This is a genomic window from Microcoleus sp. Pol8_D6 (assembly GCF_036700965.1).
Lineage (GTDB): Bacteria > Cyanobacteriota > Cyanobacteriia > Cyanobacteriales > Microcoleaceae > Microcoleus.
Map to the genome: position 1 here is coordinate 1 of NZ_JAUBPW010000035.1, position 57,671 is coordinate 57,671.

At 46.1% G+C, this 57,671-nt stretch carries 44 protein-coding genes; 19 read left to right on the plus strand and 25 right to left on the minus strand.

The window, feature by feature from the left end; all coding sequences use genetic code 11:
- Positions 1-204 precede the first annotated feature (204 nt).
- From QUA10_RS15555 to QUA10_RS15575, 5 genes are all read right to left on the minus strand, one after another.
- The gene (locus QUA10_RS15555) at positions 205-828 is read right to left on the minus strand and encodes a heme-copper oxidase subunit III (RefSeq protein ID WP_333085785.1); all 624 of its coding nucleotides are present in this window, start codon (positions 826-828) and stop codon (positions 205-207) included.
- 136 nt (positions 829-964) lie between these two features.
- Entirely contained in the window at positions 965-2,770 is a 1,806-nt protein-coding gene (gene ctaD, locus QUA10_RS15560; RefSeq protein WP_333085784.1) for a cytochrome c oxidase subunit I, read from the minus strand.
- Between the two features lie 78 nt (positions 2,771-2,848).
- Positions 2,849-3,850, minus strand: a complete 1,002-nt coding sequence (locus QUA10_RS15565; RefSeq protein WP_333085783.1) for a cytochrome c oxidase subunit II — start codon at positions 3,848-3,850, stop codon at positions 2,849-2,851.
- A 221-nt stretch (positions 3,851-4,071) separates the two neighbouring features.
- Positions 4,072-4,830, minus strand: a complete 759-nt coding sequence (locus QUA10_RS15570; RefSeq protein ID WP_333085782.1) for a class I SAM-dependent methyltransferase — start codon at positions 4,828-4,830, stop codon at positions 4,072-4,074.
- A 104-nt stretch (positions 4,831-4,934) separates the two neighbouring features.
- Positions 4,935-5,972: an LD-carboxypeptidase gene (locus tag QUA10_RS15575; protein ID WP_333085786.1), complete on the minus strand. Its 1,038-nt coding sequence runs from the start codon at positions 5,970-5,972 to the stop codon at positions 4,935-4,937.
- 73 nt (positions 5,973-6,045) lie between these two features.
- Here QUA10_RS15575 and QUA10_RS15580 point away from each other — a divergent pair, with 73 nt between their 5' ends.
- Both QUA10_RS15580 and QUA10_RS15585 read left to right on the plus strand, forming a co-directional pair.
- Positions 6,046-7,479, plus strand: coding sequence for a carotenoid oxygenase family protein (locus QUA10_RS15580; RefSeq protein ID WP_333085781.1), 1,434 nt, complete (start codon positions 6,046-6,048; stop codon positions 7,477-7,479).
- Between the two features lie 754 nt (positions 7,480-8,233).
- Positions 8,234-9,055, plus strand: coding sequence for an SDR family NAD(P)-dependent oxidoreductase (locus tag QUA10_RS15585; protein WP_333039678.1), 822 nt, complete (start codon positions 8,234-8,236; stop codon positions 9,053-9,055).
- A gap of 261 nt (positions 9,056-9,316) precedes the next feature.
- On the opposite strand, the gene QUA10_RS15590 is transcribed toward QUA10_RS15585, so the two are convergent.
- The 4 genes from QUA10_RS15590 to QUA10_RS15605 form a co-directional block, all read right to left on the minus strand.
- On the minus strand, positions 9,317-9,619 hold the full coding sequence (locus tag QUA10_RS15590; RefSeq protein ID WP_333085780.1) for a type II toxin-antitoxin system RelE/ParE family toxin: 303 nt from the start codon (positions 9,617-9,619) through the stop codon (positions 9,317-9,319).
- Between the two features lie 2 nt (positions 9,620-9,621).
- A complete protein-coding gene (locus QUA10_RS15595; RefSeq protein ID WP_333085779.1) occupies positions 9,622-9,897 on the minus strand; it encodes a type II toxin-antitoxin system ParD family antitoxin in 276 nt (91 codons plus the stop codon).
- A 135-nt stretch (positions 9,898-10,032) separates the two neighbouring features.
- Positions 10,033-13,452, minus strand: coding sequence for a tetratricopeptide repeat protein (locus QUA10_RS15600; protein WP_333086304.1), 3,420 nt, complete (start codon positions 13,450-13,452; stop codon positions 10,033-10,035).
- A gap of 85 nt (positions 13,453-13,537) precedes the next feature.
- Entirely contained in the window at positions 13,538-16,837 is a 3,300-nt protein-coding gene (locus tag QUA10_RS15605) for a CHAT domain-containing protein (protein ID WP_445304824.1), read from the minus strand.
- Between the two features lie 150 nt (positions 16,838-16,987).
- On the opposite strand from QUA10_RS15605, the gene QUA10_RS15610 reads away from it, so the two are divergent.
- Entirely contained in the window at positions 16,988-17,251 is a 264-nt protein-coding gene (locus QUA10_RS15610; protein ID WP_333084263.1) for a hypothetical protein, read from the plus strand.
- A gap of 29 nt (positions 17,252-17,280) precedes the next feature.
- Here the strand turns inward: QUA10_RS15610 and tsaB are convergent, their stop codons facing one another.
- From tsaB to QUA10_RS15625, 3 genes are all read right to left on the minus strand, one after another.
- Positions 17,281-18,180 carry a tRNA (adenosine(37)-N6)-threonylcarbamoyltransferase complex dimerization subunit type 1 TsaB gene (tsaB, locus tag QUA10_RS15615; protein ID WP_333084262.1) on the minus strand — a complete coding sequence of 300 codons (900 nt, stop codon included), beginning with the start codon at positions 18,178-18,180 and terminating at the stop codon, positions 17,281-17,283.
- A 2-nt stretch (positions 18,181-18,182) separates the two neighbouring features.
- On the minus strand, positions 18,183-19,895 hold the full coding sequence (locus QUA10_RS15620; RefSeq protein ID WP_333084260.1) for a serine/threonine-protein kinase: 1,713 nt from the start codon (positions 19,893-19,895) through the stop codon (positions 18,183-18,185).
- A gap of 212 nt (positions 19,896-20,107) precedes the next feature.
- Positions 20,108-20,356, minus strand: a complete 249-nt coding sequence (locus tag QUA10_RS15625) for a Ycf34 family protein (RefSeq protein ID WP_006632635.1) — start codon at positions 20,354-20,356, stop codon at positions 20,108-20,110.
- A 108-nt stretch (positions 20,357-20,464) separates the two neighbouring features.
- Between QUA10_RS15625 and QUA10_RS15630 the strand changes: the two genes are divergently transcribed.
- Positions 20,465-21,718, plus strand: coding sequence for a CCA tRNA nucleotidyltransferase (locus QUA10_RS15630; protein ID WP_333084258.1), 1,254 nt, complete (start codon positions 20,465-20,467; stop codon positions 21,716-21,718).
- Between the two features lie 104 nt (positions 21,719-21,822).
- Positions 21,823-22,803, plus strand: a complete 981-nt coding sequence (locus tag QUA10_RS15635) for a site-specific DNA-methyltransferase (RefSeq protein WP_333084256.1) — start codon at positions 21,823-21,825, stop codon at positions 22,801-22,803.
- 11 nt (positions 22,804-22,814) lie between these two features.
- On the opposite strand, the gene QUA10_RS15640 is transcribed toward QUA10_RS15635, so the two are convergent.
- From QUA10_RS15640 to QUA10_RS15660, 5 genes are all read right to left on the minus strand, one after another.
- Complete coding sequence (locus tag QUA10_RS15640; protein ID WP_333084255.1) at positions 22,815-23,408, minus strand: restriction endonuclease; 594 nt, start codon at positions 23,406-23,408, stop codon at positions 22,815-22,817.
- 6 nt (positions 23,409-23,414) lie between these two features.
- A complete protein-coding gene (locus QUA10_RS15645; RefSeq protein WP_333084254.1) occupies positions 23,415-23,774 on the minus strand; it encodes a DUF952 domain-containing protein in 360 nt (119 codons plus the stop codon).
- A 19-nt stretch (positions 23,775-23,793) separates the two neighbouring features.
- Positions 23,794-25,386, minus strand: a complete 1,593-nt coding sequence (locus tag QUA10_RS15650) for a CocE/NonD family hydrolase (protein ID WP_333084253.1) — start codon at positions 25,384-25,386, stop codon at positions 23,794-23,796.
- A 141-nt stretch (positions 25,387-25,527) separates the two neighbouring features.
- A complete protein-coding gene (locus QUA10_RS15655; RefSeq protein WP_333084252.1) occupies positions 25,528-25,980 on the minus strand; it encodes a cupin domain-containing protein in 453 nt (150 codons plus the stop codon).
- A gap of 211 nt (positions 25,981-26,191) precedes the next feature.
- Complete coding sequence (locus QUA10_RS15660) at positions 26,192-26,962, minus strand: cysteine hydrolase family protein (protein ID WP_333084250.1); 771 nt, start codon at positions 26,960-26,962, stop codon at positions 26,192-26,194.
- Between the two features lie 209 nt (positions 26,963-27,171).
- Here QUA10_RS15660 and QUA10_RS15665 point away from each other — a divergent pair, with 209 nt between their 5' ends.
- The 5 genes from QUA10_RS15665 (at position 27,172) to QUA10_RS15685 (ending at position 33,030) form a co-directional block, all read left to right on the plus strand.
- Positions 27,172-28,581 carry an amidohydrolase gene (locus QUA10_RS15665; RefSeq protein WP_333084248.1) on the plus strand — a complete coding sequence of 470 codons (1,410 nt, stop codon included), beginning with the start codon at positions 27,172-27,174 and terminating at the stop codon, positions 28,579-28,581.
- A gap of 120 nt (positions 28,582-28,701) precedes the next feature.
- Positions 28,702-29,904: a glycoside hydrolase family 10 protein gene (locus QUA10_RS15670; protein WP_333084247.1), complete on the plus strand. Its 1,203-nt coding sequence runs from the start codon at positions 28,702-28,704 to the stop codon at positions 29,902-29,904.
- A 14-nt stretch (positions 29,905-29,918) separates the two neighbouring features.
- Positions 29,919-30,596, plus strand: coding sequence for a TIGR02117 family protein (locus tag QUA10_RS15675; RefSeq protein WP_333084246.1), 678 nt, complete (start codon positions 29,919-29,921; stop codon positions 30,594-30,596).
- A gap of 132 nt (positions 30,597-30,728) precedes the next feature.
- A complete protein-coding gene (hisA, locus tag QUA10_RS15680) occupies positions 30,729-31,502 on the plus strand; it encodes a 1-(5-phosphoribosyl)-5-[(5-phosphoribosylamino)methylideneamino]imidazole-4-carboxamide isomerase (RefSeq protein ID WP_333084245.1) in 774 nt (257 codons plus the stop codon).
- Positions 31,503-31,620: 118 nt separating this feature from the next.
- On the plus strand, positions 31,621-33,030 hold the full coding sequence (locus QUA10_RS15685; RefSeq protein ID WP_333084244.1) for a cation:proton antiporter: 1,410 nt from the start codon (positions 31,621-31,623) through the stop codon (positions 33,028-33,030).
- 101 nt (positions 33,031-33,131) lie between these two features.
- On the opposite strand, the gene QUA10_RS15690 is transcribed toward QUA10_RS15685, so the two are convergent.
- From QUA10_RS15690 to QUA10_RS15710, 5 genes are all read right to left on the minus strand, one after another.
- Entirely contained in the window at positions 33,132-34,139 is a 1,008-nt protein-coding gene (locus tag QUA10_RS15690; protein WP_333084243.1) for an ADP-ribosylglycohydrolase family protein, read from the minus strand.
- Positions 34,140-34,909: 770 nt separating this feature from the next.
- A complete protein-coding gene (locus QUA10_RS15695) occupies positions 34,910-37,741 on the minus strand; it encodes a PAS domain S-box protein (protein ID WP_333084241.1) in 2,832 nt (943 codons plus the stop codon).
- Between the two features lie 41 nt (positions 37,742-37,782).
- Positions 37,783-38,877: a BMP family protein gene (locus QUA10_RS15700; protein WP_333084240.1), complete on the minus strand. Its 1,095-nt coding sequence runs from the start codon at positions 38,875-38,877 to the stop codon at positions 37,783-37,785.
- 114 nt (positions 38,878-38,991) lie between these two features.
- Positions 38,992-41,166 (minus strand): glutamine synthetase III, encoded by a 2,175-nt coding sequence (locus QUA10_RS15705; protein ID WP_333084239.1) that lies wholly within the window; start codon positions 41,164-41,166, stop codon positions 38,992-38,994.
- Between the two features lie 895 nt (positions 41,167-42,061).
- The gene (locus QUA10_RS15710) at positions 42,062-43,336 is read right to left on the minus strand and encodes an alpha/beta hydrolase (RefSeq protein WP_333084238.1); all 1,275 of its coding nucleotides are present in this window, start codon (positions 43,334-43,336) and stop codon (positions 42,062-42,064) included.
- 424 nt (positions 43,337-43,760) lie between these two features.
- Between QUA10_RS15710 and QUA10_RS15715 the strand changes: the two genes are divergently transcribed.
- Complete coding sequence (locus QUA10_RS15715) at positions 43,761-45,542, plus strand: SWIM zinc finger family protein (protein ID WP_333084236.1); 1,782 nt, start codon at positions 43,761-43,763, stop codon at positions 45,540-45,542.
- A gap of 57 nt (positions 45,543-45,599) precedes the next feature.
- Here QUA10_RS15715 and QUA10_RS15720 read toward each other — a convergent pair whose 3' ends face one another.
- Complete coding sequence (locus QUA10_RS15720; RefSeq protein WP_333086301.1) at positions 45,600-46,211, minus strand: 2OG-Fe(II) oxygenase; 612 nt, start codon at positions 46,209-46,211, stop codon at positions 45,600-45,602.
- A 635-nt stretch (positions 46,212-46,846) separates the two neighbouring features.
- Between QUA10_RS15720 and QUA10_RS15725 the strand changes: the two genes are divergently transcribed.
- Together QUA10_RS15725 and QUA10_RS15730 are read left to right on the plus strand one after the other, a co-directional pair.
- Positions 46,847-47,206, plus strand: coding sequence for a group 1 truncated hemoglobin (locus tag QUA10_RS15725; protein ID WP_333084232.1), 360 nt, complete (start codon positions 46,847-46,849; stop codon positions 47,204-47,206).
- A 93-nt stretch (positions 47,207-47,299) separates the two neighbouring features.
- Positions 47,300-47,800: an ester cyclase gene (locus QUA10_RS15730; protein ID WP_333086302.1), complete on the plus strand. Its 501-nt coding sequence runs from the start codon at positions 47,300-47,302 to the stop codon at positions 47,798-47,800.
- Between the two features lie 225 nt (positions 47,801-48,025).
- Here QUA10_RS15730 and QUA10_RS15735 read toward each other — a convergent pair whose 3' ends face one another.
- Positions 48,026-49,630, minus strand: coding sequence for an alkaline phosphatase D family protein (locus QUA10_RS15735; protein WP_333084230.1), 1,605 nt, complete (start codon positions 49,628-49,630; stop codon positions 48,026-48,028).
- Between the two features lie 222 nt (positions 49,631-49,852).
- Positions 49,853-50,002 carry a hypothetical protein gene (locus QUA10_RS15740; protein WP_333084229.1) on the minus strand — a complete coding sequence of 50 codons (150 nt, stop codon included), beginning with the start codon at positions 50,000-50,002 and terminating at the stop codon, positions 49,853-49,855.
- A gap of 292 nt (positions 50,003-50,294) precedes the next feature.
- Here QUA10_RS15740 and QUA10_RS15745 point away from each other — a divergent pair, with 292 nt between their 5' ends.
- From QUA10_RS15745 to QUA10_RS15770, 6 genes are all read left to right on the plus strand, one after another.
- The gene (locus QUA10_RS15745; RefSeq protein ID WP_333084228.1) at positions 50,295-52,631 is read left to right on the plus strand and encodes a glycoside hydrolase family 31 protein; all 2,337 of its coding nucleotides are present in this window, start codon (positions 50,295-50,297) and stop codon (positions 52,629-52,631) included.
- 19 nt (positions 52,632-52,650) lie between these two features.
- On the plus strand, positions 52,651-52,776 hold the full coding sequence (locus QUA10_RS15750) for a hypothetical protein (protein ID WP_333084227.1): 126 nt from the start codon (positions 52,651-52,653) through the stop codon (positions 52,774-52,776).
- Entirely contained in the window at positions 52,776-53,384 is a 609-nt protein-coding gene (locus QUA10_RS15755) for a Uma2 family endonuclease (protein ID WP_333084226.1), read from the plus strand. The genes QUA10_RS15750 and QUA10_RS15755 overlap by 1 nt, the downstream gene beginning before the upstream one ends.
- 160 nt (positions 53,385-53,544) lie before the next feature.
- The gene (locus QUA10_RS15760; protein ID WP_333084225.1) at positions 53,545-54,693 is read left to right on the plus strand and encodes an AAA family ATPase; all 1,149 of its coding nucleotides are present in this window, start codon (positions 53,545-53,547) and stop codon (positions 54,691-54,693) included.
- A complete protein-coding gene (locus QUA10_RS15765) occupies positions 54,690-55,301 on the plus strand; it encodes a hypothetical protein (protein ID WP_333084224.1) in 612 nt (203 codons plus the stop codon). Before QUA10_RS15760 ends, QUA10_RS15765 begins: the two co-directional genes overlap by 4 nt.
- A 106-nt stretch (positions 55,302-55,407) precedes the next feature.
- Positions 55,408-57,273, plus strand: coding sequence for an ABC transporter ATP-binding protein (locus QUA10_RS15770; RefSeq protein WP_333084223.1), 1,866 nt, complete (start codon positions 55,408-55,410; stop codon positions 57,271-57,273).
- Positions 57,274-57,671: the final 398 nt, after the last annotated feature.

A 57,671-nucleotide genomic window follows, 5' to 3' on the forward strand; every position in this document is an offset into this window, starting at 1 on the left:
TCGCATCTATCACGGGATGGGATTATATTCTATCGGCACTAAATACTGTAGCATAATTTTGGAGAATTGGTATTACTATTCCGATGCTAACGGATTTGATATGAGAGGGTGAATGAAAGGCGATCGCACTCTCCAAACAATAAAAAAACCCCCAGTTGGGGGTCATACAAATCTCTTGTGGCAGAGGTCGAAAAGCCTCTGGGATCACAAAATATACAGTAACAGAAACAACACAATCCAAATCACATCCACAAAGTGCCAGTAAATCTCAGTCGCTTCGATTCCAAAGTGGTGCTCGCTAGAATAGTGACCTTGCGCGCGCGATCGCCACACCACCCCCGCCATCAGCAGCACTCCAAACGTAACGTGCAAGCCGTGGAAAGCAGTCAAAACGTAAAAGCAACTGGCATACAAATTCGTCGTCAAGCCAAACTCTAAATGAGTGTATTCGTAAACCTGACCTGCCAAGAAAACTGCGCCCATAGCAATAGTTACGAGCAACCAATTTCGCATTCCGGTGGCATCATTCTTTTTGATTGCAGTATCCGCATTGTGAATCACGAAACTGCTAGCAATCAGAATTACCGTATTGATTCCCGGCAGCAATAACTCGCGATCGGGCGTACCTTCAGGAGGCCACGCGGGAGCCATCGCCCGATAAATTAAATACGCCGCAAACATACCGAAAAATATCATGCCTTCAGCGCACAGGAACACAATTACACCTAACATTCGGTGGTCGGGATGCTCGACACCATGTGCTTCTACTTCGCCCTCATGGTGGTAATTTAGGGCTGTTTTTGTCGGATCGATCGCTGGAATTTGCATAAAAAATTGGTAATGAAGAAGTCAGTTGTCAGTTGGCAGTTGGCAGTTGGCATTAGTCATCAGTCATTAGTTAACGGTCAATAGTCAACAGTCAACAGTCAACAATGCCCAATGACTAATGACTGATGACTAATAACTATTCGCCATCTTGACTTTCATCAGCAGGAGAATCAACATCTCTCTCTGATTCAGGAGCTACCAAAGTTGCAGTACCGCCAAAGAAAGTTGAAGCTTGAGCCTCCGCAATAGGAATACCTGTTTTCTGGGCGTTGCGGGTGGCATTTTCCCTCAGCTTGAGCCTGAGACGTTCCCCTGTATTCTGAATTTTTTCCATGCCGTAATCGTAAGGCCCCGTTGCCAATACCGGCACTCCTTCAAAATTTTCGATGGGGGGTGGCGAAGTCGTCATCCATTCCAAACTCAAAGCTTGCCAAGGATTGTCACCTGCTTTCGGGCCGTACCTCCAGCTCCAAATCACATTAATGATAAACGGGATTGTAGACACTGCCAGCATATAAGCACCGACAGTACAAATGACATTAATTGTGGTAAATTTCGGGTCGTACATTGCCACGCGCCGAGGCATTCCTTGCATCCCCAAAGCGTGCATCGGCAGGAAAGTTACAGTAAAGCCCACATAGGTTAAAACAAAGTGAACTCTACCCCAAAATTCATTAATCATCCGCCCCGTCATTTTGGGGAACCAGTGATAAAAAGCAGCGTAAATCCCAAACACTGAGCCGCCAAACAGCACGTAGTGTAGGTGAGCGACGACAAAATAAGTGTCGTGAACGTGAATGTCAAAAGGTACGGAAGCTACCATGATCCCGGTGATACCGCCGAGGACAAAGGTTGAGATAAAACCCATCCCAAATAGCATGGCGCTGACAAGCCGGAGTTTGCCTCCCCAAATAGTTGCCAACCAGCTAAATATTTTAATCCCAGTTGGTACGGCGATGATCATAGTGGTGATCATAAAAAACATCCGCAGCCAGCCGGGAGTGCCGCTGGTAAACATATGGTGCGCCCACACGATCAAGCCCAAAAAGCTGATCGCGAGACTCGAATATGCGATCGCCAAATAACCAAAAATTGGCTTGCGCGAATGCACTGGCAAAACTTCTGAAATTACCCCGAAAAAGGGCATAATCATAATGTAAACTGCCGGGTGCGAATAAAACCAGAATAAATGCTGGTAGACGATGGGATCGCCGTTGCCTGTTGGGTTAAAAAATGCCGTCCCTGCTAACAAGTCAAACGACAGCAAAATCAAAGCTGCGGCTAAGACTGGAGTAGCAATCAAAGTCAGCGCTGAAGTCGCAATCATCGCCCAGCAAAACAAAGGCATATCATTGAGACCCATGCTCGGAACGCGCATGGTAAAGATGGTAATGGCAAAATTTACCGCCCCCAAAATCGAAGAAGTTCCCAGAATCAAAACGCTGAGAATCCAAATTTCTTCTCCGGCTTGAGCGGTAACTAAGCTCAAAGGCGGATAAGAAGTCCAACCCGCCTGCGGAGCTCCTACCAAAAAACTGCTCAACAGCAACACGCCGCCTACGGGAATCATCCAAAAGGCAACGGCATTCAGCCGGGGAAATGCCATGTCTTTTGCCCCAATCATTAAGGGGATCAAAAAGTTAGCAAATCCGGCTCCGGCGGGTACGATCCACAGGAAGATCATCACCGTGGCGTGAACAGTAAATAAACTGTTGTAGAGTTCGGGGGTGACAAAATCGGAGTCGGGGGTGGCGAGTTCTGTTCGCACCAAAGTTGCCATCACGCCGCCGATTAAATAGAAAATAAATGTTGTTACCAGGTATTGAATACCGATGACTTTGTGGTCGGTATTAAAAGTGAAGTAGTCGCGCCAATGTCTATCGGCGGGCGCTGTTCCGCGAGCCTCAGTGTTTGCACTTTCTTGGAACTGTGCTTGTGTCATAGTTATTAGTCATTAGTTATTAGTCATTAGTTATTAGCTCAGGATAAAATACCCAGTGGCCAGAACTAATGACTATTTTTAGTGATGAGTTGGGTGAAGTTGTTCTAGGGCTTCGGAATTAATTTTTATTTCCCTGACGTAGGGAGCCAAAAATTCTCCGTCTGACAATTCCCCAGGATTGATTGCAACTGCTTGCTCTAAGTTTTGACTGCTAGCAACTTGCTGGCTTTGCAGCCAAGTGTCAAATTCTTCGGGCGTGTGAACGACGGCTAAAGCTTTCATCGCTCCGTGATAAGCGCCGCACAATTCAGCACAAACAACCCGGTATTCGCCGGTTTTAGTTGGTGTAAATCTCAGTTCGCTCGGCCGGCCGGGAATTGCATCTTGTTTGAGGCGAAATTCCGGCAGCCAAAATGCGTGCAGCACGTCTTGAGCTGAGATATTTAGCTGTACGTCGCGGTTTGCTGGCATATGCAGTTCGCCGGAACTAACGCCGCTTTCTGGATAGCTAAAAATCCAGGCGTACTGCAAACCTGTGACATTTACAACTAAGTCTGCTGGTTTGTCTTCATTTTCTGGGGAAGCGCCGACGCCTAGAGCAACAAGTTTTCTAGACGGAATTTGAGGGGCGTTTTGGGGTGTATCTGAGAGTGTGGCTGCGATCGCACTTCCCCGCATTTTAGAGTGCGCTTGCATCGTGCCGTGGTCGTGATTGCCCATCGGATCGAGGCCTCCCATTGAGTTGTAAATCTCAAAACTGTAGACTCCGATTCCTAAAATAATCACCGCCGGCACGGCTGTCCAAAGAATTTCTAAGGGAAAGTTGTCATGCCAAGGCGGCCCGTCTGTATTGTCTCCTTGACGGCGGCGATATTTAATTGCAGCAACGATGAGAATTCCCTGGACCATGATAAATAGTCCAGTGGAAATGGTCATCATTGTATTGAAAAGTGCGTCTATGTCGGATGCTTCGTCAGAGGCGGCGATCGGCATCAAACCGTGATTCTGCCCGTACCAGAGACTGATCAGAGTCACTCCGATGCCGGCGAGCATGGTGAGGATGGAACTTGGAATGTTCACGCTGGTACTTCTTAATAGCGACACTTCTTCGCTTGAAAAATGAAGGAAGCGCCTCTGGGTTATCAATTTTTAATTGTAAATGGTATTTTTAGTAAAATGTCTCTCTTAATGGTTACTTAAGGCTTAGAATTTTTGACCAATCGCCTGCGCGCCTCAAAAATACGTCTTTTGTACCTTGACAAAACTCAGTAAAAATGGTAAAGAATCGCTCTATTTGGCTGCTAAATTTGAGATTTTTTCTCAAACACCATCAAATGCTGCTGGGGCAACATATCTTTTGTCTCTTTCCATACTAAACCGACGGCGGCCATTTCTTTTTTCACCTGCTTCTGCGTCATTTTGTGCAAACCTTTAATGGGAATCAGCGGGTTTTCGCCGCGATACTCGATCGATACCGTGCGGCCTCCCGGTTTGAGTGCTTTCACAATTCCTTGCATCATTTCTCTGGGATATGCAAATTCGTGATAAGCATCGACCATCACAACTAAATCCACGCTGTTTTCCGGCAAATTCGGATTGTCGATACTGCCCAAAACTGGCTCAACGTTAGCAATATTTTTTTCTTGTTTATTCAATTTAATAAAATCAATCATTTCCGGCTGCACGTCAACGGCCAAAACTTTTCCTTCTGGAACTAAGGGAGCGAGGCGAAAGCTAAAATATCCCGTTCCCGCTCCAATGTCTGCTACAATATCGGTTGGTTTTAAATCGAGATTGTTCACTAATCGAGCTGATTTTTCTTCCATGCCGCGAGACGGTCTTTCGAGCCAACTAGCGCCTTGGTATCCCATGACTTGAGCAATTTCTCGACCCATGTAAAATTTGCCGATGCCGTCGGGATTGTGGACTGTTCGCTGCTGGTAAATAGGGTCGCTGTTAGCGGTTTTACTTGCTGCTTCACAGGCATTGAGCGGCAACAGGCAAAGAATTGTCAAAATTATTACTGTTAAGGGTTTAATTAATTGTGCGGTTTTTTTCACGATATTTCAGATTTTGTGTTTAAATTTATTTCTCGTTCCCTGGCTCTGCATGGGAACGCAGATCCGGAGGCTCTGCCTCGGTAATATCCAGAAGAGTTTAAGATTTAGCTGACAGCGGATTCTAACAATTTGATTGTACCAGAGTCAGCATCGATTTCGACTTCTTGACCGATCGGCAAAGTGAACTGTTCCCGGATGTGTCCGACCATTGAACCATACCACGCAGGAATCTTCAAAGGGCGAATGTGGTCGGACAATACTTGAGGTAAGGTTAGGGACTCTTGGGGTTTTTCAGCTTCGCACTTGGTACACTGTCCGAAAATAAAACCGGATATTTTATCAAGAATGCCCGCTAATTTGAGCTGCGTCAACATTCTATCGATGCGGTAAACTTCTTCGCCAACTTCCTCAACAAACAAAATACTGTTTTCCCACTGCGGTAAATATGCAGAACCCACCATTGCTGCTATTACTGATAAATTGCCGCCGATTAGTGTGCCCCTAGCTGTGCCCCGCCCGATTGTTTGAACTTGCACGCTTTTGGAGTTTTGCATCGTCACAGAACCTCCGTCAAACAAAACTTTTTTGACGTAATCTACTGTAAATGGACTCCAAGTTGACGCACCTAAAGGGCCGTGAAAAGTAACTCTATTAGTTTTAGCATAAATCGCCAATAACAGCGCAGTAATATCGCTAAATCCCATAATAATTTTGGGATTGTTGCCGATAATATTGTAATCCAGGAGCGGCAATATCCGACCGCAGCCCCAGCCGCCCATCCCGGTAAAGATAGCTCGCACTGAGTCATCGGCAAAGGCTGCGTTGACATCGGCGGCGCGATCGGCATCCTTGCCGGCTAAATAGCCGTAGCGGTCGTAAAAATGCTCTCCCAATTTAACTTTTAAACCCAGCTTTTCCATAACTTTAAAAAAATCCTCGATTTCTTTTTTGTAGTTGAAAGCGGCAGGATTGATTAAAGCTACAGTATCGCCAACTTGCAGGCGGCGCGGCTTCACGATCGCACTTTTGGGAGATAGGTTGGTTTGGGCGATCCTCTTCGTTGGCTTCGCTAACGGCACAAGCTGAGTACCAATAGCAGTCAGCCCAAAAGTTGTCAGCAGAGCACGGCGGCGGAGAGTCATAGCTGTTAGGTAACTTTTGCTATAATTGTATAGGAAAATCTCTGCCATATCACTTTAAAATTGCGAGTTTCAAATGAAAACAGACACTAAAATCTCAGCTAAAAAATCCTGGGCGCAAGCTTTAGCCCGTCCGGCTGCGGAATTTCCGCTGACTCAGTTATCCGTTAAAAGCGGTAAAATTCCCGCAGGATTGCGCGGCAGTCTCTACCGCAACGGGCCCGGACGTTTGGAACGTGGCGGTGTTGCTGCGGGACACTGGTTTGATGGCGACGGTGCAATTTTGGCAGTACATTTTACCGATGTCGGTGCTACGGCTGTTTATCGCTACGTGCAAACAGCGGGATATCTAGCTGAAGAAAAAGCTGATAAATTTCTCTACAGTAATTATGGCATGACAGCACCGGGTCCTGTGTGGTTGCGGTGGAATAAAACTGTTAAAAATGCTGCCAATACTTCTGTTTTAGCTTTGCCCGATCGCCTTTTGGCATTGTGGGAAGGTGGCCCGCCTCACCGCCTCGATTTGCAAACCCTGGAAACTCAGGGAACGGACGATTTAGGCACTTTAGATAGTAAATTTGTTTATTCTGCTCACTGCAAGCGCGACCCGATTACCGGCAATATTTTCAACTTTGGAATTACCAACGGTGCGACTACAAAATTGAATCTGTATAAAAGCGATTTTACTGGGAAAATCGTGCAACAATCAACAGTTGCTTTAGATGGAATTTACGCGCTCCACGATTTTGTTTTTGCGGAAAAGTATCTGATATTTTTTATCCCGCCGGTGCAAGTCAATTTTTTGCCATTGTTAACGGGAATTAGCAGTTATAGCGAGTCCTTTAAGTGGAAACCGGAGTTAGGTACTCAGATATTAGTTTTTGACTCAGAAACTCTCTCTTTAGTTAGTCGCGGCGAAACAGAACCTTGGTTCCAGTGGCATTTTGCTAACGGTTTTGTCAAGGAAGATGGTTCGGTGGCGGTAGATTTTGTGCGCTTCGCTGACTTTCAAACTAATCAGCGACTGAAAGAAGTACCGACTGGTGAAACTAGCACCGATGCGGAGGGTACTCTTTGCCGAGTGCATCTCAATCCTCTGACGGCGAAAGTGACAGGAATAGAAGAATTGTTGGATAAACCTTGTGAGTTTCCGACGGTACCTGCTTCACAAGTAGGGCAAGACTCACGATATATTTATCTGGCAATGTATCGGCCTGACGTTGATATTGTACCGGAACGTTATGGCGCGATCGCCCGTTTGGACACGCAAACCCGCAATCTCACAATTGCCGACTTGGGCGAAAATCGCTATCCCGCAGAGCCCATCTACGTTCCAGATATTTCCTCGGAGAAAGGTTGGATAGTAACAGTTGTTTACGACGGCAATTCTGACAGCAGCGAAGTCTGGATATTTGACAGCGACGGACTTTCGCGCGAACCTGTTTGCACGCTAGAATTGCCTGGTGTCATACCTTTGGGCTTTCACGGCACTTGGAAATCAGCAGTATGAGAAAATTGTAAAGAAGTGTTGCGGAAGATTTATTAAAAATTGTTGCCGCTTCTCTGTCAAGTTGTTAAGGTGTGTGTAGATAGGAAATTCTCATATCTAGGAGGTGTGGAATTGATAATCTGCATTGCTCAATTATCCTGTGCCAATTCGCACGAATCCCCGGCGATTTTAAGTCGCGGTTGCACAGGATATCGTCTGCCTCTGCAGACTAAAAAAAGAGGGGTAATTAAGCCCTGGCGAATAACCCATCCCGGCGAATATTCCCGGCCAATTTATTCGCAGCTACACAGGCAAAATCCGCCTCCACGGAGTGAAGGAAGAGGGGTGTTCCAACCCCGGTAAATCACAAATTCGCGGATCACCAATCCCAGGCGAGTTTATTGGCGGCTACACAGGCAAAGTCCGCCTCCGCGAACTGAAGAAACAGCGGTAATAAAGCCCGCTTGGCCATGATTTCTGACTCGGTTTTCTCATTTCAGCTTGGTCTGCTGGAATGAGGTTAAGTGACCAGATAATTCACTGATTTCTGGCAAACCCAAAGTTTAGTTCAACTCACGCGCACGTTAGCGATTCAACAGTTTTTGGTTTTGAGTTAACCCCACAACTAAATGAGGTCTATCGAAAGAAGATAGCCTTTTCAACAATTATGAATTATGAGTTGTTACCGCCAAAACATCCAACTCGTAACTAATAATTCACAACTCACAACTCATAACTCCGTGCCGCGGTGAGCATCAACCAAAAGGTTTAATCTATGCAACTTCAAGGAAAAACAGCTCTTGTTACAGGAGCTTCGCGCGGAATTGGGCGATCGATAGCCCTGGAATTAGCGAGACAAGGAGTCAAACGTTTGTTGATTGTGGCGCGCAACCGCAAGCAATTAATTGAACTGGCAGAGGAAATCGATCTTTTTGGCACAGAAGTAGTGCCGTTAGCTTTGGATTTAACTCAGTCAGTAGCGGTGAATATTGCGATCGCCCAAGCTTGGCGAGATTGTGGCCCGATTCACCTGCTAGTCAACTGTGCAGGCGTCGCGCACCAAGCATCTTTCTTGCGTTCTCCGCTGCCATTAATCGAGGAAGAAATCGCCTTAAATTTGCTTGGAACTTACACAATTACCCGCTTGATAGCTCGGCGAATGGCGACTCAAAAAGAAGGAACAATCGTCAATGTTTCCAGCTTAATGGGAAAAATTGCCGCGCCCACAATGGCCACTTATTCTGCTACCAAATTTGCGATTTTGGGATTCACCCAAGCTTTGCGAAGCGAGTTAACTCAGTACAATGTTCGAGTCACAGCTTTGCTGCCATCTCTAACAGATACCGACATGGTGCGAGACTTGGAACAATTCCGGTGGGTAGTGCCCACAACTCCCGAAAAAGTTGCCCTAGCACTTGTCGCGGGATTGCACAAAGATGCGCCGGAAATCTTGGTAGGATGGCAAAGTCATCTAGCAGTTTGGTGTCACCGAATTGCGCCTTGGTTGCTGGATTTTGTGTTGCGGATGGCGACTCCCGAACTTCGGGATAAATCGCGGGGCCGCAAATTGCGGGAGGCTTTAGCTAGCGGGCGATAAACCCTTTTCTGGGCGGGTTCTTCGGCCCAACCCCTACTCCCCACAAGAAAACTCATTCTTTTGTGGAACGGGCATCTTGCCCGTTCCTAACCGCACCTTACATTTGGCAAACACTCTAACTGTTAGTCATATCGTTTCCGGTTGCATCGGAATGATGTAGAGGACACGGCAGTGCCGTCTCCCTACAATTAATGGGGGTAGGGACACGGCAGTGCCGTGTCCTGGCTGTGGGTAATATCATGGATGCTACCGGATTTGATATCACTCATCCTCCTCAGAAAATAGCGACGGTAAATCCCGTTCTCCCCTCACCACCCTGATAATTTCAATTCCACTGTCTATCGCCCGATAAAGAATAATGTAACCCATGAGAGGAAGTCCCCGGACAGAAGCAGCTAGTTCCTCGTAACTACGGCCCATATTAGGAAAGTTAATTAAATTGCGACACTTGCGATTGAACTCCTCGACAAACTGTTCTCCGGATTCAATATTTATAGCTGCAAAGTAATCCGAAATTTCATCTAAATCGCGACTCGCTTCTGGAGAAACAATGTAGCGACTCATCTTTAGTTCTCCCGCATTTTCCGAAATTTTTCCTGCAATCTTGCTATAACTATTTCTCCATCAAGCCCTTCACCGCGATCGAGTTGATCTATTCCTGTTGATACTTTTGCTCGCGTTTCTTGTACCCATTTTTGATAGCTGTTGCTCTCTGTGGGCTCACTGGTGTCGGCTAGGAGTTCTAATGCCGCTGCTATTACCTCCTCCGCCGAAGGATATCTGCCACTTGTAACTTGTGCTTCTATGAATTTTTGCTGCTCAGGCTTGAGAGTAATTTTCATGGGGTTTACCTCTGAGAACCTTTAATTATTATACAGTGTATTCCAGGTTGATGAAGTGTAGGGACAAAGGCTTTCGCCTTGCCCCTACGGGAATACAACGATAGGCGGTACTTCATAAACGTGGAATCTGCTGTATCATTTCCACTCCCCTTGCAAGGTAAAAGCCGCCCAATAATAGGGAGATTTCCATTTTTCCTGCTGCATCATTTCCATCTGTGCCGCCCTCAAAGCTGCCGCCGGTGCTAACTTTTGTTGCACCATTTTTTGATAAAACTTTTGCATTAACACAGCAGTTCCTTCATCATCCACACTCCACAAACTCACCGCCACCCGCTGAGCACCTGAATACATAAAACCCCTTGTTAATCCCACCATTCCTTCGCCTTTAACATTCTGTCCCATTCCCGTCTGACAAGCACTTAAAACCACTAAATTAGCCGCCAGTTTCAAGTTGAAAATATCCGTGAGGCGCAAGAAACCATTGACAAGATTGCCTTTGTCATCTACCGTAGACATCACAATTCCTGACAGTTCGGGATTTTTGCTGTTGGCAAGGCCGTGGGTAGCGAAGTGAATGATTTGATAATTGGCTAAATTTCCATCGGTAGCAGTAGTGCGACTGGCATCAAAATCAAGTATTTGACGGCTAGAAGCTGAGGGGAATAAGCTGGATATTGTTTGGGCTTCTTGGCGGCTAAATGGTAGGCGATCGGGTGGCCATCCCCGATTAGAAGCACGAAGCGATTGATTTAAACCAAGGTTGTTTGCGTCTAATTTTTCTGTGGTTGCTTGGGTAATTTTTCCTTTAATTCTTTCATCATCTGGACTGAAAACAGGGTCAGCTAAAATTGCTAAATTTCGGCTTGGTGGTTTTCTATCTCCGTAATTTTGCCTCAGAATGGCGAGAGTGGAGGCGGAGGGCAGGGTAATAATTTCATGTGAGGCAATTAAGGGAACATTAGTATTTTGTCCGGTGGTTTGGTCAAGAGTTAACGCCGGAAAAGGGGTATAGTGCAGCACGCCGTCGGGAACAATTAATAAGCGTTTGTTTCCTAATTGGGCGGCGGCGGGCTGTAAAATTAATTGACCCAGATTGGCACTCGCTTCGGCAACTTGTTGGGGAATATCTCTTTGGATTGGGCTAGTTACTGCGTCTCGGAAATTGCGGGCTGCTGTTTCAATGTCAACCTGTTTTGGTAATTCATAGCTGGTTACTCCTGTTGATGTCACAACCCACAAATAACTGCGGTTTTCACCGAGGGAATATTGCAATAAAATAGTGTTTTCATCGAGAATCTGTTTCTGAATTTCTGGTAGCGTTAAAGGTTGGGGTTGGGTGAGGGCAGCGTAGCGGGGGCTGGCGGTACGAATCTGGGCTTGAATTTGCTGATATTGTTCCAAAAGTGCGAGGCGCTGTTTGTCTATTTCATCGATTTTAGTTTGATTGGGATTGGGGGTGCTGATTTTTTCGATACGCTGCTTTTCAATGGCATTGAGTTGCTGTTGCAGGCTCTTTTCTTGTTGCAGTAAATCGGGGGAAATGCCTTCGCGAATGTTGGCGTTACTTTCTTGCAGTAGTTCGAGGAGGCTGCGGGCCCTCGAACGTTCGCTGGCTTCTAAGGCTTTTGTATCATAACCGGATTTAGGATTAGTTTTATGCAGTTGCATTAACAAATCGATGTAGAATTCGTAGTAGTTTTGTACTGTGGCAAAGTATGAGCTGCGGAGTTCTGGGCTGGCAATTTTGGTGCGGAGGTTTTCGATGATTTTGAGAGAGGATTCAATGTCATTGAGGGCTTTGGTAAGATTGTTTTGGTTGCGTTTGACAAAAGCTATGTTGTAAAGGGCGCTAGCTTCCCCACCCCGATCGCCTGTTGCCCGAAACAGGGGAAGCGACTGCCTCAAATACTCTAGCGCTTTCTGTTTTTCTCCCAAATCATAGTAGACACCCCCAATGTTGTGGAGGGTGTTCGCTTCCCCGCTGCGATCGCCTACTGTCCGTCTCAGGGGAAGGGACTGGCTGTAATACTCTAGCGCTTTCTGTTTTTCTCCCAAATCTGAGTAGATTAAGCCGATGTTGTTGAGGGTGGTAGCTTCCTGTGAGCGATCGCCGGTTGCCCGACTCAGGGGAAGCGACTGGCTGTAATACTCTAGCGCTTTCTGTTTTTCTCCCAAATCTGAGTAGACTAAGCCGAGGTCGTTGAGGGTGGTAGCTTCCTGTGAGCGATCGCCGGTTGCCCGACTCAGGGGAAGGGACTGGCTGTAATACTCTAGCGCTTTCTGTTTTTCTCCCAATTCTGAGTAGACTAAGCCGATGTTGTTGAGGGTGGTAGCTTCCCCGCCTCGATAGCCTAATGCTCGAAACAGGGGAAGGGACTGGCTGTAATACTCTAGCGCTTTCTGTTTTTCTCCCAATTCTGAGTAGACTCTGCCGATGTTGTTGAGGGTGGTAGCTTCCCCGCCACGATTGCCTACTGCCCGTCTCAGGGGAAGGGACTGGCTGTAATACTCTAGCGCTTTCTGTTTTTCTCCCAATGCTGAGTAGACACTGCCGATGTTGTTGAGGGTGGTAGCTTCCCCGTCGCGATCGCCTACTGCTCGAAACAGGGGAAGGGACTGGCTGTAATACTCTAGCGCTTTCTGTTTTTCTCCCAATTCTGAGTAGGCTTGACCTATGTTGTTGAGGGTGGTAGCTTCCCCGCCACGATCGCCTACTGTCCGTCTCAGGGGAAGGGACTGGCTATAATACTCTAGCGCTTTCTGTTTTTCTCCCAAATCGGCGTAGACAGTGCCGATGTTGCTGAGGGTGGTAGCTTCCCCGCCGCGATTGCCTACTGCCCGTCTCAGGGGAAGCGACTGGCTGTAATACTCTAGCGCCTTCTGTTTTTCTCCCAATTCTGAGTAGACATTGCCGATGTTGTTGAGGGTAATAGCTTCCCCGCCGCGATCGCCTACTGCTCGATACAGGGGAAGCGACTGGCTCAAATACTCTAGCGCTTTCTGTTTTTCTCCCAATTCTGAGTAGACTTGACCTATGTTGTTGAGGGTGGCAGCTTCCCCGTCGCGATTGCCTACTGCCCGAACCAGGGGAAGCGACTGGCTGTAATACTCTAGCGCTTTCTGTTTCTCTCCCAAATCATAGTAGACTAAGCCGATGTTGGTGAGGATCATAGCTTCCCCGTCGCGATCGCCTACGGCCTGAAACAAGTGAAGGGATTGGCTCAAATACTCTAGCGCTTTCTGTTTTTCTCCCAAATCTGAGTAGACTCTGCCAAGAACAATGAGGCTAGCTGCTTCCCCGGTAGTGTCGCCTGCTTGCCGATACAGCTTTAAGGCTTCTTCCAACTTGACTATCGCACCTCTTTTTGCTTGGGCCGTTCCTTGCTGGTAAAGTTGCAGTCCTTCTTTTAAAGCTTTTGCAGCAGCCTCGCTACTGTTAGTTTGTGCTGTGTGTAAGGTTTTACCAACGGGCACGGCCGCTGCCACTTGCTGACTTAACTGAAGCGAAAGTGCGATCGACATACCAGCCAAAAACCATTGAGTGCGATCGAACATAGCCACCCCTTTTGTATTTTTGTCAATTTTAATCACTAGCCCGCTTAGTGTAAAGGCAGGAAGAAGTGATATTATGTCCGCTAGATCATTTCCACTCCCCTTGCAAGGTAAAAGCCGCCCAATAATAGGGAGATTTCCATTTTTCCTGCTGCATCATTTCCATCTGTGCCGCCCTCAAAGCTGCCGCCGGTGCTAACTTTTGTTGCACCATTTTTTGATAAAACTTTTGCATTAACACAGCAGTTCCTTCATCATCCACACTCCACAAACTCACCGCCACCCGCTGAGCACCTGAATACATAAAACCCCTTGTTAATCCCACCATTCCTTCGCCTTTAACATTCTGTCCCATTCCCGTCTGACAAGCACTTAAAACCACTAAATTAGCCGCCAGTTTCAAGTTGAAAATATCCGTGAGGCGCAAGAAACCATTGACAAGATTGCCTTTGTCATCTACCGTAGACATCACAATTCCTGACAGTTCGGGATTTTTGCTGTTGGCAAGGCCGTGGGTAGCGAAGTGAATGATTTGATAATTGGCTAAATTTCCATCGGTAGCAGTAGTGCGACTGGCATCAAAATCAAGTATTTGACGGCTAGAAGCTGAGGGGAATAAGCTGGATATTGTTTGGGCTTCTTGGCGGCTAAATGGTAGGCGATCGGGTGGCCATCCCCGATTAGAAGCACGAAGCGATTGATTTAAACCAAGGTTGTTTGCGTCTAATTTTTCTGTGGTTGCTTGGGTAATTTTTCCTTTAATTCTTTCATCATCTGGACTGAAAACAGGGTCAGCTAAAATTGCTAAATTTCGGCTTGGTGGTTTTCTATCTCCGTAATTTTGCCTCAGAATGGCGAGAGTGGATGCGGAGGGCAGGGTAATAATTTCATGTGAGGCAATTAAGGGAACATTGGTATTTTGTCCAGCAGTTTGGGCAAGAGTTAAAGCTTGAAAAGGGGTATAGTGCAGCACGCCGTCGGGAACAATTAATAAGCGTTTATTGCCTAATTGGGCTGCGACAGGTTGTAAAATCACTTGACCGAGATTGGCACTTGCTTGGGCAACTTGTTGGGGAATATCTCTCTGGATTGGGCTAGTTATTGTCTCTAGGAATTCCTTAGCTGTTGTTTCTATATCGGCGCGTTTTGGTAATTCAGAGCTGGTTACTCTTGTTGATGTCACCACCCACAAATAACTTCGGTTTGTGCCGAGGGAATACTGCAATAAAATCGTGTTTTCATCGAGAATCTGTTTCTGAATTTCTGGCAGTGTTAAAGGTTGGGGTTGGGTAAGGGCTGCGTAGCGGGGGCTGGCGGTACGAATCTTGGTTTGAAGTTGCTGATATTGTTCCAAAAGTGCGAGGCGCTGTTTGTCGATTTCAGCGATTTTAGTTTGATTGGGGTTGGGGGTGCTGACTGCTTCGATGCGCTGCTTTTCAATGGTATCGAGTTGCTGTTGCAAGCTCTTTTCTTGTTGCAGTAAATCGGGGGAAATGCCTTCGCGAATGTTGGCGTTACTTTCAAAGAGGAGTTCGAGGAGGCTACGGGCCCTCGAACGTTCGCTGGCTTCTAAGGCTTTGGTATCATAACCGGATTTAGGATTAGTTTTGTGCAGTTGCATTAACAAATCGATGTAGAATTCGTAGTAGTTCTGGACTGTGGCAAAGTATGAGCTGCGGAGTTCAGGGCTGGCTATTTTAGTGCGGAGGTTTTCGATTATTTTGAGAGAGGATTCAATGTCATTGAGGGCTTCGGGAAGATTGTTTAGGTCGCGTTTTGTATAAGCTATGTTGGAAAAGATGGTAGCTTCCCCAGCGCGATCGCCAGTTGCCCGACTCAGGGGAAGCGACTGGCTGTAATACTCTAGCGCTTTCTGTTTTTCTCCCAATTCTGAGTAGACGAAGCCGATGTTGTTAAGGGTTGTAGCTTCCCCATAGCGATTGCCGGTTGCCCGACTCAGGGGAAGCGACTGACTGTAATACTCTAGCGCTTTCTGTTTTTCTCCCAAGTCTGAGTAGATATTGCCGATGTTGTTGAGGGTGAGAGCTTCCCCAGAGCGATTGCCCACGGCTCGACTCAGGGGAAGTGACTGGCTGTAATACTCTAGCGCTTTCTGTTTTTCTCCCAATTCTGAGTAGACACCGCCGATGTTGTTGAGGGTGGCAGCTTCCCCACGGCGATCGCCGGTTGCCCGTCTCAGGGGAAGCGACTGGCCCAAATACTCTAGCGCTTTCTGTTTTTCTCCCAATGCTGAGTAGACATTGCCGATGTTGTTGAGGGTGGTAGCTTCCCCGCGGCGATCGCCGATTGCCCTACTCAGGGAAAGCGACTGGCTGTAATACTCTAGCGCCTTCTGTTTTTCTCCCAAATCTGAGTAGACACCGCCGATGTTGGTGAGGGTGGTAGCTTCCCCACCGCGATCGCCGAGAGCCCGAAATAGGGGAAGCGACTGGCTGTAATACTCTAGCGCTTTCTGTTGTTCTCCCAAATCTGAGTAGACATCGCCGAGGTTGGTGAGGGTGGTAGCTTCCCCACCGCGATCGCCCGTTTCTCGCCTCAGGGGAAGCGACTGGTTGTAATACTCTAGCGCTTTCTGTTTTTCTCCCAAATCTGAGTAGACACCGCCGATGCTGGTGAGGGTGGTAGCTTCCCCACGGCGATCGCCGATTGCCCGACTCAGGGGAAGCGACTGGTTGTAATAATCTAGCGCTTTCTGTTTTTCTCCCAAATCTGAGTAGACTAAGCCAATGTTGGTGAGGGTGGTAGCTTCCCCACGGCGATTGCCCACTGCCCGACTGAGGGGAAGCGACTGGTTGTAATACTCTAGCGCTTTCTGTTGTTCTCCCAATTCTGAGTAAACTAAGCCGATGTTGTTGAGGGTGGTAGCTTCCCCAAGGCGATAGCCTACTGCGCGATACAGGGGAAGCGACTGGTTGTAATACTCTAGCGCTTTCTGTTGTTCTCCCAATTGTGAGTAGACACCGCCGATGTTGTTGAGGATGTTAGCATCCAAAGCAAGAGCATCGGTTATCCGACTCAGGGGAAGGGACTGGTTGTAATACTCTAGCGCTTTCTGTTTTTCTCCCAATGCTGAGTAGACTCTGCCAAGACCATAGAGGCTAAGTGCTTGCCCTCTATTGTCGCCCGCTTCCCGATACAGTTTTAATGCTTCTTCATATTTGACGATCGCACCTCTTAAAGCTTCCGCTGTTCCTTGATTGTAGAGTTGTATTCCTTCTTTTAATGCTTTTGCAGCAGCCTCGCTACTGTTAGTTTGTGCTGTTTGTAAGACTTTGCCAACGGGCGCGGCTGCTGCAACTGGCTGACTTAGCTGAAGCGAAAGTGCGATCGACATACCAGCCAAAAACCATTGAGTGCGATCGAACATAGCCACCCTTTTTGTATTTTTGTCAATTTTACTCACTAGCTCGCTTAGTGTAAAGGCAGGAAGAAGTAAGGGCGATCGGCATTTTTGCTAGAGTTAACGAGTAGTGCGATTCCCTGCAGGATCGCTACGCCGCGCGTACTTTTTCCCAGCATGAACAACATCCCAACTACCCCCGATCCCCTAACCAGCCACTGGGATTGCCCCGAATGCGGCGGCACCGGTATCCTCAGCCCAGAAATTTGCCCTGTTTGTCTCGGAGCAAAATACATCGATCTCGCTACAATAACGAACTGGATGCTCGATTTTATGGAATCTCGCGGCTGCGATCGAGCTGAGATCGATCGATTGCGAACCGAAAGCCCAGACCCCCTAACATTAACTTTTTGCCTCGAAGTTTGTATCGCCCTTAAATAAACAATTTACCAATTCCCTATTCCCAATATTCAGTGTCCCTTAACCGGATGTTGCCCGTAAAAAGGCAAAGCCTCCGACCAATCAGGGCGACTTCCTTGTTTCCACTCCAAATAAGCCAATTCCAACACACTAGAAACCGACCAACCCAACTCGCTACCAACTTCAATTAACTGATAAGAATTCCCCCAATTATCCAACTTTTCCTGCCAAGATTCAGGAGTCATCACCGTATCAGGAAACAACTCAGTTAAACCCGAATCTTTGTTAACTGAATAAACCGCCCCAAACAATTGTCCCCGCTGTGCAGGCATTTGCAGCGCCATATCCTCTCTCAAAAGCCCCCCCTTGTAGGGGCGGTGCCCTCGTGCCCGCCCTGGTTGGGACTGGGCGGGTTCATTTTCTTGTAGGGGCAAACCCCCCGTGGTTGCCCCGATGCCTGAAATGCCCATGAAATCATCTGTGGGTGGGGGCGGGCACGGGGGCACCGCCCCTACAAAATCGCGGGGAGGTTCAGTATTCAAAAGCCCCCCCTTAGCAAGGGGGGGTTCAGTATTCAAAAGCCCCCCCTTAGCAAGGGGGGGTTGGGGGGGTTCCGCCCAAGCGACAGCCGCCAAAGTTGAAATCGCAAAAACCGGAATATCCAACTGTTGGGCCAAAGTCCGCGCCGTCACCATACCCATCCGAGTCCCCGTGAAACCTCCGGGCCCCTTCGCCACTGCAATAAAAGCCAAATCCTGCCAAGTTTGCGGCCCAATAAACTCGACTAAATACTGATGCAAATGAGTGGCTAAATCGCGATCCAAATTCCAAGTTTGGCAGCGAGAATCCCCGGCAAAATTGCTGATGGCTAAACCGAGTTCGCGACTAGCTGTGTGCAGGGCTAAGCCGTATTTTTTAACAGATGTTCCGTCTTGGGGATTGCTATTCACGATTACTGATAATTTTCCTTAACAAAAAACAGCGGCAAAGCCACAACTAAGCAACCCAAAAGAAGACCAAATATTCCCGTATTTAAAATCCTGGAATTACCCATACCCCCACTCATCAAAAACAGCACAACTAAACTTGCAAATAAATTTTTATTTGCAAATTCTTTGTGTTGGGAAACTTGATGCTTCACCGTCATAAAACCCGACGAAACTATTAGCGCGAACCAAGAATTAAAAATGACTATTTGAGAGCCAAAGATAAACCAAACTAAGGCAAACATTAGCGCATCTATCCAAAAATCCTGAGTTTTCAACTTCGGCAGCCAAAATTCTTGGGTAGCAACAGGGGCGATTTTCTTGACTAATTGATTGTGTTGCATCCGCACGAGTTTGTTTCTCAATTTAATCTTGGGATCGATTTGCAATATTTGCTTCCACTCCGGGCGGCGAGAATTGTTGACTCTTCCCAACAGCTTCACGGCTGCGACTTTATTTAACTGCAAATCGGTGAGTCTGGTGGCAATTATTTGAGATAAGTGTGGATAGTAAACGGGGTTGTCTTCGGTTCTGTTGATGACGATATTGAGCTGTTGCTTGGCTTGACTGACTTGGATTGTAACATTGTACGGGGCGAGATCCTCTTGCAAAGCTTGCTGAATTTCGGCTTGCTGTTGGCGAGTGAAAAGCGACACACCGGGCGCGGGTGTAAGCACCCGTTCTGCTGGCATTTCCGGCGCGTCTAGCACAGGCGGTGCGTCTAAATACACCGGTTTGGGGTTCAAGTGCCGGATGACTGCTGATGCTGAACTGTAGCGCCGATTGGTGGCACTTTGAAGCATGGTGTCGAGGATGCGGCCGAAATCATCGCTAACAGCAGTCTTCAAATAATTTCGCCAAGCCCAAGAATCCTCTGTACTGTCGAACAAATCGAAGGGAGGAATTTCAGTCAGCAAGTGAATGCAGGTAACGCCCAAACTGTAGATATCGCTGGCAAAAACTGCTTTCCCCATCAATTGTTCTGGCGCTGTATAAGCAGCACTGCCGATGATTGTACCAGTTGGCTGCAAGCCGTTTGCTGTTACTTTCTTAGCTGCACCAAAGTCTACTAAAACGATATCTTTTTGGAAAGGAGAGGGTTGATAGGAATTTTCTAAGGCGGGTAAAGGGGCTGGAGATAGCCTGCGGCGAATGATATTTTCGGGTTTGATATCGCGGTGAATGACTTTGGATTTGTGGACGAAGTGGAGCACTGGCAATAAATCGTTGAGGATTTGCCGAATTTGAGTTTCGGTAAAGGCTCCTTTTTGTTCTAATTCTCTGGCTAGGTTTTTACCGTCTATAAATTCTTGTACTAAATACTGTCTCCCGTCTTGTTCAAAATGCGCGATTAATTCGGGAATCTGGGGATGTTTTCCCAAGGTTTCTAGCTGGGCTGCTTCTTGGTGAAATAGTTGAGCGGCTTTTTCGGCTGCGGTATTTTGCGGGAAAAATTGCTTGATTACACACTGCGAAAAAATCAGGGGTTTGGTTTCATCAACTGCTAGAAATGTTCTGCCAAAGCCTCCTTGCCCGATCGGCTTTATGGTTCGGTAGCGAGATGCTGATGGCGTTTCTGAGTCAAGAGTTAACAACAATTTGGAGCCGCAACTTTGGCACAATTCTGCATCCCCTGGGTTGTGCGGATTCTGACAAGTTGGGTTTAAGCAATAGCACATTGGATTTTAGATTTTAGATTTTAGATTTTAGATTTTTAATTGGGAATAGAGAATGGGGAATTGGGCATAGGGCATCGGGCATAGGTAATTGAAAATTGGAAATTGAATATTGGAAATGGAAAATTGAAAATTGGGTAAAAAGAAGAAACAAGAAAATGAGAGCGTTTTATTTTTTCGTTCTTCCTTCTTCCTTCTTCCTTCTTCCTTCTTCCTTAAGTCGGGACGAGTTCGCCTGGCCGCAATTTTGCCCATTTGCCGGTCTCTTGCTTGAAACTCTGACACCCGACTACATCCCATTCCATTTCAATTTCGTCTTGGCGGGGGCGAATGTTTACGTTGATGGTGGGTTCTACGGGGTCGAAATCGGGTGTTTCGGTGAGGTGAAGCTGTTCGTGCTGTTCTTCTACGGCGTGGTAGGTGAAGCAGCGGTCTACATAGTGGCAGTTAATACAAATACACATTCTTGATATCCTCTGTGCATTTCAAAAAGATTGGTGAAATTTGAGCTTTCTGTTAATCTAGCGTAGCAAGAGTTTAATTGTTTGTAAGGAAAGTAGATTTTTGTTGCGATGCCGATTAATTTGCCCTCTTCATTATCTCCTGATAGTTGGCCGTTTGATTTGGAACTGCTGACACCGCCTGCTTATCTGGTAGGGGGTGCGGTGCGGGATGCGTTGCTGGGCCGCCGATCGCACTATTTTGATTTGGATTTCGTTATGCTAACACGGGCCGTGAAGACTGCCCGAAAAATTGCTGATCGCACAAAAGGTGGATTTGTCTTGTTGGATGCCGAACGCCAAATTGCGCGGGTGGTGTTTGCGGGCGGTACGGTGGATTTGGCGCAAGCGGAAGGGGGGAGTCTGGAGGGGGATTTGCTGCGCCGGGATTTTCGGATAAATGCGATCGCCTACAATCCTTTTACAAGAGAAATCATCGATCCTTTGGACGGTCAAACTGATTTGCGGTTGGGTGTGCTGCGGATGATTTCGCGGTCAAATTTGGAGGACGATCCGCTAAGGTTATTAAGAGCTTACCGCCAAGCGGCGCAGTTGGGTTTTGCGATCGAACCTGAAACTCAATCGGCGATTCGGGAATTAGCGCCGCTGTTGAGTCGGGTAGCGGTGGAACGGGTGCGGACGGAATTGGGTTATTTGTTGAGCAATCCTGACGGTGTTCCTTGGATTTGTCGCGGTTGCGAAGACGGTTTGTTTTCGATTTGGTTTGAAAGTGCGATCGACCGTTTTGATATTTTGACAAAAATTGACGCATCTGCTGACAAATTAGCTGCAATTTACCCGCAATTAGGGAAGGAATTCGGGCATCAGATTCGAGATACAATTAAAACGCCTTTGTTGGCTGTCGCGAAGTTGGCTATTTTGGCAGATTCCGACCCGACAATGGCTGAAGCCCAGTTGCTGCGGTTGAAGTACAGCAATGCGGAGATTAAAAGTGCGATCGGGCTTTTGAAATACTTGCCACAATTGCAAGCCAAACCAATCGCGGAAATGTCTTTCCGAGAACAGTATTTTTTGTTTCGGGATGTGGGAATAGTATTTCCAGTTTTAGCGGTTTTGGCCGTGGCTGCGGGAGTTGCGGTTGAGGATATTTCACTGTTAATTAATCGCTATCTGGATGCTGATGATATTATTGCTCATCCCACACAATTAGTTAGCGGCAATGATTTAATGGAATATTTAAAATTGCCCAGAAGTCCGCGCATCGGTCAAGTGTTAATGGAGATTCAATTAGCGCGGGTGGAAGGAAGAATTGCGACTCGCGAAGATGCGCTGAAATTGGCGGCAGAGTTGGTTGATGTTAATTGATATTTTGCAAGTGTGGCAACAGTGCGATCGCTCAAATATTTTCTTGACAATCGTCGCTACAATTACTATTATTGAAGTGATGCTTGTCAAATAAAAATTATTAAATGCAACCTTTGAGTCTGATATCACCTGTGATTTCCGCCGAACGGGGATTGCGAGAGGTTTATCAAAGCAAATACGGCATTCTCTACCAAGAAGACTGTCTCAAGTTTTTAGGTGCTATTCCCGATTCCTGTGCAGATATTGTCTTTGCCGATCCGCCATTTAATCTCGGCAAAGATTACGGTAATGGTACGAGCGACCTGCTGAATTCCAGCGATTATCTTGCTTGGTCAAAACAGTGGCTTAAAGAAAGTATTCGAGTGCTTAAACCGGGCGGAAGTCTATTTATTTTCAACTTACCTAAATGGTGCATTGAGTACGGTGCATATTTAAACCAAGATGGAATGAACTTTCGTCACTGGATAGCTTGTAGAATGCCTAAAGCCTTTCCTCGCGGCAAGAAAATGTCTCCCGCACACTACGGATTGCTTTACTACACAAAAGGCGAACCAGCAGTTTTCAATAAAGTTTATACCCCGATTCAAGTCTGCCGACATTGCGGAGGAGAGATTAAAGATTACGGCGGACACCGCAAAAAATTAAATCCTCAAGGTATTAACTTAATGGATGTTTGGGATGCTCCCGAAGATGTCTGGGAAAATGCTTCTGAAGATATTCGAGAAGAAAATCTGTGGACTTTAATTGAGGAAATGTGGACCGATATTCCGCCAGTAAGACACCGACAGCACAAGAAAAGGGGAGCCAACGAATTAGCTCCTATCATGCTGGAACGTATCATTGCTATGGCATCGAATCCGGGACAAGTTGTAATCGATCCTTTTGGAGGTTCGGGCACTACATTTTATGCAGCAGAGAAGTTGGGTAGGTATTGGCTGGGTACAGAAATAGGCGATATTGAACCAGCCGTGAAGCGGTTACAAGACTTGGCAAATGGAAAAGTTGAAAACTGGGAATCAGCCAGGGGAAAGACCAAAAATAAAGTTAAACAAAACGAGTCAATCCAACTAGAGTTGTTTTCTTGACAACTAACATTTTATATTAAAGCGCGACCATCTGTGCCTTTAGTAATTGTAGGTACGCTGCTATCCAGGGCATCATGTTCAATAACAAATATGGCTAAAAAACCTTCTTGTATGTTAACAGCACGCCAGACATCAAAGTAAAGCTCTAGTTCCTCATAATTGCCAATTCTATCAGTCAAATAAGGGTACAGCTTGCGGCTGGGCAGAACTAATGCCGTCCCCAAAAAAATCCCTCGTAAAATACCGAGAACCAGTTTATTAACAGCACGGTGACTTGATGAGATATTTCCTGTTTTCCATTCAAAGGCAAATAAATGATTGTCTAAGATTTTGGTAGCATCTACTCGTCCAGGCGCTCTAGTTGCAAATCTGATTTTAGTTTCAAGCTGCCATCCAAAATTGTCATGAAGAGCAGCCATACAAGCATTTTTGATAGGTTTGACACCGTTTCCGTGCCTGGTGGGATTGATCGTAAAGTTTGATGCACCTACAGGCCAGGCGATCGCGTCAATAGCAATCCGTATTTCATTTTTAATAACTCCCCATTCTTGTGACTCCTCAAAGTTACCGCGACTAATAAGTGATACTTCTTGAACTATCTTCACAGCGTACTAAGCCTGTTCATTGATACTTGCTGTTAGTTCTTCCGGCAATTCAAACTTGCCATCTGCACCCGGTTCAAACTCAACAAATTTCAACACAGCATCAACATTCAGCGGCCCGTAAATGTGCGGGTAATTCTCACCCGCAGCCAATTCATACTTAAGTTCAGATTCTACTTTGTCCGAGTCAATCCAAAGCAGCAGCAATCCTGTTTGTCCCACAAAAAATTTATTAGCAGATCTAAGAACTTGTGTCAGAGTCGAACAGTGGATAAATCCTTCTGTATCTAGCGTATCTCCGCGATAGGATTGAACTTGTTTTGCTTCTTCCCACTGTTGGCTGCGGGTGATGTGAAAAATAATGCTCATAATTGAATAAGTTCTAGGTTTAATCGACAATTGGCAGCAAAATTTGAGACGGACAATTCCCGCCACAACTTACTGTCAGCGTGATAATTTTAGCATCGATCGCCCGCGCTTCACCGGGAGGCGCACCCGTTCCCGGATTCACGTCGTAAGCGGGAAAACAAGCCGCACTCAAACTCAGACGCAGCGCATTACCTTTGGCTATTTGCATACAAGTTGCTTGCAGCACAATTCTTACAGGTGTTTCACCTGAATTTACCCGCACGTAACCTTGACTAAAATTGTAGACACTGCCACTATCTTTTATCTCAGAAAGTATGGCACACAAATCAAAACTCGGCGCATCTGCTGTACAAAATACTTCGACAGTTATATCTCCAGCTAAGTGCAAATCTGCAGTTAGCGGTGCCGAAGTATATGTTAAAACATCGGTGCGGCCGTCAATTGTCGATCGCTCCATCGAACCGGCAGGAAATGCAGCGTGCCCTCCCAAGGATGGCACCGGCCGCCAAGGGTCATGGACGAATATATCCTCAGTGCAAACATCCGGGCAACAATCTGTTAAAATACCCGCATCTTCTCTCATCGCGGCAAGTCCATTACTTGCTAAAAAATAAGATTTATGATTATTATTAGGCCATTTATCAAATTTCCGCCAATCATTCCTCCCCATCTCAAATAGCGAAATCGGTCGCTCGTCTAATATTCCTGTATCAACTCCTTTGAGGAAGCGATCGAACCAGCGAATTTGCAACTCATCCACAGGATTTGAAGCTGCAAAACCATAGTCCAACGCTCCCACTTTTCGCCCCCAAGGTAAATGCGCCCAAGGGCCAATTATCAAATGCTGCGGACAAGAACTGCGGCTTGCCATTTCCTTGTAAAGATGAATTGTTCCCCGCAAATAAGTATCAAACCAACCGCCAACGTGCAGCATTGGCAAGTCTAAATCTGTGATGTTTGGCGATAACTTTTCCCAATACTCGCTCGGTCGATAATTATCCAACCAATCGTGATAATACGAGTCTGGAGCCAGATTTTTAAGAATCTCAGGACGCGCCGGCACGGTATCGTATAGCGGGAGATTTCTGGAAGCTGCATAAAAGGCTTGATAGGCAGAAATATCGCCTTTTAAGCGAGCGGTTTCTGCCGCTAGCTGAATTGCCCAGCCGAGATTGGATTGCAGGCAAAATGCGCCACCTTCATAGGCCCAATCTGCATATAAATTGCAGCCTACCATTGCCGGACAAATTGTGATTAATGCGCTGGGTTTAGCAGCCGCCGCGTAGAGTTGAGTCATGCCTTGGTAGGAAAAACCGTACATTCCGACTTTCCCGTTACTTCCCGGCAAATTAGCTGCCCAATTGACGCTATCAAAACCGTCTTGTGTTTCGCTAACAAATAGGTTAAATTCCCCTTCGGAAGTGCCGCGTCCCCGCACGTCTTGGATGACAACGATGTAGCCGTGTTTGGCGTACCATGCGGGATGGGAATATACTACTGTAGAGGCGAGATCCCTTCCGTAAGGTTGCCGCATTAATAATACTGGAAATTCGCCCTCCGCATCGGGGCGGTAGATGTCAGCATCTAAACGAACCCCATCTTTAGTTAGCATTGACGCTGTTTCTTTCGGACAAAGTTTCAGCATAAATCCTAAAAAACATCAACTAAAAAAGTTCGTAGTAAGGGCTTTAGTGGTTTTTCTAAAGAATCCAGTCCTTACTACAAACCTAGGAATCAAGTTCTTACTACAAACCTAGCACGGTACGAGTACATCCGATCGCCCCAGAACTCTCATATCCTCCTCATCGAGTTCGACTGGTGTACCGCTGCGAATTAGTTCCACAAAATCCTCATTCGGCACCATGATGCACAAAGCGTACAAACGTTCATTGCCCGTATTTTCAATTACGTGAGTGCCCGTTGGAGGCACTAACAAACTATCTCCAGGTTGAATACTAACTGTTTTGCCGTCGCAGGTTGCTTGCCCTCTTCCTTTGAGTACAAAAAACATTTCTACTGCGAATTGATGGCGGTTGGGAGGAGTTTTGCCCCCCACATCGAAAATCTCCACGCAAACTGTTAATGAAACATTCGCTATTACCGGATCGAAGACGATAGCTAATCTATTAGTATCGCCCGGACTGATGCGAAATGCTTGGTAGTCTTTCGGAGACTTTATAATAGGAATCACGCACTGGTTTGTCATTTTTTTATTGTTAGTTGTCAGTGGTTATGTTTCTGCTGTCATTAGTGAGAATCCAGAGTCATTAGTCCGCCGCTCAACCTCCAAAGTTTATTGATTTCACAGGAGAGTTCGCTGTCAGAGCAGGAAGCGAGATATAGGCTTTGCTGTGCGAGACTCTCGCACTCCTAAAAAACGCTTTTTATACTCCAGAGGGATACTCCCCTGATGACTGCTATTTAATTGCTTCTAACATAGCCTGAGAATCCGACAAAAAACCAAAACATTGTTTAACGTTATAAAGAGTAGCTTGCCAGCAATACTCCGGAGATGTCGTCGCTGTACAATCTTTGACTAAAATACAGTCGTAACCGAGGAAATTAGCATCTTGCAGCGTAGCCATGACGCACTGATCGGCGTTTACTCCTCCGAAGAAAAGTGTAGTTCTGCCGAGGTTCCGCAAGATACTATCTAAAGGAGTATCCCAAAAGCCGCTCATTCGATATTTATCAACACAAATATCCTCCGGTTTGGGTTTTAATTCATCGACAACCTGCGCCGCCCAACTCCCTGCCATCAGTACAGGTGCGTTGTTTTTTGGCAGCGGATCTCCCAAACCTACGCCGTCGCCTGTGGGATTGTAAACGTGACGGGAAGCTGCACTAATATTGAGTAAATCGGGGCGGTTTCCCCAGTTTATCCAAATAATTGGTACTGCGTGCGATCGCAATTTTGGCAGTAAATTTGTTAAAGGATTAATTGGAGTTCTTGCAGGCGTTACATCTACGCCAATATGTGCTAGCCAACCGTCGGGATGACAGAAATCGTTTTGCATATCTATCACCAACATTGCTGCTTTTGCTAAGTCCAAACGCAGGGTTTTAGTTTCTGTTTCCAGGGTAACAGGTTGAGGCGCGATCGGCGATCGGGTAATATCAGCAATTTTGGCATCAACTTTCCAAGCATTCGGCGGTACGCCCAAGGTGCGGAGAGAATCAGGATTCATATTGATTTTGACTCAAAAACAATTTCAATCTTATAACTATTTGATTGTCACTAACTTGTCATATCTTAAATCTTGGTTATAATTAAGTATCAGCGGCAACTATTTGAGAGTTTTTATGATTTATTAACTTTATTACAGGCGACCGCCAATGTTAGCGCCGTGGAATCATACAATAAAAATTAATATAAATTTACAAAAAGGGTAAATCTATGAGCTTTACAATTCAAAATGCTTTAATTCCGGTTGATAGTGGTTATGAAACTGCAGATGTGCAAGTGGTGCATAATTGCATAAGTGCGATCGCGCCCAATTTAGAGCCGGCGGGAACAGTTATCGATGGCAAAAATAAGCTGCTGCTGCCCGGTTTTGTCAACGCGCACACTCACTCTTCAGAAATGTGGCAACGAGGCATCATTCCCCCTTTGCCACTGGAGTTGTGGATTGCCGAATTATACGATTTTACGCCTCTAGAACCCGAACAAATTTATTTGAGTGCCTTGGGAACTGCGGTAGAAACATTGCTGTCGGGCGGTACAAGCGTAGTCGATCATTTAGTTTTGATTCCGGGGCAAGAATTAGAGACAATCGCCGCCGCAGTTCGCGCTTATCAAGAAATCGGCATCCGCGCTTTTATCGGGCCGTTAATTCAAGATGAATCCCTGACAGCGGGAATGCCTTCTGGCGATAGCGGCATCGAACACGCCGCTTACATTCGATCGACTAAGGCAACTTTAGAGTTAATGGAAGAAGCCATAAAACAGTTTCACAATCCCGAAAAAGGTGTTAATATGTTGTTGGCGCCGACGGGAATTCAACTGTGTTCCGATGCTTTGTTTGAAGGCTGCATCGAATTGAGCGATCGCTACAACCTTTGCCGTCACGCCCACCTCTTGGAAACTCCCGCTCAAAAACAGTTAGCTCACGAAAAATACGGCTGTAGCGCTGTCGAACACCTGCAAAGAATTGGTTATTTGAGTCCGCGAACTTCCTTAGCGCACTGCGTTTGGCTGGACGATTCTGACATTGCGATTATGGCAGAAACGGGATCGACAGTCGTACACAATCCCCTCAGTAACTTGCGACTAGGAAGCGGGATTGCACCAATTTTGAAATACCGTCAAGCAGGAGTCAACGTATCTTTTGGCTGTGACGGCGCTGCTAGCAATGACTCTCAAGATTTGCTGGAAGCGATTAAAATTGGTTCGATTTTGCACAATATCACGGATTTGGATTACCGCCAATGGATTACACCGCGCCAGTCTGTAGAAATGGCATCCCTGGGAGGAGCAAAAGGCTTGAATCTCGCCGATGAAATGGGTTCGTTGACAGTCGGTAAAAAAGCAGATTTTGTGCTGTATGATTTAACCAGTTTATCATTGCTGCCGCGCACCGATCCGATCGGCTTGCTGATTTTGGGACGCCCGACTAATGCGGTAGACAGCGTTTGGGTAAACGGCAAAAAAATTGTCGCAGAAAGTAAGGTAAAAACGATCGATGTTGATGCTTTGAGGCGGGAATTATTCGATCGCAGCGAGTGGAATAGCAAGCGTCAATCGCAAACAGTGAGTGAGATTGAAGCCCATTACCGCCAAGTGATGAAACTGCAAGGTTATTCTTAGTAGGGTAAAACTCACATCTTGCACCATTCTCAAGAACAGGCATCTTGCCTGTTCTTGAGAATGGTGCTATTGAGTGAGGTAAAATAGAACTCTCACAATAATCATATTTGCGAAAAATTAATGATTAAACTGCACAAATGGCAGCGGATACTGGCTTTAATAGTTGTTTTTACGATCGCCCTTACCTCCTCCGCGATTTTATCCCCCCGTCTCTTGGCTCAAACCCCGCCCACCACCCCAACAACCGAAGTGCGCGGCGTCTGGCTGACGAACATTGACAGCGAGGTTATGTTCTCCCGCAACAACATCATTGACGCTGTAAATCGACTCGAACGACTCAATTTTAATACCATCTATCCCACGGTTTGGCAAGGAGGCTATACGCTTTATCCGAGTGCTGCTGCCCAACGAGTATTCGGACAGTCGATCGACCCCTCGCCCGGATTGAAAGACCGAGACATCCTCAAAGAAATTATAGCACAATCCCACCAAAAAGGTATAGCAGTAATCCCCTGGTTTGAGTTTGGTTTCATGGCTCCCGCCGAATCGGAATTAGCCACACTTCACCCAGAGTGGCTGGCGCAGCGGCGCGACGGTTCAACTATTTGGAAAGAAGGTCAACACGATCGAGTTTGGCTGAATCCCTTTCATCCCGAAGTTCAGCAATTTATTTTAGATTTAATCATAGAAATTGTCGATAATTATGATATAGATGGCATTCAATTTGACGACCATTTCGGCTTGCCTGTAGAATTTGGCTACGAGCCACAAACAGTGTTAATGTATCAAGAACAAATCAAAAGTCCTCCCTCCGACGACCCCCGCGAAACCTTCTGGGTGCGCTGGCGCGCTGACAAAATCAACGACTTCGTGGGGCGAGTTTCCAGCGCCATCAAATCCCGCAAAGAAAAATGTATTGTCAGCTTATCTCCGAACCCTTTTCACTTTTCTTTGCCCGCCCACTTGCAGGACTGGTTTACCTGGGAAAGACGCGGCTACATCCAAGAAATTGTGTTGCAGGTTTATCGCAGCGATATCACGCGTTTTAGTGCCGAACTGGAACGGGAAGAAGTTAAACTGGCTAAACTTAACATTCCAACTGCGATCGGCATTTTAACTGGTCTTAAAAATAATTCTGTGCCCCTCAAACAAATTCAAGAACAAGTGCAAGAAGTGCGAAAAAGAGATTTCGCTGGCGTGTCGTTCTTTTTCTACGAAAGTTTGTCGAATTGGGCTAACGAAACCCCCGAACAGCGCAATTCGGCATTGCAAGAATTCTTTCCCACAAAAATGCAGCGCCCGCCATCTGAAGCCAGAATTTGAAACCCACGGTTAAAATGAGAAAAAGCATACAGCGCTTAGGAATTGTCATCTTATCTTTAAGCGCTTTCCTAACAATTGGCTATTTCACTCCCAGAAAGTGGGGAAATTACTCGCAAGCAGATTGCACAATTTCTCTATACATTTCCAACCAAGGCATTCACACCGAAATCATCGTTCCAGTTAAAAATGAATATTTTGACTGGAATCAATTTTTACCGCTAAGAGAAATAGGGCGGGATGCCAGTTCTGATTATAAATATTTGTCTTTTGGCTGGGGAGATCGAGCTTTTATGCTCGAAACTCCCACATCAGGAAGTATCAACCCAGTTACAGCTTTCAAAGCCTTATTTCTCCTTACTCCGTCTACCCTACACGTTCAAAGTTATCGGGTTATCCCCCAAAATATAGAAACCAAATGTGTTAGAATCAGCGGCAAAAATTATCTGAAGATGGTAGATTTTATTAAAAATTCATTTCAATTAGATGCAGCAGGGAAGAAAATGAAAATTAGCTACGGCTACGGTAACAGCGACAGTTTTTATGAGGCAAAAGGCAGTTACTATATTTTGAGAACTTGCAACGACTGGACGGCGGAAGCTTTGCAAAAAGCCGATGTCAATACTCCTTTATGGTCAACGCTTTCTTCGGCGATTATGTTTCATCTGAATAGCGGTTGCGAATGTCAAGAATAAATGGCAATAGGTAATACAATTTTAGATTTTATATTTTAGAATTCGGAAGGAATAATTATGTCTGAGTTTGGAGATTGCCCAAAGTTGCATTCTTTTTTTTAACTGGTATAATTAGCAATTTGAGGAAAAATCATGAATGTAATTCCAGCGATCGACTTATTGGATGGAAAATGCGTCAGATTGTATCAGGGAGACTACGCGAAGTCTCAAACTTTTAACGATAACCCCGTCGAAGTCGCCAGACAGTGGGTAAATGAAGGCGCAACCATGCTGCATTTAGTAGACCTCGACGGCGCTAAAGCTGGTCATCCAGTCAACCAAGCCGCCATTGAAGCGATCGTCCGATCAGTAGACGTTCCCTGTCAAGTAGGTGGCGGAATGCGCGATCGCGCTTCTGTTGCTGCTATCCTCAATTTAGGCGTCCGGCGCGTCATTCTCGGCACTGTCGCTGTCGAACAACCGCAATTAGTCGGCGAATTGTGCGCCGAATTTCCCGGTCAAATTCTGGTGGGAATAGATGCCAGAAATGGTAAAGTTGCGACTAGAGGCTGGCTAGAAACTTCGGAAGTTTTAGCAACAGAATTGGCGCAAAAAATGGCCGAGTTAGGGGCGGCTGAAATTATTTACACCGACATTCACCGCGACGGTACTATGGAAGGGCCGAATTTGGAATCTTTGCGCGAAATTGCTAACGCTATTTCAATTCCGGTGATTGCTTCCGGTGGCGTTAGTTCGATCGCAGATTTGTTGAGTTTGCTGGCTTTGGAACCAATTGGTGTCAAAAGTGCGATCGTCGGTAGGGCAATTTATACCGGCGATATATTGCTAAAAGAAGCAATTCAAGCAGTCGGACAAGGGCGGTGGCAGGATGTACCGCCAGATTTAGGTTCTTCAAGTTTTGCTTGATAGTGATGTCGAGTTAACTGGCTACCCCATATGTAACAGTTATCTATTTCCGACTCACAATCAACAGTCAACAGTCAACAGTCACCGTAGAATCGTATTTCTTACCATCATCGTAACCATGTTTTTGAACCATACAATTACAGCTTTAAGTTCTGGGATGGCATCCCTAGTTGCTCCCATACCTTTGTTAGCAACAGTCGAGGCCGAAAATTCGCCGATCGTCCTCAGCGGAGTTTTGCTCACTTTGGTAGTGATTTATATCGCCAGTAAAATCGGCGCAGAAGTGGCTCTAAAGTTTGATTTTCCGCCGGTTTTGGGTGAACTTGTAGCAGGGGTAATTGTTGGCGTATCTGCTTTACACCTAGTCGTTTTTCCCGGAAGCGGGCTGTCAGCATCCAACTCAGGGATTATGACAGTTCTGCAATCGATTAATCATCTGTCTCCTGCCGCCCTCACCAGTGTCTTTGAATCGCAGAGTGAAGTCATTGCAGTGCTAGCTGAATTAGGCGTGATTATTCTGCTGTTTGAAATTGGCTTAGAGTCGGATCTCAAACAACTGAAAGCAGTGGGAATTCAAGCCACCGTTGTCGCCTGCGTAGGTGTGGCAGTTCCCTTTGCCGCTGGTACTGCGGGCTTGATGATAATTTTCCACACGGCGGCGATTCCGGCGATTTTTGCAGGGGCTGCTTTGACGGCAACCAGCATCGGAATTACCTCCAAAGTGTTGTCTGATTTAGGACAACTGAGCTCTAAAGAAGGTCAAATTATTGTCGGTGCGGCGGTGATTGATGATGTGCTAGGAATTATTGTCCTGGCTGTTGTCGCCAGTTTAGCGAAAACCGGTGAGATTGATGTTGTTAATGTCATCTATTTGATTGTTAGTGCAACTGCGTTTCTGCTAGGTTCGATTCTGTTGGGGGGCATCTTCGACAAAACCTTCTCGGCGGTGGTGGGTCAACTCAAAACTCGCGGCAATATTCTCATCCCGGCATTTATTTTTGCTTACTTCATGGCTTTTCTGGGCAATGCAATTCATCTCGAAGCGATTTTGGGTGCCTTTGCTGCGGGCTTGGTTTTGGATGAAAGCGATGCCCGCAACGAGTTGGATGAATTGGTGAAACCCATCGCCGATTTATTTGTACCCATCTTTTTTGTGACGGTGGGGGCTCGGGCGGATTTGGGAGTTTTGAACCCAACAGTGCCGGATAATCGCGCGGGGCTTTTGATTGCGGTATTTTTGATTGCGGTGGCGATTGCGGGCAAGTTGGTGACAGGTTGGGCAGTGTTTGGTCAGCCGGGAATTAATCGATTGGCGATCGGAGTGGGGATGATTCCTCGGGGCGAAGTCGGGTTAGTGTTTGCCGGCATCGGTTCGGCGAGTGGGGTTTTGGATAAACCGTTAGAAGTCTCGATTATTATCATGGTGATTCTGACGACTTTTTTGGCTCCGCCTTTTCTGCGGGTTGCCTTTGGCGATACGGTAGAGCCTCCTGCTAGTGGGGAACTTTCTAGCGAGAAAATAGTTTGATTGAGGGAATTTGAGTCTGGGCGATCGACTAATTTAGACACAAAGGTCGATCGTCCAAATTTATTTAGCCGTAATAATAAGTCCTAAGTTGCGAGAAGCGGCTACAACTTGACTTTCAACTGATAACAATTGTCAGCGAGTTTAATCAGTTCGCCCAGACCCCAGGTACCCTGATCGTTCAAAAATTCCGGTAGTTGATTCGGGATGGCTTCTAGGCCCAGAAATGCCCCGCTGATGGCACAAGCCATTGCTGCGGTGGTATCCACATCGCCACCGACGGCGATGCTAGTGCAGAGAGTTTCCCAGTAATCTTGAGGTGTTCTCAAAAACGCATATAAACTCCACAAAACGCTACCGACTACAAAAGGCGAGATTCCTTGCCAAGAGTGCTCGTAGTTTAACGGGAGTCCAGCTCTAGAAATCAACTCTACGGCTGACTCTGGAGGCAATTTGACCCAATCAATCAAATCTTTGAGCAAAGCGGCAAAGGAAGAATCCACTTCTCCTACCCATTCGCTCAGTTGACCGAGAAATGGCTCAGTTTCAATCCTCATGTCAGATTGAAGGGCGATCGCCACAGCACCGGCGATCGCCACAGCACCGGCAGAACACCGCGAATCTTGATGGGTGATGCGCCCTTGATCGCAAGCAGCTTGTACAAGCTGGGACGGGTCATCGTAGAATATTAAGCCGATCGGTCCAGCCCTCATCGCACTGCCATTACCAGCATTGGGAGCACGAGTACCAGCTTCTTGCCAAGCAACGCCCCGTATCAGGCGGTTTGCAGCTTCTTCTGTCGAGCGACCGCGCCCGACAATGCGCTCTTGAGCGAAAATGTCAGCAATACGGGTGGCGTAGTCGCTGGGGTCGAATTCGCCACAAGCGACGTAGCTTTGGAGGAGTTCGCGGGCCAGTTGGGAGTCGTCGGTGTATTGACCAAAAGGAAAGCCGAAGCGATCGCGATCTTTGATTTTTTTGAGTCTAACTTCGTAGCGGACAAAGTTTTGGCAAACTTCCGGCGGATAGCCTTCTACTCTACAGCCTATAGCGTCGCCGAGACACTGACCAATCAGACAACCTCTAAATTGTTCCAGACGCGGGACTGTCATTTATCTAGCTTTAAGTAGGTCGATCTAATCTTATGTTAAATCCTCGACTTCTTAAACCATGCGGGGAGCAGGACGCTCCCCATTTGTGTCAACTTAAGACTAAAACCCTCTGTAATTCTGAATTAAAACATTAATGTCTTCCTTCGTCTCTATCTCCCAGATGACCGAACATGAGTCCCAAAATAACCCACAGTAATATCAGCCCTAAAAAATGTCAATTTCGGTGAATTTGGGCGGGGGTCATTGACTTTTTTTGACTCAGGAGATTAGAGTCATCATATATATTTCTTTTTAAGCTATCGCTCAATATTTTATCAGACAAGCGATCGCTTTTACTTTTGAGAAAGGGATGGGACAATCAAACTCCAAGCGATCTCGCCCCAAATCCTAGTTTTGAGGGTTTGAGGAGCCGTTTACTACGATCGCCTGGTTAGGTGTGCGATCGCCCGCTGCTTGCACTCACGACTTGTCTACCTCCTTTTTTTCTTGAATTTGATCTGACCACTTTTCTTTTATTTACACACATCATTCAGACGCGCTATAGCTGTTTTCCAGATACTTTAAAGACGCTATTATATATAGAACAGGAATGTGATAGCCGTTATATCGTTTCCGGCGGCCTCGTAATGATAAATTCTCGGGCAATTCATGAATAATTTTTACAATTCGCCACCTATATCGGCGCAATTTTCAGTTGTTCGCTTCACAGTCAACAGTCAACAGTCAACAGTCAACAGTCAACATCATAAGGAGTGCAACCGGAATTGATATTATTTACCAACGAGTGCTAGAGCACCGCTTTGCAAAACAGGAATTTCAATTCGGAACTCTGTTCCTTGAGGGGGTTGAGAGAAGCACTCGATGGAGCCACCGTGCTTATCAACTACAATTTGATAGCTGATGGATAGCCCTAATCCAGTTCCTTTACCAGTTGGTTTTGTGGTGAAGAAGGGATTGAACACCTGTTGTCTAACAGTTTCCGTCATCCCAGATCCATTGTCTTGAACTTGAATCACCACGTTTTTAGAATAACCGGCCTGAGTTTCGTTTGTGACTAGCTTAGTCCGAATAGTGATGCAACTGGGATTCTTTTGAATGTCTTTTAGAGAATGTTGATTGTCGTAGTTTTCTAAAGCATCGATCGCATTTGCCAGAATATTCATAAAGACTTGGTTCAACTGTCCGGCATAGCACTCTACTAGCGGTAAGTCCCCGTAGTCTTTGACAATTTCAATAGCAGGATGATCCGGTTTTGCCTTCAGTCGATTTTGCAAAATCATCAATGTGCTGTCAATTCCCTCGTGGATATCAACAGGCTTCATTTCTGCCTCATCCAGCCGCGAGAAGTTTCGTAGCGACAGGACAATTTGACGAATGCGATCGGCTCCTACCTTCATTGAAGTCAGGATTTTGGGTAAATCTTCACTAATGAAGTCCAGCTCGAACTCTTCAATTTTTTCCTGAATTTGGGTATTAGTTGGATAGGTTTGCTGGTAAAGCTGAATCAACTTTAGTAAATTTTGCGTGTAGTCCGCAGTATGGCTCAGGTTGCCATAGATAAAGTTGACTGGATTATTAATTTCGTGAGCAACACCCGCAACCAGTTGCCCCAAACCAGACATTTTCTCTGCCTGAATAAGTTGTGCTTGAGTTTTCTGTAAGGTTTTGAGCGCAACCTCAGCTTCCTCTTTTGCTTGCCTTAATGCAGCTTCGGCTTGCTTGCGCTCAGTAATATCTAGTGCCAAGGATGCAACTCCAAGAATCTTTCCACCATCCCCTACTAAAGGCGTATTGAACCATTCGCAAATAATGATTTTGCCATTTTTTGTAAAATTTTCGTTGACGCTGTAGATTCCTTGACTCTGCATCAACAAATCGTTCATAATTTGATCGACGACCTTTCGGGCAGATGCAGGCACAATTAATTCTGCCGGATGGTGTCCGATCGCCTCTTTCGCCGTGTAACCAAAAATCTGCTCTGCCGCTGGATTCCAAGCAGTGACTTTAAAGTTTAAATCCCATTCCACAACTGCCAGTGCACTTTGGCGGAATAGAAAAGATAGTCGCTGTTCCGATGCTTTGAGTTCCTCTTCTGCCTGTTTCCGTTGAGTAATATCAATGCCTGTTTTGATGATATACTCAATTTCACCTTGATCATCGACTAAAGCAGTATCTGACCAAGCAATGAGTCTAAGTTGTTGATCTTTGCTCACCCAACTGCCTTCATACTGTTGGGGAAAATTACCAGATTGTAAAGACTCAAAAGCAGTTTTGGCAAGTCCTGCTAAGTCTGAGTTCGGGAACAATTCCCAAATGTAGCGCCCTTTGACTTCACTAAACGAGTAATGAGTCATTTGTTCGCAAGCTCGGTTAAAGCGAACGATTTGTCCCTGGGGGTCGAGCACAACTACCAGGGCACCTGCAATTTCAAGAATAGCTGAAACAAAATTGCGTTCAACTTCAACCGCTGTAATCAGTTCTTCTAACTGGGTTGCCATAGTGTTAAATGCGATCGCCAATGTCCCCAGTTCATTTTGGCTGTCGATGTTGACCCGTGTCTCTAATTGCCCCGCACTAAGTTCAGTAGCTGCCGTGGTTAAGCGCTGTAGCGGCACCACAATTTGCCGAATAAATAGAAAGCCAATGCCCACAGCAACGATCGTCACCACCATCAATGAGCCTCCCATAATTGAGAGCATTTGGTAAACGGGAGCATAAGCCTCAGCCGTTGGCAGTTCTACAACCACATTCCAATTCACGCTCCGAACTAAGGCACTGGCGCCCAATACTTCTACCTGTTTTAGACCCTGATAAACGTTAAGGCGCTTAGTATCTGCGGATGCTTTCAAAAATTGAAAGAAGGGGCGCTTAGAAAGATCTTGAAGTTGAAAGGTTTCTGGCTTACTACCCTTTTGAGCAATGAGAAAATTACGCTCATCGACTACATAGACATAACCCGTCTTGCCAACATCGATTTGGGAAACAACAAACCAGAGAAAGTTGAGATTTATCTCTGCTAATAGCACCCCATCCACCTCATCTCGCTCATTCCGAATCGGAACCGCCAGAATGGTTGTTGGTTGGTTTGTTTGAGGATTAATTTCTACAGGACTGACATAATCTTCCTGTTGTTTAAAAGCACGAACAAACAGTGGGGAATTGGCGGGATTTTCTAATTTGAGCGGTTCGTAGGGTGAAACTGACGTGACAACTTGTCCCTTCTGGTTCAAAATGGCAACGGCTTCATAAGCATCATGATGACGAATTAACCCTTCCAACAGGCTCTGCTGCGCTTGAGGTTGAAAGTTTGTGAGTCCTTTGACCCTAGCTAAATAGCTCAGTTTTCGTTTCAAGTCATCTAAATAATTATCAATCTGCCCTGCTGCTGTCTGACTACGCTCTTCTTGGAGCGATCGCGATTGCTGGATCTGCGCCTGAAAGCTGAGGTAGATCAGCAAGCCACCTGTGGGCAGTAAGCTCAGGAGAACCAAAAATATCAAACCATACCGGAGCTGATTTGCAATAGAAAAGAAGCGTTGCCAGGGAGGTGAAGGGGAGCTTTTGGCAATCGGAAGAGCGCGATCGTTGCGTTGATTTTGCATCGGACTTAGGAGCAATATTGGTAAATCAATTAATCGGTACACTAAGGAGAAACATCAATTTGGCCAGTCGTCACAGCATCTCGGAGGGTCTTGAAAGTGTCCTCTTCCTTAGACGTGAGACTACCACGGAAAGGGGCAAAGTCGTAGATTTTTTCCTTGAGCCCAAACTTGTAAAGTTTTCCTTCCCAGCGACCTTCCTGGGTTAGTACGGCCGCATTGAGCACCAGATTGGGAATATCCTGCAGAACGCTAGTTAGGACTTTGCCGGGAGCCAGTTCGTACTGATCCTTTGCCCAACCAATCACAAGGACTCCTGGCTTTTGCGTAACGGCTTTTAGCGCGGCTAATCCTGCCTCATCCGCGTTGATTGTCAAAACATCTACTCCAGAGGCAACCATATCCGTTGCGACTTTAATGGCTTTTTCCGTATCAATCCAACTGTTGAGAAAAGCAGTCGAAGCTTGAACAGAGGGATTCGTTGCCTTCACTCCGCGCCTAAACAAAGCTTCTTCTTCTTTGTAAACCGGATAATCTGCACCTACAATATAGCCAACTTTATTGCTTTTGGTCTTCATGGCAGCCAAAGCACCTGTGAGGTACCCCACCTCACCCGATCGAAAGGCAACAGCACCCAAATTTGTGTTATTCCCTGGATACGTGGTAAACAGGGCAAATTTCGTTCGCGGAAATTCTTTAGCGACCTTTTCGGCAGCTTTGATATAGCCACCACTGGCTGCAATTACCAGGTCATAGCCTGACTGGGCATATTGGCGAAGGGCAGCTTCACTATCTTCATTGTCAATGCCAGTAAAGTCTACCTGAGCATTAAATTTATCTTTGATTAGGGTTAACCCTTCAAAGCAGGCTTGAGCCCAACTGTTGTTGTCTTTGGAACCTGTGACGACCAACGCCACTCTAAAGCTGCTAGAGGTACTTGCTTCAGGGGAAGAGTTTACGTTCGGAGTCGATCGACTGCAACTGATCGCAAAAATCAGAGCTAGAGCCGCCAGAGTCATTTTTTTCAAGAGAGATTGAATTCGCATAATAGCTTTTCGCAGCAATATTACTTTTTCTAAGCCGATAAATTGGTTGAAGGGTATCTCAACAATTTTTACAACTCTTACTCTAGCTCGCACTTAATGACTCTGAGAGATTCAGCGTAACACTCATTTAAGCTCAAAAACAAGTAAGGACACGGCACTGCCGTGTCCTTACAACTCTAACCTGCAATTAACCGAATTTGTTGGCTATTACTTAACAAACAGCATTTCTTGATAAGTAGGCAGCGGCCACAAATCATCAGCCACTTCACCTTCCAGAGCATCCGCATACTGGCGAACCTCATCCATCAAAGGACGAATTGTTTGCGAAGCATATTGCATGTGGTCTTCTGTCGAAGCAAAATCGTGCTTGCTCAAAGCACCACTCAATTTGCTCGCAGTATCCATCATGGACTTAACCAACACCGCTACTTTTTCAGCACTTTCCTGTTCCAGTTCAATCCCAATCTCTTTCAATTTAGAAATTGTGCCAGAAAGTTCAGCTAAATACCTCAACGCTGCGGGGTAAATAATGGTTTTTGCCATACTTATTACCAATTTTGCTTCGACTTCAATTGCCAGCAAATACTGCTCAGCATAAACATCGTAACGGCTTTCCAATTCAACTGGAGTCAAAACACCTGTCTTTTCAAACAAGTCTTCAATGTATCCTTCCTTCAACACGGGTAAAGCATCTGCCGTAGTCCGCAAGTTAGCTAAACCCCGTTCCTCAACAGCCATTTTGTGCCATTCTTCCGAATAGCCGTCGCCACCAAATACAACCGCACCGTGCTCGTCCATCACTTCTTTGAGAATGGTTTGGATGGCAGCATTCAGTTCAGTTCCGTTAGCCAAATCGCTTTCTAATTTGTTAGCAATCCAGTCCAAAGAATCGGCAAGAATTGTATTCATTGCCACCAGGGGCCCGGAAACAGACTGACCGGAACCTACTGCACGGAATTCAAACCGATTTCCAGTAAAGGCAAAGGGCGAAGTCCGGTTTCTGTCTCCAGCATCCTTCATGAAAGTAGGCAGTGTTTCTACACCTAAGTTCATAATTCCCCGACCTTTAGAGTCCTTAACTTCTCCCCGGCTAATTTGCCCGAAGATATCTTCTAATTGCGAACCCAAATAGACAGAGATAATTGCTGGCGGAGCCTCATTTGCACCCAATCGGTGGTCGTTGCTGGCAGTAGCAACTACCGCGCGCAATAGCGGCCCGTATTTGTGAACTCCGCGAATCACAGCGCCGCAGAAAACTAGAAATTGTATGTTTGAGTGCGGTGTATCGCCTGGGTCTAATAAGTTTCCTTGGGTGGCATTGCCGACCGACCAGTTGACGTGTTTGCCGGAACCGTTAATGCCAGCGAAAGGCTTCTCGTGCAGCAAACACATAAAACCATGTTTCTTCGCAGTGTTGCGGAGAATTGTCATGGTTAATTGTTGGTGGTCGCTGGCGACGTTGGCAGCTTCAAAAACTGGTGCAATTTCAAACTGACCGGGAGCTACTTCGTTGTGGCGGGTTTTGGCAGGAATTCCCAGCCGGTACATTCTTTCTTCTACTTCCTGCATGAAGACCTGAACGCGCTCTGGAATCGCTCCAAAATAGTGGTCATCAAATTGCTGACCTTTCGCAGGAGGTTTGCCAAACAGGGTGCGACCTGCTAGCAGTAAATCGGGGCGGTTGTTGGTGAAATTGGCATCTACCAGGAAGTATTCTTGTTCGGAACCGCAACTGGAATTTACCGGAGCAACTTCGGTATTGCCTAATAGCTTTAACACTCGGGTTGCTGCTTTGTTCATGGCGGCAATGGAACGCAACAGCGGCGTTTTCTTGTCTAAGGCTTCACCTGTCCAGGAGATGAAAACAGTGGGAATGCACAATGTCATGCCGTTGTCTGTTTCCATGACATAAGCAGGGCTGGTGACATCCCAGGCTGTATATCCGCGAGCGGCGGCGGTGGAACGGATGCCGCCGTTGGGGAATGAGGAGCCATCGGGTTCGCCTTGTACGAGAACTTTGCCTGCAAATTCTGAGATGACGGAGCCGTCGCCTTGCACTGAGATGAAACCGTCGTGCTTTTCGGCGGTACCGTTGGTTAGCGGGTAGAATACGTGGGCGTAGTAGAGGGCTCCTTTGGAAATAGCCCAATCTTTCATTGCGACTGCAACTACATCAGCTACGGAAGCATCGAGTTTTTGGCCAGTTTGAACGGTGTTTTTTACTGATTTGAAAATGCTTTTGGGCAGACTTTCTTGCATCTTGCTCAGAGTAAAAACGTCTGTTGCCCACATATCTTCGAGCCGCTTGGGAGGCCGACCAGGCATCAGTTTGCGGTTGACGATTTGAGAAATTGCTTGAACGCGCGATTCGTTTCCACTCATGGTTATTTTTATTGGGGTTGCAGGACGAGTAGTTGTGAAAAAATAGATGTTAGCAAAAGTTTAACGATTGACAAATAGGTTGGATTTACCCAACGTTTTTAGTCAAAGCTAACTTTGGGCAGAATGCCTTTTTTGGCAGGCTCTAAAAGATTGGATGAGCGAGGCCATATCACTTCGCCCATCGGGCGTGACAATCCAGTGTGAGATGCGGTTGGATTCCGGTTATTAGCAAGAAAATAGATGACAAGAGCCTGTACTAATTTGAGTCAACATGATAGATGTCTGCGCTGCACAGATTTAGTAACTCATCTTCACCCTGGTCAGCTCAAAAATTTTGTGTGAATCAATTCCGATGAATTCAGGTCAAAACTACTTATGGTTTTTAACGGTTCGACGATCGATAAATCGCAGTCCAGCAAACAACGCACTCGTTTAGGGGTTTTGGAGAATTATGGAGAGTACACAATCTACACTTGGAGAGTTTAAACAATCATTAACCAAATAAATGTATTGTAGGCTACAGAATTTTAGGTTTTTTTCAGAAAGGTCGATCGCACCGATCGCACACAACCGCAGGATTCCAGTTTAACAGGGCATGGGGCGCTGAAACACGGGGGCGATCGTACATTTACAGGAGTTACGTAGGGATACTATAATAGTGTGCCAAGAAAGGGCTCTCGCTTTGACGTTGCTGAATTCGGGTATGAAATTTGTAGGGGCAATCCCCCCGTGGTTGCCCCACCGCTGGCGAGGTCAGCTTTGATTCTGCCGCACCACAAAACTTCCCAACACAGTAATGGGGATTTCTATGAATTTAAAATAAAGATATTTAGAGCAATAGTTCAGACAGTTTGAGACGCCGTTTATTGAGAATAAATGAGTAAAATTTCAACTTTTAGTTAAGTGGTTGGTAATCCGAAGACTTCAGAGCATGAGCTAAAAAGCGTTCTGTGTAGTACAAAGCTAATTGATTGCTCGGCCCATTAAAAACTGCATCAAAAGCGTGTTCAGCCCAAGGAATTTCGAGCAAAATAGCTCGTGAAGCGAAGCTATCCCGTAGGGAATCGCCGGTGGAGCGCAATCGTTCGTAGAGCGATCGACCAAACTTAGCCTGAACGATATGGTCGCGACCTGCATAAACCAGTAGAGAAGGGGGAAGATTCGGTTTAATATAATTTATGGGAGAAGCCCGACGGTAAAGCTCATTGAGTTCGTCTGGCGTTCCTCCCAAAAAAGCACGCAAGACGGCTCGAACATTTATGGCATCAGGAAAAGGTGGGTCATTGTATCCCCGGATCAGGTCATTTGGCCCGTAATAATTTACCACTGCTCGAACTGGAAGCACACTAGAATCATAAGCAGTTAGCATTGCTAAATGGGCACCTGCAGACCTTCCCATGAGAGCAATTCGATCGAGATCGATTTCCCAATCACCAGCGTGAGTTTTGATATAGGAAATAGCGGCTTGTACGTCCTCAAGCTGAGCAGGAAATCGATACTTGGGAGCGTGGCGGTAATCAATTGCAACCACACAATAGCCTTGGGCGGCCATGTAGTGGCTGAATTCCTCATTGGAATCGGCAGTGCCTCTCTGCCAAGCTCCCCCGTAGAGCGTGATAATCGCCGGATATTTGCCAATTTGCATCGGCCGGTAAAGGTTTAGTTGCAGTGAAACTCCGTCAGGGTTGGCAAATCCAATAGCCCGATCGATCCTAACGTCTCTGAGGGGAATTCCTCGGAACGCATCTGCTAGGATAAACGGTTGAGGGCGTAGCTGGGCGCGATCGGCTTGAGGAAGGGCTGCTAAATAGTTTTCCCCTAAAACTGCTTGCATTTGGGTAGCTACCGCTGCATTGGCTGCGGGGAACTGAATCAGGGGTAGCAGGCCCAGGATGAGGGCGAACAGGTTACAAATTGACAAAATAATGTAGACTTTGCCTTGATGCCGTTTGAGCAGGTTCAGCAGAAGGGCGATCGTATTGATACCGACCAACCAAGGACTGATTTCGGGTGCTCCTACCGCCAAAGGGTACAGAAACATCGTGGGTGCTGGTAGGATGACCCAGATACTGAGAAATAGTGCGATCGCACTCAGGAACCAAGAAATAAATGGCGAGACTAAGAATACTGCCAATAAAAGTAACTTTTTGCGTTTCTTCTTGTGAATCATCGGATTCTCGCAGCGTAATTTTTAATCAGTTTAAATTAATCTGGCGGTTTTTATTGGTGAGTCGATCGCCTCTGGCATTTTACCAAACCAGCAGCTTCGACTTCATGACATCCTGCGTCGAGCGAAAATGCTTTGTCTCGTTGTATTTTCATCTTTGACATTGTTCGCTATTTGTGGGAATCTTAAGCTGATGTTGTCCCCCTAAACTAGCTGTATGGGCTGTTACTCATTAAAAGTTTGGCTATTATTCCGATTTTGGTAGTTAGACAGAGACAGCACTTAGGCACGGATGTGGAAAAATTGTTTTTTTTACAGATTATTAAAATTTAGGTAAACCTAAAATCGGAACACAATTAAATTGTAGACTAAGTGTATTTCTCAGGTAAAATCGAGTCTAATCCTTTAATTGCTGAGGCATAGTCTCATGCCCATTCCTAAACTTAGTGAAACAACGATCGAGCATCACACCTCTGCCCAATCTCTCAAGCGGGGTGAAGCTTACTATTTAGCTGGCAATGTTACTAGGGCAGTCCGGCGTGGCAATATGGTGCAAGCAGTAGTGGAGGGTTCCGAAGTAGAACCCTACCGTGTTACCCTGCCCTTTGATGATGCCGGATTAGCCTCTACATTATTCTGCACTTGTCCTTACGATAACGGTGGGTGGTGTAAACACATTGTTGCGACGCTGTTATTGTGTATGCGGCAACCAGAAATAATTGAGGAGGGCCCGACACTGGAACAATTGCTCGATCGCCTCAACGATGTACAAACCCAGCAATTAATACAGCATTTAGTAAAAAAAGACCCCTCACTCATTGATGCGATCGAAGGATACATTAACTTAAGTGCTATTCCTGCACCTTCAAACCAACCAACCAAAGCACCCCACCACACCTCCATCGATCCTGCTCCCTTTCGGCAGCAAGTACGACGAATTTTGCGAGAGGCTGTGAGTTATTTCGAGGATGGATGGGAGGAAGAAGACCCGATTACAGAAGAACTTTTAGATGTAATTCAGCGAGCCCAGGAATTCAGCGAACAGGGGGATGGTAACAACGCCTTAGTAATTTTAGAAGCCATCACCACAGCCTGCGTTGAAGATTGGAATGATGTAGAAGAGTTTGGCGCTGAAAATTATGAGATAGCTAACGCTTTGAATGAAGCTTGGACAGAAGCCATTTTGACGGCTCAACTAACTGCGGAAGAAGAGATAGATCTCCAGGTGATGTTAGAAGCTTGGCAAGATGAATGGGATTGTGATTTCAGCATGAGCTTGGAAGCTTTACGCCAAGGTTGGGACGACCCCCTACTCCAACAGGTACTGGAAGGAAACATTACTGGGCAAGGAGTTTGGGCTGGTGACGCACCAAACTGTGCTCGCGACTTAACATTGATTCGCTTGCAAATCCTCGATCGCCAGGAACGCGATCGAGAATACTTATACTTAGCCCAAGCAGAAGGTTGTACTCAACAATACTTGACGATGTTAACTCGTTTGGGGAGAGTAGAAGAAGCAGTGGAAGCTGCGGCTACCCAGATGCAATCAGCAGAAGATGCTTTTGCTCTCGTTCAAACTTTAAAGCAACAGGGAGCCTTGGAACAAGCTCTTAAAATTTGTCAAGCTGGGTTAAATTTGTCAGGTAATTGCCATTACCAACTTGCAACATCGATGAGTGAGCTGGCTGTTGAGTTGGGCGAAGATGAAGTTGCCTTAAATGCTAGAATCCAGATATTTAAAATCGAACCCTCCTTTAGGGATTATAGTTTAGTGAAGGAGTTAGCAAGAGATAGCTGGTCAACTTTGAAAGCAGATTTGTTAGCAACTCTGAAAAGTAATGAAAGTTGGAAGTTTACTGAGGCGAAGGTTGATATTTTTCTTGATGAGGAAATGATTGAAGATGCGATCGCCCTTGCTGATGGCTTGAGTTATTACCAATCAGCACTGATTCACCGAGTAATGGGGGCTGCTATCAGCCACAGCCCCGATTGGGTAATCGCCAATGCTTGTCGGCGTGCTGCATCGATTATGGATCAAGCGAAATCAAGCGAGTACAATCTTGCGATTAAGTGGTTGGAAAAAGCCCGCGCTGCCTATTTACACACTGGGCAAAATCTTCAGTGGTCTGCTTATCTTTCTCAACTGATGCAAGTACACAGCCGGAAGCGGAAGTTGATGGAAATGCTCAAAAGTCCAGATTTAGATTGAGCCTTAAGTTTACCGTAAGCCGAAGTGAAAGCGACCCAACCCAGGATCGAATAAACCTTACTTAATTTTTGCTTTCACGGCCCTGGACTCTACTGTGAATCCTGGAATATCTTGCAGTTCTGTTTCGCTCAAACTGTACTGTTCGCAAACCAAACTCAAACGAGTTCCGGTACTTTTAACAGCGTTGACAGAGTGAGTCAAATCTCCTTGAAAATAGACCAGCGAGTTCGCTTGCGGCTTAATCTGCCCGACTTGCTGTTTGTTGCGCCGCAGTATCAACTCTCCCCCTTGCAAGTTCGGCGGTACTTGCACGTACAAAACGCTGACGGCTGCGGGAGGTTCAACTGTTTTGCAGTACGATCGCAAAGATCGATCAATATGCGGATCGACGCGGGAACCTTCACCCAGCAACAAAGGGTTCAGGTAAAAAGCATTGCATTCCGGCTGTAATGCTTGGTCTAGATAGGGTTTGAACAAGGGAAACCGCCGTTCTACTTCGGCGATTTCCGAACGTTGAAACACCACGGAAAACCCTTTTGTGCCAATGAAATCACGGTTGAGGTTGTTGATTGCTAGATAAGGGGAAGCTAGAATTGCTCCTCGCAAGTCGTTGAGGTAGTCGATCGAGAAAGCGTTAGGATGTTGGCTATAGTATTTCAAGGCACTCAAAAATCATCAAAGTTTAAGGAAACAGCAGATAGAAATGCAGCAATCGCTCAGACTTGGGATTGCTTCGTTCCTCGCGGAAGACATAATAATCTTGATTTCAGTCCGCGTACTTAAGTCAAAGGTTTTTCTTAACTGCGGGCGATCGCCCGGAAGTGTCGAAACCGACTAGCAACGGCAGAATATCAGTATACAGGCGATCGTTGTGGTGATTCGATTATATTGCCAATTCCATTATACATGATGCGGCTCAGCAGCCGATCGCCCATTTATTTCAACTTGTGGAATTGCAGGGGCGGGTCTAATTTCCGCGATCGCATCCGGCCTCTGTTTTATCACTAATTTCTTGAGTTTGCTAGCTGGAAAACAGGTGCGTGTTGGGGCTTTGTCGCAAGCATCTTGCTCAAACAAGCAATCCGTGCATTAAGTCAAAATGCAGGGAGGGCGATCGACTATATCTAACTGGCAATAGAACGTTAATAAAGTTTACAAATAGAGGGCGATCTCAAAAATACCACCAGCCGCAACAGTTACTAAGTAATTATTTCAGATTAAATTAATATTTCACATGGTGAAAAAAGCAAAGCTGCGAGCTAAAATTAAAGAGTAAGTGAAAAAAAACAACTCGCTGAAACGATATGGCAACAACATTGTACGAGAAAATGGGTGGAGAATCAGCCATTAAAGAGATGGTGGATGATTTTTACCGCGATGTTTTGGCTGACGAGATAGTGAGCCATTTCTTCGATCATACAGATATGGAAAAGCAGCGCCGCCATCAAACTGCTTTTATCTCTTATGCCCTTGGCGGCCCCAAGCAATACTCAGGCCGTTCAATGGAGAAAGCACACGCAGGTTTGAATTTACAGCCTGAACACTTTGATGCGATTGTGAAGCATTTGACCGATGCCATCATTGCCCACGGTGCCTCCCAAGAGGATCTCGATGAAGCGCTAGGTAAGATCGCGACTTTGAAAAAGGCTGTTTTGTACAAGTAATATCTACAGTCCCGGACGCATTGGTACATTCATAACCGAGTTTTTGCTCGGAAAATATTGCATAAAGATTTTTAATCGCCGTAAAAAACTACGGTGGTGAAAGTATTGATGCGTAAGTTTTTATCTAGTGAATGCAGCATCGTTGTTGAACACCAATTTCTCATGAAAACACCCAAACAGGTTCTGACAGAGTGGGTAGCAGCATACAATGCACGAGATCCATATATCCTCGCCGCCCTCTACCGCGAAGATGCGACGAACATCCAGGTAGCACTTGGCGAGCCCCTTCACGGGCGCGAAGTGATGCTTGAGAGTTTTATCTCATTCTTTCAGGCGTTTCCAGACAACTGCACCCATATGGAGAATCTGTTTGAAGACGGCGAGTGGGCGATTTTGGAGTGGAGTGGCACGGGTACATTTGTCGGCGAATTTGCTGGTTTTACTCCGACTGGCAAGAGTTATACTCTTCGTGGGTGCGGGTTCTTCCACGTTGTAGATAGTAAAATTCAATTTCAGCGTGGATACTTCGACAAGTTAACGTGGTTCACTCAAATCGGTATACCAATTACTTCGGAAAGTGACGGCGCAGCATAACAATCCTGTTGCAGCTAAGGTGCAGAGTCTTTGCGCTTCGCTTAGATTCGATCGCCGCCCAACACGATCGTTTGACTAGCATTGAAAATGTTATTTTCGATGGGTAAGTAGATATCGCTTTGAGTGCGTTACTACTCCCCGATCGATCGCAGATGATAGAACTTGATATTACTCGTACATTTTATAATTTTGCCGATCGACTTGTCCAGCGCCCTTGAAGCTGTGTTAAACCTCCGGTGGCAAGTCCACGCTGTAGAGAATTTTGCCTTCAAGGTTGTGCAGCGCCACAGTCATCACCTGACTGTCGCCATTAATTTTAACCGTACCAAAGAACTGAAAACCTTTTGTAGGAGGTAGATTTTCTACTTCTGGCAGCGACAAACTTTGGAACTTAACTAAGGGACCAAAAGTATTGTCAAGCTTGTTTGGTCCGTAAGTTCCAGCGTGAAGCGGCCCGGCAACAAACTCCCAAAAAGGTTTAAAATCAGTGAATTGAGCTTGACCTGGATCGTAGTAGTGCGCGGCAGCATAATGCACGTCAGCCGTCAGCCAAACGACATTTTGGATATTGTTTTGCTGGATAAAGCGCAACAATTGAGCAAGTTCGAGTTCGCGTCCTAATGCAGGGCCATCTCCATTGGCGAGGTTTTCAAATTTGCCGCTGTTTTTGCCATCTTCAATCACCAATCCGACTGGCATATCGCTAGCAATTACTTTCCACCTTGCCTTTGAATTCTGCAATTTGTTCTTTAACCAGCTAACTTGGGCATTACCCAAAAACGCCGTTTCTTCACTTGCTGCTGTCTGACGGTTGGTAGTGTTTATTCCTCGGTAGCTACGCATATCCAGCATAAAAATTTCCAGGGAAGAACCGTAATTGAACGAACGGTAAATCCGTTCTGGGTCGTTGGCATCGAAGCGGATCGGCGTATACTCCATAAATGCTTGCTTGCCTCGCGCTGCCAGTAAAGAACTGCTTTTGACTTTGTAGCGGTCATCGTTCATTAGCATCTCGCCGGGATACCAGTTGTTTGTAGTTTCGTGGTCATCCCACTGAACTAGCTGAGGCACTTCGGCGTTGAAGCGCCGGATGTTATTGTCTAGCAGGTTGTAGATGTAATTTCCGCGAAACTCTGTTAAGGTTTCAGCTACTTTTGACTTTTCTTCTGTTGTGATGTTTTGCCAGATGCTACCGTCGTCAAGTTTTACCTCAGATTTAATCGGACTATCTGCATAGATGTAATCGCCAGAATGAATGAAGAAGTCTGGCTTAAGCTGCCTGATAGTTTCATAGATTTTCATGCCGCCCCATTCAGAATTGATACCCCAACCCTGTCCGGCGGTGTCTCCGGACCAGGCAAAAAAGATGTCGCGCTTGCTGTTTGGAGGTGTGCGGAAACTGCCTGTAACGGGGGCGCTGTAGATGTTTGGATCGGCTAAATTCTGGAAGCTGACTCGGTAGAATATTTGCCGGTCGGCTGGTAGGTCAATCAGGTTAATACGCGCGGTGTAATCGCTAGTTTCTAACGCTGCAGGTCCGATGATGCGCTGCACGTTGCCGAAGGAGTCGGCGGTGTCATATTCGACTATCATCCGGGAGGATCGATCGCACCGACTCCAAATCACCGCACTGTTGCCGGTAATATCACCGCTAGCAACACCGTATGGAATGCTGGGGCGCATCCGATCCGAGGTGATAATTGCCGGTGCAGAAGATTGTGCTAACCCAGATTTCGATCGCAGGTTTGCGACAACAATACCGCTACCTACAATTGCCGAACCGAGTAGAAACTGGCGGCGGCTGAGTTGGTCTTGTTTTTTACGTTTCATGGCTACCCTCATCTTTAAAAATACCGAGACTGTACTTCTGCTAATTTGTGATGTACGCAACAATCAGCAAATTCACCGCTGTTCCTGAGACGCCCCGAACTGTGACAAGGAAAACAACTCCCACAGACAAAGGCAGGTTTTCTATCAAGTTTTAGTGTACCCCAAATAAAGGTAGCAGGCGGTCGATGAAAAAGCAACCATCTAGACTACCAAAGCACGATATTAACCATGTGTCTTCGCTTTTTTCTCTGCTAGTGCTTTTCCTAAACCAGCAGCAGCTTCAAAAGAATCATATAAACCTTGAGTAGCTATTTTGTTCTGAACATCCAATGGGATTAAACCTGATTCATTATTCAATAATTCGGCTACCACGAAATTTAGTAGCAACAGTTTATCGGAGTGAGATAACTATTTGAGGAGGGGTAAAATTTAGGTGAGACGCATAAGTTAAAGGTTTAATAAGCTTAGGTTACATCTATTTGAGGTTCTTTAGCTCTCACCTGTACAATACTCCCAGGCGATCGGGTTAATCAGGCGGTGGATCGGACAGATTAGAGATATTGAGGTTTTGGTGCATGAGATTGATCGTTGTAGTTCAGCCTTTTGCCAGATGACAACCCTTAACTTATGAAAGCAAAATCGATAATATTTTCAGTCAGAGTCTATGCCACAATACTTCGGAAAACTCCAAATTACAGAACAGCCTTGGTCAACAATAGGCGCGGTAGAGTCCATAAAGAAAACCGATCGCACCTTTCACTTTAATTGCGGCGAAACTTCCCTAAACCTCAGCATCCTCGCGCCGAATTTGATCCGAGTGCGAATGTCCCCGACAGGTGAATTCAAAAGCCGATCGCACTCAATAACAGTCCCTGACGAAGAGTGGGAAATCACACCATTTGAAGTGCGAGAAACAGACGAAAAAATAGAAATTGAAACAGCACAAATAACGATTTCAGTCAAGCGCGATCGCTTTGCAATCGAATGCTTTGACAAATCGGGAAAACCCTTTGCTAGCGACTGCGATCCTAGTATGGGATGGCGCGCAGGTGCAACCGCAGGCTGGAAGCGCATCGAAGCAGACGAGCACTTCTACGGTTTCGGCGAACGCACCGGCTTTCTCGACAAACTCTCCGAAGTCAAGACAAACTGGACAACCGACTCCCTCGACTACAATTCCCTCACCGATGAAATGTACCAGGCGATCGCATTTTACATCGCCCTGAATCCCGATCGCGCTTACGGCATCTTTTTCAACACTACATTTTGGAGTCAATTCGATATCGGCGCGGAAAAACCGGGGGTTTTGCGGATGGAAACCAGAGGCCCGGAACTCGACTACTACATCATTTACGGCCCGGAACCTGCCCAAATTATCGCCACCTACACGCAGTTAACCGGCCGGATGCCACTTCCGCCAAAATGGGCGCTGGGATACCACCAATGCCGCTGGAGCTACGAATCAGAGGACATTGTGCGGGAGTTGGCGAAGGAATTTCGCGATCGCGCCATTCCCTGCGATGTCATCCACCTCGATATCGACTATATGAACGGCTACCGCGTTTTTACCTGGAGCCCGAAGCGTTTCCCCGATCCCGCGAAACTGATCGCAGACTTGAAAGCAGCGGGTTTTAAGGTTGTCACGATTGTCGATCCCGGTGTCAAGTACGAACCGGAAGGAGATTATGAAGTATTCGATCGCGGTGTGGAGAATGACTATTTCGTCCGCACCGCAGAGGGAAAGCTATTCCACGGTTACGTTTGGCCCGACAAAGCGGTGTTTCCCGACTTCCTGCGGCCGGAGGTGCGCGAATGGTGGGGCGAATTGCACAAAACTCTGACAGATATTGGGATTGCGGGGATTTGGAACGACATGAACGAACCTGCGATCGCAGAACGGCCTTTTGGTGACGGCGGCGAACACATCAGCTTTCCCCTGGATGCACCGCAAGGCCCGGAATCCGATCGCGCTACCCACGCGGAAACCCACAATTTGTACGGGTTGATGATGGCGAAAGCTTGTGCTGAGGGCTTGCAAAAAGTGCGATCTGCCGATCGATCTTTTGTGCTGACGCGAGCGGGTTTTGCGGGGGTTCAGCGTTACTCGTCGGTGTGGATGGGTGACAATCAATCGCAGTGGGAACACTTAGAAATGTCGCTACCAATGCTTTGCAATATGGGGCTTTCCGGCGTGGCGTTTGTCGGTTGCGACATCGGCGGTTTTGCGGGGAATGCAACGGCTGAACTGTTCGCGCGGTGGATGCAGGTGGGAATGCTGTATCCCTTGATGCGCGGTCATTCGGCGATGAGTACGGCGCAGCACGAACCGTGGGTTTTTGGATCTCGCACTGAGAAGATTTGCCGCGAATACATCAATTTGCGCTATCAGTTGTTGCCTTATATTTACACGTTGTTTTGGGAAGCTGCGACGACGGGAACACCGATTTTGCGACCGTTACTATATCAATTTCCGCGCGATCGCACAACTTACCATCTTTACGATCAAGTATTACTCGGCCCGTCGCTGATGGCTGCACCAGTTTACCGGCCTGGCGTTGAGCATCGCGCTGTGTATTTGCCGGAGGGGACTTGGTACGATTGGTGGACGGGTGAATGCTATCAGGGCCCGACGCACATTTTGGCTGATGCACCTTTGGAGAGAATGCCGCTTTACGTGCGGGGCGGGGGCATAATTGCGATCGCACCTGTGAAGCAATTTGTCAGCGAAGAACCGCTTGATTCATTAAAAATGCGAATTTGGCCAGGAAGCGGTGAATGGACGCTTTATGAGGACGACGGACACAGTTTTGAACACCAAAAAGGTGTCTGGGCAACGACTAATTACAAGGTGTATTTGGAAGGGGAAAAAATCATCGTTGAAATTGCCGCGCGCGAGGATCAATTTTTGATATCAGAACGGGAAGTTATTGTGGAAGTTGTTGGCGTTGGCGAACAGCGATTTACAGATGATGGTACGGCGCGGCGTTTGACATTTGGATAACTTTGGCATAAAGCGGTTTATGCTATGGTGGCATTCAGGGCGATCGCTCGATCTGGCAGAGTTTGAGATGGAAAGGGTGATCGCATCCCTCGATCGAGTTCAAAATATAATTATTCATCGACCTATCACTAAAGAGGCTTTCTGATGACTCAAACAATATCCAAGTTAATAACTTTTGACGAGTTTTTGGAAGGGAAGCCAGAAAACGGACATTATGAATTACATAACGGAGTTATTGTTGAAATGCCAAATCCCACTGGTAAACATTCAGCCAGCGCCGGTTTTCAGGCGATAGAGTTTGGGTTAGAAATCAGGCGACTACAACTTCCTTACTTTATTCCCAAGGAATGTACAATTAAATTTAGCGATAACTCTGGCTACGATCCCGATGTAATTGTATTAGATAAACAAGCCGTAGCAGCCAATGATTCTCGATGGGAAAGAGAATCAGTTATTACTCAGGGAAATTCCGTAAAATTAGTTGTTGAAGTTGTCAGCACAAATTGGCGGGATGATTATGGTCACAAAATGATTGATTATGAAGCATTAGGCATTTTTGAATATTGGATTGTAGATTATTTGGGTTTAGGTGGTAGCCGTTATATTGGTTCTCCGAAACAGCCTACTTTATCGGTTTATCAGTTAGTAGATGGTGAGTATCAGATTAAGCTGTTTCGAGGAGATCAAAGGGTTGAATCGGCAGTGTTTCCAGAGTTGAATTTGACCGCAAAGCAAATTTTTAATGGTGGGTAAAAATTAAATAGGACTTACGCACGGGGGCTGGTGAAACCGGGTTTTTCGCCAAAATACTTGTTGTGACCTGCAGATTCGGTAAAAAACCCGGTTTCTTCGATCGGAATGCGTCCAGAACTGTTAAATTTATGCTCGACTATTTATGGATTAGGTTAAAATAATGATTATCTCCCATATAGCTCTTAAAAATTGGCGCAATTTTCAGTCAGTGAATGTTGATTTGCGCGATCGCGTTTTTGTGGTAGGCCCTAATGCTTGTGGTAAGTCAAACTTTCTCGATTCATTGCGCTTTTTGCGGGATCTGGCTAAAGCAGGAGGCGGATTGCAGAAAGCCGTGAGCGATCGAGGCGGGGTATCAAAAATTCGCAGTCTTTATGCACGTCGATATCCAGATGTAGAAATAGAAATTCAGCTTTCCGAATCTAATAATGAAAGTCCCTCATGGAAATATGCCATTGGAATTAAACATAAAAAAGGCGGCAAAAATGAGCCTATTGTTGCCTATGAACGAGTTTGGAAAGGCGACGAGCAAATTGTCAATCGCCCTACTGAAGAAGATGACAAAGATGAGCTACGTCTCACCCAGACTTATTTAGAGCAAATTAATGCCAATGCAGAATTCAGAGAAATTGCTAAATTTTTAGAAGCGATTTTATATCTACATTTAATTCCTCAGTTAGTTCGCCATCCCGAAGCTTTTGCTACCCCTGGACTTTCCGAAGATCCTTTTGGGAGAACTTTTTTAGAGCGAGTTGCTAAAACTCCCGAAAAAACTCGAAGATCGCGATTAAGAAAAATTGAAGATGCTTTAAAGTTGGCTGTCCCACAATTGAAAAACCTCACAGATACCAAAGATGTGATGGGGGTTCCTCATTTGGAAGCTGTTTATGAACATTGGCGGCCAGGAGCGGGAAAACAACGGGAAGACCAATTTTCTGATGGAACTTTACGATTAATTGGTTTGCTTTGGTCTCTTTTAGAAACCGATTCATTATTGTTACTAGAAGAACCAGAACTTTCTTTGAATTCGGCGATTGTTAGCAATTTACCGTCTCTGATTTATCGCCTTCAGCGTCCGAGAAAGCGGCAGGTTATTCTTAGTACCCATAGTGCTGATTTGCTCTCTGATAAAGGCATTGGTGGCGAAGAGGTGCTGCTAATGACACCGACTCCTGAAGGAACTCAGGTAAAACTTGCTTCCAGTAATGAACAAATCAAAATGCTATTAGAAGGAGGTTTAAGCATAGCTGATGCTGCACTTCCTCTTACAGCACCGCCCGCGATTGAAAAACTGAGTTTATTCAAATGACGGATATTCCCATCAATTTAGTGTTTGAGGATGCACTGAGTGAAGCAGTTCTTAAACCAATGCTCAAACAGTCTCAACGTCCTTTTGCAGTGGGACAGTGCTTGAATCAGAGAGGATATGGCAAAATTAAAAAGATTATTTCTGGATTAAATTATGCGGCCAAGGGAATGCCATACTTAGTATTAACTGATTTGGATAATGCAGAATGCCCGTTAGTAATTATTTCGGAGTGGTTAACTCAACCAAAACATCCTAATCTGCTGTTTCGGATTGCTGTTAAAGAAGTGGAAGCGTGGTTACTTGCACATCGAGAGGGCTTTTCCCAATTTCTGGGTATTTCAGTAGACTTGATTCCTGGCGACGCGGATCGAATTCCTGACCCCAAGCAGCTTTTAATCAATCTGGCTAAAAAGTCAAAGAAGCGAAATCTGCGGGAGGCGATCGTCCCCGATCGTAATAGTACGGCAAAAATTGGTAAAGACTACAATGGTCAACTCATCCACTTTGTCAATCAAAGTTGGCAGGTTGCGTCAGCACAGACTAATTCCCCCAGTTTGGAACGAGCTATGAATGCGATCGTAAATTTTCAACCAACCTGGGAAACTTGAGGAGAAAAACCAATACTGTACCCTGTCAATGCTAGGCAAACAGTTAATAAATACTGTTATAATATACCGTCCGGGGATGAGTAGACCCGACACCTACCCACAAACTATGCAACCCATCCAAATTACCACATTCCAAGCTTTGTGGCGCAGCCTGGGCCTGATAATCAAAGCCGCACCAATAGAACTCCGCAATTTAATAATACTCAACATCATCGGCGGTGCTGCCCCCTCTGCCGTGCTATTTTTAGATAAATTAATCATTGATGAAGTATCTCGGTTGCTATCGCAAACCCAAACAGCACAGCCCTTTGCTTTGATGCTTTCCCGGCCAATATTGCTGTGGAGTATTGCCGGAGTCTTAAGTCTCAGGTTAGTCGGCGATGCCCTAGACACAATGGGCTCTTTTGTCTCGACATCTTTGCGCGATCGCGTTCAAGGCTTTGTCGAAGGAAAAGTCATCGAAAAAGTCGCCAATTTCGACGATATTGCCCTCTTTGAAAACCCCGAACTATTAAATATAGTAGAACTAGCCAAAACGGGAGTATTCAAAATACAGCAACTAGCCTTTACCATCAGCATGACAGTCACAGGAATTTTTATATTTATTCCATCGATAGGCCTTGCTGCTGCGATAGCTTGGTGGGTGCCAGTGCTGATGTTAATTTCATCCTGCCCCTCAATTTACATCCAAAGAAAATATAGCAAAATCATCTGGAGAGTTCAAAGAAAGCAAGCTAAAATAACTCGTGAAATGAACTTATCGGCTAGAGTATTGACGGGGGAAGAATACGCTAAAGAATTGCGTTTGTTTGGGTTGCAGGAACTTTGGCTCAAACGCTGGCAGGGTCAGTTTTTGCAGTTTTTTAGCGAGATGCAGCAAATCCGAAAAAAAGGAGCAATTGTTTTACTTTTGTGGTCAGTGTTTAGTAGAATCGGAGTAGCTTTGCCATTTGTTTATGTGGTAATTGGAGCTTTGGGTAGTCGCTATACTTTGGGAGATTTGGCGCTTTATTCTGGTTTGATTGTTCAGGTGGAGCAAAGTTTGCAATTACTTATAGGCAATTATGCTAATTTGTACGATATCTCTCTCGGTGTTAGTCCGATTTTTCAACTGTTAGAACTCAAACCAGAATTGCAGTCTCCGCTTGTGGATGTGGCATCTCGCCTGCCTAGTTTACCAGATGGCGGGCAAGATTCCTCCCCCACAAAAGATAAAATTGGCATCGAGATTAAGGATTTATCTTTTTGCTATCCCGGTAGCAATAAAAGCACGGTTGAAGATATCAACTTAACGATTAATCCGGGTGAAATGCTAGTGCTTGTTGGTGAAAATGGCGCGGGTAAAACCACCCTTGGCAAACTCCTCGGTCGCCTGTACGACCCGACAAGTGGTACGATCGCCTGGAATGGCAAAGATTTGCGATCGTACTCTCTAGCATACGTGCGATCGCGCATCGCCGTAGTCATGCAAGATTACGCCCGTTTCCCCTCCACAGTCCGCGAAAACGTCGGTTTCGGCGACTTGCTTTCACTGTCGGATGACACCGCAATTAACGAAGCCATTTCCGAAGCAGGAATTGCAGCTAAAGTCAACAGTTTAGAGCAAGGTTTAGAGACACCGTTGGGGAAACAATTAGAAGACGGCATCGACTTATCGGGGGGACAGTGGCAAAGAATTGCGATCGCCCGCGCCTTAATGCGGCTTTCTACAGCCGAAGTGCTCATTTTTGACGAACCCACTGCCGCCCTCGACCCCAAGACAGAACACGAAATTTATAGCATCTTTCGCCAAATAGCCGCCGGGAAAACCACGATTGTCATCAGTCACAGGTTGGGATTGGCCAAAATTGCCGATCGTATCGCCGTCATGGAAAACGGTAAAATAGCAGAAATAGGAACTCACGACGAATTGATCGCATCAAACGGAATTTACTGCTCAATGTTCACACGTCAAGCTAGTAGTTATATTTAGAGTTAAACACACAGTCCGACAGGGGTTTTAAACCCTCGGCGGACTTGTGGGTTAGCGTGGGGAATTTGGCGCGGGTGATTGTGATAAATTATCGCGGATTGGCGATCTAATTTCTCTCCTTATGTGGCGAGAAACCGAGTTCCTGCGACAATTTTCAGTGGAGTACGAGAAATCTCGGAACAAACCCGGTTCCTGGGATGATTGTGCGAGATAGATTTATCAGAGATTAATCTCATTTGTTTTGTGGCAAAGTCTCGATCCCCCCTAGCCCCCCTTAAAAAAGGGGGGACAAAAGTCAAATACAAATTCCCGCTTCTTAACCAAGGGACAAAAGTTCGATTCAAAGTCCCCCTTCTTAAGGGGGATTTAGGGGGATCTAGGCTTCGAGGTAAAGCAGA

Coding starts and splice junctions, on each gene's coding strand:
- QUA10_RS15660 (WP_333084250.1), bottom strand. CDS start 26,962: ATGAATCCTGATTCTCTCCGCACCTTGGGCGTACCGCCGAATGCTTGG.
- QUA10_RS15580 (WP_333085781.1), top strand. CDS start 6,046: ATGAAAACAGACACTAAAATCTCAGCTAAAAAATCCTGGGCGCAAGCT.
- QUA10_RS15585 (WP_333039678.1), top strand. CDS start 8,234: ATGCAACTTCAAGGAAAAACAGCTCTTGTTACAGGAGCTTCGCGCGGA.
- QUA10_RS15690 (WP_333084243.1), bottom strand. CDS start 34,139: ATGACAGTCCCGCGTCTGGAACAATTTAGAGGTTGTCTGATTGGTCAG.
- QUA10_RS15630 (WP_333084258.1), top strand. CDS start 20,465: ATGCCGATTAATTTGCCCTCTTCATTATCTCCTGATAGTTGGCCGTTT.
- QUA10_RS15605 (WP_445304824.1), bottom strand. CDS start 16,837: ATGTTCGATCGCACTCAATGGTTTTTGGCTGGTATGTCGATCGCACTT.
- QUA10_RS15750 (WP_333084227.1), top strand. CDS start 52,651: ATGCTATGGTGGCATTCAGGGCGATCGCTCGATCTGGCAGAGTTTGAG.
- QUA10_RS15620 (WP_333084260.1), bottom strand. CDS start 19,895: ATGTGCTATTGCTTAAACCCAACTTGTCAGAATCCGCACAACCCAGGG.
- QUA10_RS15600 (WP_333086304.1), bottom strand. CDS start 13,452: ATGTTCGATCGCACTCAATGGTTTTTGGCTGGTATGTCGATCGCACTT.
- QUA10_RS15625 (WP_006632635.1), bottom strand. CDS start 20,356: ATGTGTATTTGTATTAACTGCCACTATGTAGACCGCTGCTTCACCTAC.
- QUA10_RS15735 (WP_333084230.1), bottom strand. CDS start 49,630: ATGAAACGTAAAAAACAAGACCAACTCAGCCGCCGCCAGTTTCTACTC.
- QUA10_RS15650 (WP_333084253.1), bottom strand. CDS start 25,386: ATGCTAACTAAAGATGGGGTTCGTTTAGATGCTGACATCTACCGCCCC.
- QUA10_RS15695 (WP_333084241.1), bottom strand. CDS start 37,741: ATGCAAAATCAACGCAACGATCGCGCTCTTCCGATTGCCAAAAGCTCC.
- ctaD (WP_333085784.1), bottom strand. CDS start 2,770: ATGACACAAGCACAGTTCCAAGAAAGTGCAAACACTGAGGCTCGCGGA.
- QUA10_RS15705 (WP_333084239.1), bottom strand. CDS start 41,166: ATGAGTGGAAACGAATCGCGCGTTCAAGCAATTTCTCAAATCGTCAAC.
- QUA10_RS15645 (WP_333084254.1), bottom strand. CDS start 23,774: ATGAGCATTATTTTTCACATCACCCGCAGCCAACAGTGGGAAGAAGCA.
- QUA10_RS15715 (WP_333084236.1), top strand. CDS start 43,761: ATGCCCATTCCTAAACTTAGTGAAACAACGATCGAGCATCACACCTCT.
- QUA10_RS15590 (WP_333085780.1), bottom strand. CDS start 9,619: ATGAGTCGCTACATTGTTTCTCCAGAAGCGAGTCGCGATTTAGATGAA.
- QUA10_RS15670 (WP_333084247.1), top strand. CDS start 28,702: ATGATTAAACTGCACAAATGGCAGCGGATACTGGCTTTAATAGTTGTT.
- QUA10_RS15635 (WP_333084256.1), top strand. CDS start 21,823: ATGCAACCTTTGAGTCTGATATCACCTGTGATTTCCGCCGAACGGGGA.
- QUA10_RS15725 (WP_333084232.1), top strand. CDS start 46,847: ATGGCAACAACATTGTACGAGAAAATGGGTGGAGAATCAGCCATTAAA.
- QUA10_RS15755 (WP_333084226.1), top strand. CDS start 52,776: ATGACTCAAACAATATCCAAGTTAATAACTTTTGACGAGTTTTTGGAA.
- QUA10_RS15655 (WP_333084252.1), bottom strand. CDS start 25,980: ATGACAAACCAGTGCGTGATTCCTATTATAAAGTCTCCGAAAGACTAC.
- QUA10_RS15770 (WP_333084223.1), top strand. CDS start 55,408: ATGCAACCCATCCAAATTACCACATTCCAAGCTTTGTGGCGCAGCCTG.
- QUA10_RS15555 (WP_333085785.1), bottom strand. CDS start 828: ATGCAAATTCCAGCGATCGATCCGACAAAAACAGCCCTAAATTACCAC.
- QUA10_RS15760 (WP_333084225.1), top strand. CDS start 53,545: ATGATTATCTCCCATATAGCTCTTAAAAATTGGCGCAATTTTCAGTCA.
- QUA10_RS15685 (WP_333084244.1), top strand. CDS start 31,621: ATGTTTTTGAACCATACAATTACAGCTTTAAGTTCTGGGATGGCATCC.
- QUA10_RS15765 (WP_333084224.1), top strand. CDS start 54,690: ATGACGGATATTCCCATCAATTTAGTGTTTGAGGATGCACTGAGTGAA.
- QUA10_RS15745 (WP_333084228.1), top strand. CDS start 50,295: ATGCCACAATACTTCGGAAAACTCCAAATTACAGAACAGCCTTGGTCA.
- QUA10_RS15675 (WP_333084246.1), top strand. CDS start 29,919: ATGAGAAAAAGCATACAGCGCTTAGGAATTGTCATCTTATCTTTAAGC.
- QUA10_RS15575 (WP_333085786.1), bottom strand. CDS start 5,972: ATGACTCTCCGCCGCCGTGCTCTGCTGACAACTTTTGGGCTGACTGCT.
- QUA10_RS15610 (WP_333084263.1), top strand. CDS start 16,988: ATGAACAACATCCCAACTACCCCCGATCCCCTAACCAGCCACTGGGAT.
- hisA (WP_333084245.1), top strand. CDS start 30,729: ATGAATGTAATTCCAGCGATCGACTTATTGGATGGAAAATGCGTCAGA.
- QUA10_RS15595 (WP_333085779.1), bottom strand. CDS start 9,897: ATGAAAATTACTCTCAAGCCTGAGCAGCAAAAATTCATAGAAGCACAA.
- QUA10_RS15710 (WP_333084238.1), bottom strand. CDS start 43,336: ATGATTCACAAGAAGAAACGCAAAAAGTTACTTTTATTGGCAGTATTC.
- QUA10_RS15665 (WP_333084248.1), top strand. CDS start 27,172: ATGAGCTTTACAATTCAAAATGCTTTAATTCCGGTTGATAGTGGTTAT.